The 57,671-nt window shown below is 70.4% G+C and carries 48 protein-coding genes and 2 pseudogenes (1 of these 50 running past the window's edge); 32 read left to right on the top strand and 18 right to left on the bottom strand.

The window, feature by feature from the left end; translation table 11 throughout:
• The 5 genes from FE633_RS23590 to FE633_RS23570 form a co-directional block, all read right to left on the bottom strand.
• A protein-coding gene (locus tag FE633_RS23590) for an anthranilate synthase family protein (RefSeq protein WP_425473212.1) crosses the window boundary here: on the bottom strand, positions 1 to 183 show its start. It extends 1,794 nt beyond the left edge of the window; 183 of the gene's 1,977 nt are visible here — the first part of the coding sequence; its start codon is at positions 181 to 183; its stop codon lies beyond the left edge, outside the window.
• Positions 180 to 803, bottom strand: a complete 624-nt coding sequence (locus FE633_RS23585) for an isochorismatase family protein (RefSeq protein WP_138047164.1) — start codon at positions 801 to 803, stop codon at positions 180 to 182. Before FE633_RS23585 ends, FE633_RS23590 begins: the two co-directional genes overlap by 4 nt.
• Complete coding sequence (locus tag FE633_RS23580; RefSeq protein WP_138047163.1) at positions 781 to 2,004, bottom strand: 3-deoxy-7-phosphoheptulonate synthase; 1,224 nt, start codon at positions 2,002 to 2,004, stop codon at positions 781 to 783. Before FE633_RS23580 ends, FE633_RS23585 begins: the two co-directional genes overlap by 23 nt.
• A 44-nt stretch (positions 2,005 to 2,048) precedes the next feature.
• On the bottom strand, positions 2,049 to 2,537 hold the full coding sequence (locus FE633_RS23575) for a PhzA/PhzB family protein (protein WP_138047162.1): 489 nt from the start codon (positions 2,535 to 2,537) through the stop codon (positions 2,049 to 2,051).
• Between the two features lie 112 nt (positions 2,538 to 2,649).
• Positions 2,650 to 3,792: a ParB/RepB/Spo0J family partition protein gene (locus tag FE633_RS23570; RefSeq protein ID WP_212747267.1), complete on the bottom strand. Its 1,143-nt coding sequence runs from the start codon at positions 3,790 to 3,792 to the stop codon at positions 2,650 to 2,652.
• A gap of 362 nt (positions 3,793 to 4,154) precedes the next feature.
• Here FE633_RS23570 and FE633_RS23565 point away from each other — a divergent pair, with 362 nt between their 5' ends.
• From FE633_RS23565 to FE633_RS48600, 7 genes and pseudogenes are all read left to right on the top strand, one after another.
• Entirely contained in the window at positions 4,155 to 4,550 is a 396-nt protein-coding gene (locus FE633_RS23565) for a VOC family protein (protein ID WP_138047161.1), read from the top strand.
• A 225-nt stretch (positions 4,551 to 4,775) separates the two neighbouring features.
• Positions 4,776 to 5,102: an antibiotic biosynthesis monooxygenase family protein gene (locus tag FE633_RS23560; RefSeq protein WP_138047160.1), complete on the top strand. Its 327-nt coding sequence runs from the start codon at positions 4,776 to 4,778 to the stop codon at positions 5,100 to 5,102.
• Positions 5,103 to 5,266: 164 nt separating this feature from the next.
• Positions 5,267 to 6,478, top strand: a complete 1,212-nt coding sequence (locus FE633_RS23555) for a flavin-dependent oxidoreductase (protein WP_138047159.1) — start codon at positions 5,267 to 5,269, stop codon at positions 6,476 to 6,478.
• A gap of 265 nt (positions 6,479 to 6,743) precedes the next feature.
• The gene (gene qcrB, locus FE633_RS23550) at positions 6,744 to 8,378 is read left to right on the top strand and encodes a cytochrome bc1 complex cytochrome b subunit (RefSeq protein WP_138047158.1); all 1,635 of its coding nucleotides are present in this window, start codon (positions 6,744 to 6,746) and stop codon (positions 8,376 to 8,378) included.
• Between the two features lie 345 nt (positions 8,379 to 8,723).
• Positions 8,724 to 10,301, top strand: coding sequence for an FAD-dependent monooxygenase family protein (locus FE633_RS23545; protein ID WP_138047157.1), 1,578 nt, complete (start codon positions 8,724 to 8,726; stop codon positions 10,299 to 10,301).
• A gap of 77 nt (positions 10,302 to 10,378) precedes the next feature.
• Positions 10,379 to 11,203: pseudogene (locus tag FE633_RS47395) on the top strand (shikimate dehydrogenase); the annotation flags it as partial.
• A 39-nt stretch (positions 11,204 to 11,242) separates the two neighbouring features.
• Entirely contained in the window at positions 11,243 to 11,725 is a 483-nt protein-coding gene (locus FE633_RS48600; RefSeq protein WP_246113800.1) for a shikimate kinase, read from the top strand.
• Between the two features lie 185 nt (positions 11,726 to 11,910).
• Here the strand turns inward: FE633_RS48600 and FE633_RS23535 are convergent, their stop codons facing one another.
• Positions 11,911 to 12,552: a TetR/AcrR family transcriptional regulator gene (locus FE633_RS23535; RefSeq protein WP_138047155.1), complete on the bottom strand. Its 642-nt coding sequence runs from the start codon at positions 12,550 to 12,552 to the stop codon at positions 11,911 to 11,913.
• Between the two features lie 271 nt (positions 12,553 to 12,823).
• On the opposite strand from FE633_RS23535, the gene FE633_RS23530 reads away from it, so the two are divergent.
• Entirely contained in the window at positions 12,824 to 14,020 is a 1,197-nt protein-coding gene (locus FE633_RS23530) for an IS701 family transposase (protein WP_138047231.1), read from the top strand.
• A gap of 108 nt (positions 14,021 to 14,128) precedes the next feature.
• Here the strand turns inward: FE633_RS23530 and FE633_RS23525 are convergent, their stop codons facing one another.
• Together FE633_RS23525 and FE633_RS23520 are read right to left on the bottom strand one after the other, a co-directional pair.
• Positions 14,129 to 14,863 carry an SDR family oxidoreductase gene (locus FE633_RS23525; protein ID WP_138047154.1) on the bottom strand — a complete coding sequence of 245 codons (735 nt, stop codon included), beginning with the start codon at positions 14,861 to 14,863 and terminating at the stop codon, positions 14,129 to 14,131.
• A gap of 224 nt (positions 14,864 to 15,087) precedes the next feature.
• Positions 15,088 to 15,747, bottom strand: coding sequence for a ScbR family autoregulator-binding transcription factor (locus FE633_RS23520; RefSeq protein ID WP_171060094.1), 660 nt, complete (start codon positions 15,745 to 15,747; stop codon positions 15,088 to 15,090).
• Positions 15,748 to 15,851: 104 nt separating this feature from the next.
• Between FE633_RS23520 and FE633_RS23515 the strand changes: the two genes are divergently transcribed.
• Complete coding sequence (locus FE633_RS23515; protein WP_138047153.1) at positions 15,852 to 16,811, top strand: ScbA/BarX family gamma-butyrolactone biosynthesis protein; 960 nt, start codon at positions 15,852 to 15,854, stop codon at positions 16,809 to 16,811.
• Between the two features lie 102 nt (positions 16,812 to 16,913).
• On the opposite strand, the gene FE633_RS23510 is transcribed toward FE633_RS23515, so the two are convergent.
• Positions 16,914 to 17,810, bottom strand: coding sequence for a sigma-70 family RNA polymerase sigma factor (locus tag FE633_RS23510; protein WP_138047152.1), 897 nt, complete (start codon positions 17,808 to 17,810; stop codon positions 16,914 to 16,916).
• Positions 17,811 to 17,950: 140 nt separating this feature from the next.
• On the opposite strand from FE633_RS23510, the gene FE633_RS23505 reads away from it, so the two are divergent.
• Positions 17,951 to 19,075, top strand: coding sequence for an alkene reductase (locus FE633_RS23505; RefSeq protein WP_246113789.1), 1,125 nt, complete (start codon positions 17,951 to 17,953; stop codon positions 19,073 to 19,075).
• A gap of 60 nt (positions 19,076 to 19,135) precedes the next feature.
• On the opposite strand, the gene FE633_RS23500 is transcribed toward FE633_RS23505, so the two are convergent.
• Complete coding sequence (locus FE633_RS23500) at positions 19,136 to 20,149, bottom strand: Gfo/Idh/MocA family protein (RefSeq protein ID WP_138047150.1); 1,014 nt, start codon at positions 20,147 to 20,149, stop codon at positions 19,136 to 19,138.
• 128 nt (positions 20,150 to 20,277) lie between these two features.
• Here FE633_RS23500 and FE633_RS23495 point away from each other — a divergent pair, with 128 nt between their 5' ends.
• From FE633_RS23495 to FE633_RS23450, 10 genes are all read left to right on the top strand, one after another.
• On the top strand, positions 20,278 to 21,015 hold the full coding sequence (locus tag FE633_RS23495) for a GntR family transcriptional regulator (RefSeq protein ID WP_138047229.1): 738 nt from the start codon (positions 20,278 to 20,280) through the stop codon (positions 21,013 to 21,015).
• Between the two features lie 189 nt (positions 21,016 to 21,204).
• Positions 21,205 to 22,350 (top strand): ROK family glucokinase, encoded by a 1,146-nt coding sequence (locus FE633_RS23490; RefSeq protein WP_119104327.1) that lies wholly within the window; start codon positions 21,205 to 21,207, stop codon positions 22,348 to 22,350.
• The gene (locus FE633_RS23485; RefSeq protein ID WP_138047149.1) at positions 22,347 to 22,928 is read left to right on the top strand and encodes a sugar kinase; all 582 of its coding nucleotides are present in this window, start codon (positions 22,347 to 22,349) and stop codon (positions 22,926 to 22,928) included. Before FE633_RS23490 ends, FE633_RS23485 begins: the two co-directional genes overlap by 4 nt.
• Positions 22,929 to 23,109: 181 nt before the next feature.
• Positions 23,110 to 25,962: a DEAD/DEAH box helicase gene (locus FE633_RS23480; protein ID WP_246113788.1), complete on the top strand. Its 2,853-nt coding sequence runs from the start codon at positions 23,110 to 23,112 to the stop codon at positions 25,960 to 25,962.
• Between the two features lie 578 nt (positions 25,963 to 26,540).
• A complete protein-coding gene (locus FE633_RS23475) occupies positions 26,541 to 28,643 on the top strand; it encodes an SWIM zinc finger family protein (protein ID WP_425473211.1) in 2,103 nt (700 codons plus the stop codon).
• A gap of 140 nt (positions 28,644 to 28,783) precedes the next feature.
• Positions 28,784 to 29,281: a hypothetical protein gene (locus FE633_RS23470; protein ID WP_138047146.1), complete on the top strand. Its 498-nt coding sequence runs from the start codon at positions 28,784 to 28,786 to the stop codon at positions 29,279 to 29,281.
• Positions 29,278 to 29,583 carry a transcriptional regulator gene (locus FE633_RS23465; RefSeq protein ID WP_342791205.1) on the top strand — a complete coding sequence of 102 codons (306 nt, stop codon included), beginning with the start codon at positions 29,278 to 29,280 and terminating at the stop codon, positions 29,581 to 29,583. The genes FE633_RS23470 and FE633_RS23465 overlap by 4 nt, the downstream gene beginning before the upstream one ends.
• Positions 29,584 to 29,778: 195 nt before the next feature.
• Positions 29,779 to 31,062, top strand: coding sequence for a bifunctional 3-oxoadipate enol-lactonase/4-carboxymuconolactone decarboxylase PcaDC (gene pcaDC, locus FE633_RS23460; RefSeq protein WP_425473216.1), 1,284 nt, complete (start codon positions 29,779 to 29,781; stop codon positions 31,060 to 31,062).
• 32 nt (positions 31,063 to 31,094) lie between these two features.
• Positions 31,095 to 31,730 carry an MBL fold metallo-hydrolase gene (locus tag FE633_RS23455; RefSeq protein ID WP_138047142.1) on the top strand — a complete coding sequence of 212 codons (636 nt, stop codon included), beginning with the start codon at positions 31,095 to 31,097 and terminating at the stop codon, positions 31,728 to 31,730.
• A gap of 72 nt (positions 31,731 to 31,802) precedes the next feature.
• On the top strand, positions 31,803 to 32,582 hold the full coding sequence (locus FE633_RS23450; protein WP_138047140.1) for an exodeoxyribonuclease III: 780 nt from the start codon (positions 31,803 to 31,805) through the stop codon (positions 32,580 to 32,582).
• 133 nt (positions 32,583 to 32,715) lie between these two features.
• Here FE633_RS23450 and FE633_RS23445 read toward each other — a convergent pair whose 3' ends face one another.
• Positions 32,716 to 34,437, bottom strand: a complete 1,722-nt coding sequence (locus FE633_RS23445; RefSeq protein WP_425473210.1) for an SGNH/GDSL hydrolase family protein — start codon at positions 34,435 to 34,437, stop codon at positions 32,716 to 32,718.
• A gap of 212 nt (positions 34,438 to 34,649) precedes the next feature.
• On the opposite strand from FE633_RS23445, the gene FE633_RS23440 reads away from it, so the two are divergent.
• Together FE633_RS23440 and FE633_RS23435 are read left to right on the top strand one after the other, a co-directional pair.
• Positions 34,650 to 35,090, top strand: a complete 441-nt coding sequence (locus FE633_RS23440) for a DUF6278 family protein (protein ID WP_138047136.1) — start codon at positions 34,650 to 34,652, stop codon at positions 35,088 to 35,090.
• A 169-nt stretch (positions 35,091 to 35,259) separates the two neighbouring features.
• A complete protein-coding gene (locus FE633_RS23435) occupies positions 35,260 to 36,003 on the top strand; it encodes an amino acid ABC transporter ATP-binding protein (RefSeq protein WP_138047134.1) in 744 nt (247 codons plus the stop codon).
• 145 nt (positions 36,004 to 36,148) lie between these two features.
• Here the strand turns inward: FE633_RS23435 and FE633_RS23430 are convergent, their stop codons facing one another.
• Together FE633_RS23430 and FE633_RS23425 are read right to left on the bottom strand one after the other, a co-directional pair.
• The gene (locus tag FE633_RS23430; protein ID WP_138047132.1) at positions 36,149 to 37,732 is read right to left on the bottom strand and encodes an alpha/beta fold hydrolase; all 1,584 of its coding nucleotides are present in this window, start codon (positions 37,730 to 37,732) and stop codon (positions 36,149 to 36,151) included.
• Positions 37,733 to 37,848: 116 nt separating this feature from the next.
• Positions 37,849 to 38,607: a hypothetical protein gene (locus FE633_RS23425; protein WP_171060093.1), complete on the bottom strand. Its 759-nt coding sequence runs from the start codon at positions 38,605 to 38,607 to the stop codon at positions 37,849 to 37,851.
• Positions 38,608 to 38,710: 103 nt separating this feature from the next.
• Here FE633_RS23425 and ggt point away from each other — a divergent pair, with 103 nt between their 5' ends.
• On the top strand, positions 38,711 to 40,516 hold the full coding sequence (gene ggt, locus FE633_RS23420; protein WP_138047130.1) for a gamma-glutamyltransferase: 1,806 nt from the start codon (positions 38,711 to 38,713) through the stop codon (positions 40,514 to 40,516).
• Between the two features lie 74 nt (positions 40,517 to 40,590).
• On the opposite strand, the gene FE633_RS23415 is transcribed toward ggt, so the two are convergent.
• From FE633_RS23415 to map, 3 genes are all read right to left on the bottom strand, one after another.
• Complete coding sequence (locus FE633_RS23415; RefSeq protein WP_138047128.1) at positions 40,591 to 43,248, bottom strand: ATP-dependent Clp protease ATP-binding subunit; 2,658 nt, start codon at positions 43,246 to 43,248, stop codon at positions 40,591 to 40,593.
• A 146-nt stretch (positions 43,249 to 43,394) separates the two neighbouring features.
• The gene (locus tag FE633_RS23410) at positions 43,395 to 43,982 is read right to left on the bottom strand and encodes a GNAT family N-acetyltransferase (RefSeq protein ID WP_138047126.1); all 588 of its coding nucleotides are present in this window, start codon (positions 43,980 to 43,982) and stop codon (positions 43,395 to 43,397) included.
• Between the two features lie 26 nt (positions 43,983 to 44,008).
• Entirely contained in the window at positions 44,009 to 44,776 is a 768-nt protein-coding gene (map, locus tag FE633_RS23405) for a type I methionyl aminopeptidase (protein WP_138047124.1), read from the bottom strand.
• A 62-nt stretch (positions 44,777 to 44,838) separates the two neighbouring features.
• Between map and FE633_RS23400 the strand changes: the two genes are divergently transcribed.
• From FE633_RS23400 to FE633_RS23350, 9 genes are all read left to right on the top strand, one after another.
• Positions 44,839 to 45,090, top strand: coding sequence for a helix-turn-helix domain-containing protein (locus FE633_RS23400; RefSeq protein WP_138047122.1), 252 nt, complete (start codon positions 44,839 to 44,841; stop codon positions 45,088 to 45,090).
• Positions 45,091 to 45,273: 183 nt separating this feature from the next.
• Entirely contained in the window at positions 45,274 to 46,677 is a 1,404-nt protein-coding gene (locus tag FE633_RS23395; protein WP_138047120.1) for a hypothetical protein, read from the top strand.
• Between the two features lie 262 nt (positions 46,678 to 46,939).
• Complete coding sequence (locus FE633_RS23390) at positions 46,940 to 47,782, top strand: nitrilase-related carbon-nitrogen hydrolase (RefSeq protein WP_138047118.1); 843 nt, start codon at positions 46,940 to 46,942, stop codon at positions 47,780 to 47,782.
• Positions 47,779 to 49,062 (top strand): aspartate aminotransferase family protein, encoded by a 1,284-nt coding sequence (locus FE633_RS23385; RefSeq protein ID WP_138047117.1) that lies wholly within the window; start codon positions 47,779 to 47,781, stop codon positions 49,060 to 49,062. Before FE633_RS23390 ends, FE633_RS23385 begins: the two co-directional genes overlap by 4 nt.
• A 155-nt stretch (positions 49,063 to 49,217) precedes the next feature.
• Positions 49,218 to 50,780, top strand: a complete 1,563-nt coding sequence (locus FE633_RS23375; protein ID WP_138047115.1) for a PucR family transcriptional regulator — start codon at positions 49,218 to 49,220, stop codon at positions 50,778 to 50,780.
• 362 nt (positions 50,781 to 51,142) lie between these two features.
• Positions 51,143 to 51,985, top strand: a complete 843-nt coding sequence (locus tag FE633_RS23365) for a nitrilase-related carbon-nitrogen hydrolase (protein WP_138047114.1) — start codon at positions 51,143 to 51,145, stop codon at positions 51,983 to 51,985.
• Positions 51,986 to 52,088: 103 nt separating this feature from the next.
• Positions 52,089 to 53,492 (top strand): dihydropyrimidinase, encoded by a 1,404-nt coding sequence (gene hydA / locus FE633_RS23360; protein WP_138047113.1) that lies wholly within the window; start codon positions 52,089 to 52,091, stop codon positions 53,490 to 53,492.
• Between the two features lie 11 nt (positions 53,493 to 53,503).
• Positions 53,504 to 54,523, top strand: a complete 1,020-nt coding sequence (locus tag FE633_RS23355) for a TIGR03842 family LLM class F420-dependent oxidoreductase (RefSeq protein WP_138047111.1) — start codon at positions 53,504 to 53,506, stop codon at positions 54,521 to 54,523.
• Between the two features lie 152 nt (positions 54,524 to 54,675).
• A complete protein-coding gene (locus FE633_RS23350) occupies positions 54,676 to 56,226 on the top strand; it encodes an NCS1 family nucleobase:cation symporter-1 (RefSeq protein ID WP_138047109.1) in 1,551 nt (516 codons plus the stop codon).
• Between the two features lie 44 nt (positions 56,227 to 56,270).
• Here FE633_RS23350 and FE633_RS23345 read toward each other — a convergent pair whose 3' ends face one another.
• Both FE633_RS23345 and FE633_RS23340 read right to left on the bottom strand, forming a co-directional pair.
• Positions 56,271 to 56,924: a hypothetical protein gene (locus FE633_RS23345; RefSeq protein WP_138047108.1), complete on the bottom strand. Its 654-nt coding sequence runs from the start codon at positions 56,922 to 56,924 to the stop codon at positions 56,271 to 56,273.
• A gap of 315 nt (positions 56,925 to 57,239) precedes the next feature.
• A pseudogene (locus tag FE633_RS23340) lies at positions 57,240 to 57,671 on the bottom strand (hypothetical protein); the annotation flags it as partial.

The raw sequence follows: 57,671 nt of genomic DNA, 5'->3' as shown, positions 1-57,671 counted from the left end.
GAGTTCCTCGACGCGCGAGGTCCGGCCGAGCAGTACGTCCAGCATCCCGGGGCCGTTCGCCTCGGGCCGGTGCAGCAGTGCGAAGGCGGGCGCACGCAGCGCCAGTACCTCCTCGAACGGATCGCCGGAGGGTGGGGCGGCATCCGACGACGAGACGGTGTCTTCCGAGTCTTTCGATGTCACGCGAATACCTCCTTCGCGGTGAGGACGACCGCGCAACGCTCGGCCGCGTAGGTGAGGGCCATGCGGTGGTGGTCGGCGTCGAAGTCGGCCACGGCGTCGGCGACCAGGAAGGTCTGCAGGTCGTTGGTGAAGGCGTCGACGGCGGTCATCAGCACCCCGACGTGGGCGTACACCCCGCAGACGATCAGCTGGTCGCGTCCGCTGCGCCGGATGCGCTCCAGCAGCCCGGACCGGTGGAAGGCGCTGTAGCGCCATTTGTCGAACCGCCAGTCGCCCGGCTGGGGGGTCAGTTCGTCGACCACTTCGCGGTCGGCGGGCGTCCGGCGCATGCCGGGCCCCCAGAAGTCCCGCAGCAGGCCGCGCTCCTGCTCGCTCATGTCGCCCGGCTGGGCGGTGTAGCCGACGGGGACGCCGAGTTCGCTGCTGCGCCGGCGCAGCAGAGCGGCGTTCCCGATCAGCTGCTCCCGTACGGAGTCCGGGAAGGGCTTCAGGAAGTAGCGCTGCATGTCGTGCACGAGGAGGACCGCGCGCGCGGGGTCGGGTGTCCATGTGGGTGTGCTGGGGGGCAGGTCTCCCGCTGTGGGCAGCGGATACGGCTCAACTGTGGGAATACCGGGCATCGCCGTCCCCCGAGGTCGAGTTGTTCGCCGCGTCCCCCCACGCGGAGGTCACCGTGGCCGCCTGCCATACGGTGAGCCGCGGGTCGCAGAAGGACGTGTAGCGGTCGCCGACATGGTCGAGTTCGGAGTCGTTGACGACGCACTCGGTGACGTCGTCGGGCGTCGTCTCCAGGTGCAGACCGCCGGCGACACCGCCCGCGTTCTCCACCGCGGCGACGAAGCCGCGGACCTCCCGGACGAGGGTCTCCACGAACCGGGTCTTGTGACCGCTCGGCGCGGCTTTGGTGTTGCCGTGCATCGGGTCGCACAGCCAGATCACCGGGTGCCCGGCGGCCTGCACGGCCCGGACGAGCGGGGGCAGCCGGTCGGCGACCAGGTCGGCGCCCATCCTGGCGATCAAGGTGAGGCGGCCCGGTTCGCGCTCGGGGTCGAGCTGTCCGCACAGGGCGACGACCTCGTCCTCCGTCATCGTCGGGCCCACCTTGCAGGCCACCGGGTTGGTCACCTCGGCGAGCAGCGCGACATGCGAGCCGTCGATCTGCCGGGTCCGTTCGCCGATCCACGGCCAGTGCGTGGAGCCGAGTGTGAGCCGCCCCTCCATGTCCCGGCGCAGCAACGGGATTTCGTAGTCGAGGACGAGCGCCTCGTGGCTCGTCCACACGGGCGCGTCCCCGGTCTCGCGGGGGGACGGGCCGCGCCAGCCCAGGTGTTCCATGATGTCGCTCGCCGCCATGTAGCCGGTGAGCAGGCGCAGCGGATCGGGCTGCCGGATCTCGGGCGTCGGCTCGGGGCCGTTCACGAGGTGGCCCCGGTACACCGGTAGCGTCAGGCCGCCGACCTGCTCGGTCGGGTTGGAGCGCGGTTTGGCGAACTGGCCGCCGATGCGCCCGACGCGGAGCACGGGCTTGTGGGCGGCCAGGCCCAGTGCTCCGGCCAGCACGTTCAGTGCGGCGGACTTGCGGCTGATGTGGTCGGCCGTGCACTCCTCCGGGTCCTCGGCGCAGTCACCGGCCTGAACGACCAGGAGCCGGCCCGCGGCGACCTCGGCCAGGAGGGTCCGCAGGGTGTGTACGTCGGAAGCCCTGACGAGCGGGGGACGGGAGGCCAGCGCCTCGCTCACGCGCTGGACCTGTGAGGGGTCGCTCCACTCGGGTTGCTGCAGCGCGGTCCGCTGCCGTATGTCGAGCATGAGGTTGTCCACGACTCTCCTTGTCTGAACGTGCTCGTGTGGGGGGATCCCCGTGGCTAGGTGGGGATTCCGTCGCGCTTGACCTCGGGCACCGGGATTCCCAGTGCGCGCAGTTGGTCGAACGGGTTCATGAATTCGCGCTGCCGCTTGATCTTCCCGTTCTCGAATTCGAAGGAATGCAGGAAGTGGTTCTCGTAGCGGCCCTCGGGATATCCGGGAAAGCGGATGGCGCCGGCGCCGTCGCACTCGACCCAGAAGAAGTCCGGGTCCTGTGTCTCGAAGATCCTCACGTTGGTCCAGGCCCAGTCCGGGAAGCACTCGAGTGACCAGACGGCGTGCTCCGCGAGCCGGTCCCGCCCGTGGATGGCTATGGGCTTGCCCGTGTCGTTGGTCCACAGGCCGCCGATGCCGTCCTCGGTGAACAGCAGGTGCCGCCGCAGGCGGTCTGCACCGCGCGTGTTCATGTACGTCTCGACCGTGGCCCGGTTCTTGGCACGGATCTCGGTGTCGGTGTCGCTTCCTGGAAAGGTCTTCGTCTCGGGCATGATCTGGGCCTCCGTAATCTGTTTCCGACGTTCGGTCGGCGGAATTCCGTGGGTCTGTGGCAACGGGGGTGCGGTCGCGTGACCGGTGGGTGGCCGACGAATTGGCGGTCCGTCAGCTGGTTTCCTTGAATTTCTGTGCGACCTGGTCCGCCAACCGTCTCCACTCCTCGGCGCGTTGGAGGGCGACTGTGCGGATCAGCGGAATGGAGTGGGTCGGGACCGTTTCGGCGATCTCGGACAGCCGGGTCGGTTCCAGCTCGGTGGCCAGCAGCAGCCTCAGCAGCTGACGTCCCGGCTCCGTCGCCCGTAGCGACGGGTCCTTGACGAGCTTGCGGACCACGGTCGCGGTCGCATCGGAACTGTCGGTCCTGGAGCGCTCGGGGCCGGGCGTCACCCGCAGTGACTGCACCCGTGCGTTCGCCACGGTGTCGGCCGGGGGTGTCTCAGGCCGGGTGCGGGCGGGCTCCGGCGCGGCGGGCACGGCCGACCTGCGGGCCGCGTTGCGCAAGCGGTCCGGGATCGGGTCCTGCCCGCGTGCCAGCCGCTCCCGTACGTCCTTGACGGTGCCCAGCGCGAGTCCGGTCCTGCGGGACAGCTCACGAAGCGAGATGTCCGGATGGGCCGTCAGCAGCAAGGCGGCGCTGCGGCGCCCCTCGACGGTACTGACGGGCCGCACCTTTCCGTCGAGCCCCATCCGGCTGTCCGAGTGGGTGCCCGGGTCCTCGGAGAGCCGGCGGATCCGGCCCACCGTCTTGGCGTTCAGCCCGGTGCGTTCCGCGATGGCACGGTCCGACCAGTGGGAGTGGGATCCGAGGATGCGCTGGGCGGCCGCCTTGCGCTCGGCGAGCGTCAGCGGCAGCCCGTGCCGCGTGTTGAGCTGGACGGCGAGGACGAAAGCGTCCGCCTCCGAGCCGTCGAAGAACCTGACCGCGACGTCCGTCCGGCCTTGTGAGACCAGGGCACGCAGGCGGTGCGTGCCGTCGATGACCCGCATGGTGGGCCGGTGCACGAGGAGCGGGTCGACCTCGCCGTCCGTCTGCGCGAGCAGCTGGACGTGCTCCGGGTTCTCGCCTCCGGCCCGGAGGGGGAAGGACGGCATGAGAGTACTGACGGGGACGACCTCGACGGGGAGCCGGCGCAGCAGATCCCGCCCGAGGTCCGGTGAGGTGAGCAGGGGATCGTCGCCGCTCGCTTCGGCACCGGCTGCGGTCCCGTCCGGGACGCGAGCGACTCCTGGATGCAGGGTTGAGGACAACGGTGAATCCTTGATGGCAGGTATGAGGGGAGGGGCGACCCGGGCATTGAAATTCCTCATTCCGGATTTCTGTGGTCCGGGAGAATTCGGTGCGCCTTCGGTGGTCCTTCGGCGGAGTCGTACGGCTCCTTCATCCACCTATTGGTCGTTGCCCTGAGACGTTACGCGGACCATCACACCGGTGCGCAAGCAATGCGGGTCCGCCGGACACGAGCTAGGGAAGTTGGTTTCTCCGCAACGGCATTCTGTGTTCACGAACGGAGCGGCTCGCACCGCTTTCCTCGTCGCTCCTTGTCCCGGCGGTGCTTTCCTTCCAGTATTTCCTGACCGCTGCCAAGGTCACCGAAAAGAAAGGACGCTCGATGATCACAAATTCCCGGCTCGCCCTGCTCTGCGTCCCTGATCAGGAGAGGGCCGCGAAGTTCCTGACCGGTGCACTCGGCTGCGAACTGGTCGTCGACGTTCCGGTCGGCGACGGCCGGCGCTGGGTCGAGGTCCGCCCCCCGGGTGCGCGGACCTGCCTGGTGCTGGCCGCCGTCGACAAGAACGTGCTGGAAGCCCTGCACGCCCAGGCGGGCCGGATGGCGCACGGCTGGTTCGACTGCGACGACCTGGACGCCACCTGCGCGGATCTGCGCGCGAAGGGCGTCAGGATCGTGGTGGAACCGGAGCCCGCGCGCTGGCGGGAGGGCAGCCGATGGGCACAGATCGCCGACCCCGATGGCAATCTCTACGGGCTCACCGAGCGCGGTCGCTGAAGCGTCCGCCGGTGTGCGGCGCGGCGGCCGTCGCGGCGGGGCAGAGGCGTCCAACCAGGCGTTGTCCACACTTGCACGGCCAGGTGGCCGTCACTTGCACGACCCGGTGGCCGTCGCGGGCCCGGGATGGGCGTCGGCGACGACGATTCGGCAACTTGGTTTTATCGCAGTGCGTAACGGCTTTCCGATTGCCTCAGGCCGAACCCAACTGGTTCGCTGAGGGACATGAGCGAAACCGTGATTCGCGAAGGCGACGGAAATGTGACCCTGATCAATGTCTTCGATGTCGAGGCATCGAAGCAGCAGGAACTCGTACGAGTTCTCAACGAAGGAACGGAGAAGGTGATGCAGAATCGACCGGGATTCATCTCGGTCAACATTTTCACGAGTTTCGACGGAACCCGCGTCGTGAATCTCGCCCAGTGGCGTTCGCAGGACGACGTCAAGGCGACGATGGCTGACCCGGAAGCCCAGGCCTTCGCCAAGAAGGCGGCCGAACTGGCGAAGCCGGCGCCGTCCGTCTACGCGGTGGCCTCCGTCCACCACGCCTGAGCCATCGCAAAGTCCCGAAACCCCGTCCCCCCCGGGGCGTCCGGGATCCGCCCCGCCGACCGAGGTCAGCGGGGCGGATCCCGGTCCGCGCCCTCCCGCCATCGGCGGACATGACAGAGCTGTTCCACCCCGACACGAGATGAACAGGGAGCCTCAGATCCGCCATGACCACTCATCAGACCGATGACATCGTGATCGCCGGTGCGGGACTCGGAGGGCTGACCGCGGCTCTGGTCCTGCACGACTACGGGATCAGAGCGACCGTCCTGGAAGCCGCCGAGGAGATCCGCCCGCTCGGAGTCGGGATCAACATCCAGCCCGCCGCAGTCACCGAACTGCTGACGCTCGGGCTCGGCGACGCGCTGGCGCGCACCGGTATCCGCACCGCGGAGCACCGTTACCTCGACCACCTCGGCACCGTTCTGTGGACCGAAGCGCGAGGCATGGCCGGGGGGCACGTCAGCCCCCAGTACTCGATCCACCGCGGGGAACTGCAGATGCTGCTGGTGGAGGCGGTCCGTGACCGACTCGGCCCGGACGCGATCCGCACCGGGGTCAGGGTGCGCGGCTTCGAGGAGACCGACGGCGGAGTCCGCGTCCACGCCACGGCCTCCGGTTCCCCCGCGACATACGAAGGTGCCGCCCTCATCGGCGCCGACGGCATTCACTCCGTGGTGCGGGCCCAACTCCATCCCGACGGGCCCGCGCTCTCCGGGGGCCGGGCACACATGTGGCGAGGGCTGACGGAACTGGACGGGTTCCTCGACGGACACACCATGATCGTGGCCTCCGACGACACGGGTGCCCGGATGATCGCCTACCCCGTCTCGGCGCAGCACGCGGCGCGGGGCCAGGCCCTGGTGAACTGGGTCTGCCTGGTTCCGACCGAGCCGGAGCCGGGCGAAGTCAGCGCCTGGAACCGGCCGGGCCGGCTGGAGGACATCCTGCCGCACTTCGCGCACTGGAAATTCGGCTGGATCGACATCCCGGCCCTGCTCGCGGGCGGCGGCCCGATCCTGCACTACCCGATGGTCGACCGCGACCCGCTGAAGCAGTGGGGCACCGGTCGGGTCACCCTGCTCGGTGACGCCGCCCACCCCATGTACCCGATCGGTGCCAACGGCGGCTCCCAGGCCATCCTTGACGCCGTCACCCTGGCCACCGAGTTGTTCGAGCGCGACGAGGTGACCGCCGCGCTGCGCCGCTACGAGGAGATCCGGCGTCCTCGGACCGCGGAGATCGTGCGGGCCAACCGAACGATGGACCGTGCCGAACGCGACCTCGCCGCGCGACCCGAACAGGACAAGAGCGGTGCCCTGGAGACCATCACCAGTTCCTACCGGGCGAGTGTCGAGCATCGGCATCCGGTCGCCTGACCCAAGGCGTACGAGGTGAGCCGAGCCGGTAGCCGGCTGCGGAAGGCGTGGTGGCGGCTCCGCCGGAGGCTCGCCATGACCCTGGCCGAATAGCGATGGGTGTTCAACTTGGTGCCCAAGTTGATCCATTGCGATGAGCCGTACCGATTTTTAGCATCAACTGCCGTGGAAAAACAGCCAGTTCCTGGAAGCCTGCCCGCCTTCCAGGCTGATGCGAAGTTGGGGATTGCGGCTGCCCCGCCAGTTCTACCTTCTGGGAGCGCGGATGAGTACAACCGAATCACAGCCCCGTCGGGGCGCGCCGCCGAAGGGCGAACGCATCGCCGACTGGGCGGACGGCCGTATGGGCCTCTACGGGCTCGCCAAGGCCAATATGCGCAAGATCTTCCCGGACCACTGGTCATTCATGCTCGGCGAGATCTGCATGTACAGCTTCGTGATCCTCATCATCACGGGGATATTCCTGACACTCTTCTTCCACCCGAGCATGAATGAAGTCGTCTACGACGGCTCTTACGCGCCGTTACGCGGACAGCGCGTGTCCGAGGCGTTCGCCTCGACTCTGCACATCTCCTTCGATGTACGCGGCGGTCTGCTGATCCGGCAGATACACCACTGGTCGGCGCTGGTCTTCCTCGCCGGCATGTTCGTGCACATGATGCGTGTCTTCTTCACCGGGGCCTTCCGCAAGCCGCGCGACCTGAACTGGATGTTCGGCTTCCTGCTGTTCGTCCTGGGGATGCTCACCGGATTCACCGGCTATTCGCTCCCGGACGACTTGCTGTCCGGTACAGGCGTCCGCTTCATGGAGGGCGCGATCCTGGCGGTTCCTGTCGTCGGGTCCTATCTCCAGATGTTCGTCTTCGGCGGAGAGTTCCCGGGCGCCGACTTCGTGCCCCGCTTCTACACGGTCCACGTGCTGCTGCTGCCGGGCATCATGGTGGCGCTGATGGCGGTGCACCTGATTCTGGTCTTCTACCACAAGCACACCCAGTACGCGGGGCCCGGCCGGACCAACAAGAACGTCGTCGGCATGCCGTTCATGCCGGTGTACATGGCCAAGGCCGGCGGCTTCTTCTTCCTGGTCTTCGGCGTCACCGCCGTCCTCGCCGCGATCGCCAGCATCAATCCCGTGTGGGCGATCGGCCCGTACCGCGCGGACCAGGTGTCCAACGGTTCCCAACCAGACTGGTACATGGGCTTCACCGAGGGCGCCGTCCGGGCGATGCCGGCCATGGAGTACGTCCTGCCGGGCGGCTACACACTCAACTTCGGTGTCCTCATCCCGCTCGTCCTGCTGGTCGTGGTGCCCGGGGCGCTGGCGATGTATCCGTACTTCGAGAGCTGGGTCGTGCGCGACCTGCGTGAGCACCACATCGCCGAACGCCCGCGCAACGCACCGTTCAGAACCGCTTTCGGAGCGGCCTGGATCAGCTGGTACGGGGTTTTGATGCTCGGCGGAGCCAACGACATCATCGCCGGGTTCTTCCATCTGTCCATCAACAGCATCACCTGGTGCGTACGCATCGGTTTCTTCGTGGTTCCTCCGGCGGTGTTCTTCATCACGAAGCGGATCTGCCTCGGTCTGCAGCGCCGGGATCGCGAACTGGTCCTGCACGGCCGTGAGACCGGAATCATCAAGCGGCTCCCGCACGGAGAGTACGTCGAAGTGCACAAAGCCCTGGAACAGGCCGATCTGTACCGGCTCACCGCGCACGACCAGTACAGCCCGCTGCCACTCGCGCCGGCCGTCAACGAATACGGCGTCGAGCGCAAACTCACCAGGAGGGAGAGACTGCGGGTCAGGTTGTCCAGAGGGTATTTCGGCGAGACGGGTCAGATCCAGAAGCCGACCGCCCATGAATACCGGGAAATCGCCGGGAGCGGTATACGTCACTAGGCACCGCGACGGAACCGGAACGGCGACGTCACCGGCCGGGACAGCCCTGAACCCGCCAGGGCCCCGGTCTTCCCCGCACGGGGAGGATCGGGGCCTTTTTCGTGTGCGGATTCATGAAGTAGACGTAGCCGGAGCCATTCTCTCCGGGATAAACAGGAGTTGAAGCTTTCGGTTGGAGACCCGGCCATTTCCCTTTCGCCGTACGGCCCGTTGTGTACCGCCCGTTGTGTACGGCCAGTCGTCTACGGCCCGTTGTGTGCGGGCCGATTACTCGGCCCGCACGATCGCCGGTGATTCTCCGGTGGGCCGCCCGCATTTCTCACGCACACGCAGGAGGACGAGAAGATGAGCCTGGATCCGCGCCCCGACGGCCACGCCGTCGTGATCGGGGCGAGCGTCGCCGGGCTGACCGCGGCCCAAGCCCTCCTGCCCCACATGCGTCATGTCACCGTCGTCGAACGTGACCGGCTGCCGCGCGGTCCCCGCCGGCGCCGCGGAACATTCGCCGCGCGCCACACACACGGACTGACGGCCGCCGGAGCCAAGGCACTTGAGCAACTCTTTCCGGGCATCACCCGAGAGCTGCTCGGCGCCGGCCTGGTGCGCGTCCGCGTACCCGAGGACGTCCTGCTGCTCGGCCCCGGAGGCTGGCTGCCCCGCGTCGACAGCGACCTGGTGACGATGACCGGATCCGGGATCCTCGTCGAGGCGGTGATCCGTGACCGTGTGCGCGCCGACCCGAGAGTGACGGTCCTTCAGGAACACGAGGCCGTCGGACTGCGCGGAGGTCGCAACGACACCGCCATCGGCGTCATGGTGAGTCCGCGGCGACGTCACGCGCTCGGCGGACCGGGTGAAACCCGCGTGCTGCCGGCCGAGTTCATCGTCGATGCCTCGGGGCGGGAGTCGGCCGCATCGCGGTGGCTCGCCGAGTTGGGCTACGACCTGCCGGAGGAATCCGTGGCGGACGTCCGTGCCGTCCTCTCCAGTGCGGTGTTCGCCCCGCCCGTCGGCCACATCGCCGACTGGAAGGCCATCGCGCTGACAGCCTCGGCCGACAACCCGCGCCACGGCCTGATCAGCCCCATGGAAGGCGGCAAGTGGAAGGTGTCCATCGGCGAGAGAGGCGCCGCGGAACCCTGCGTCGACCACGAAGGCCTCCTCCGCGCGGCCGGCCGTCTGCGCCACCCCGTGCTGCGGGACGTCATTGAGCACGCCACCCCGCTCGGACCCGTCTACGGCCTCCGGCACACCGAGAACCGCTGGCGCCACTACGAGAGACTGCGGCGCTGGCCCGACCAGTTCGTTGTCGTGGGAGACGCCCTCGCCACCTTCGGACCGTCCAGCGGGCAGGGGCTCGCGGTTGCCGTGGAGTCCGCGCTCACCCTCGGTGCCATGGTGGGCAGTCACGGCACGACGGTGGGCCTTTCCTACCGGCTGCGCCGCGCGCTGGCCCTCCAGGTCGCCGAGACATGGCGCATCGCACACGCCGCCGGCCTCACATGGCCACAGGCGCAGGCCACGCCTCCGTCGAACCCGGCCACACGGCTCGGCAGGCGCTACCTCGAACGGATAGCCGCGGCCGCACCGGCCCATCGGGCCGCCGCCCGATTCGTGGTCGAACTCGGCCAGCAGCTCGTCACCCCCGCGGCCGCCCTGCGCCCGACCGCGCTCGCGGCGGCACTGATCGGCCCACGCGGCCCCGTACCGTACGAGCCCCCGAGCAGCACGCACGGCGGCAGCGCCCGGCGCCCCCGGGTGCGCGTACCGGCGGGCACCTCCGGGTTCCGTCCTGCCGCGGGACGCGGGGCGTCCCCGGCTGAGCCGGTCCCGCACCCTTCGGCCACGACCGTGAAGGCCGACCAGGGCGCACCCATCGAACGGCACCGCCCCACCGCGCGGAATCCGGAGGAGCGGATCTGAAGCCCCCTGTTCCCGCACCGCGCGGATCCCGTGCCGATCGGCCGGGTTCCCATGCCTATCGACCCGAGGAGGAATCCATGGACAACAGGGGGATCCGTCGTGCGGCCGTGCTCGGCAAGCCCATCGCCCACTCCCTCTCCCCGGCGCTGCACCGCGCCGCCTACACGGAGTGGGGGCTCACGGGCTGGTCGTACGACCGGTTCGAGATCGACGAGGCCGCTCTGCCCGGGTTCTTCGCGGAACTCGGTTCGGAGTGGGCGGGGTTGTCGCTGACCATGCCGCTCAAGCGGGCCGTGATCCCGTTGCTCGACGAGATCAGTGAGACGGCGGCCTCGGTGGAGGCGGTCAACACGGTCGTGTTCACCGAGGACGGCCGCCGGGTCGGCGACAACACTGACATCCCCGGGATGGTGTCCGCGCTCCGGGAGCGAGGGATCGAGCAGGTCGACTCGGCGGCGATCCTCGGTGCCGGTGCCACCGCGTCCTCGGCGCTGGCCGCGCTGGCCCGGATCTGCACCGGCGAGGTCGTCGCGTACGTCCGCAGCGAGGCCCGTGTCGCAGAGATGCGGCGGTGGGGCGAGCGGCTCGGCGTCGAGGTGCGCGTCGCGGACTGGACGGACGCGGCACAGGCGCTGCGCGCCCCACTGGTCATCGCCACCACCCCGGCCGGTGCGACGGACGCGCTGTCCTCGTCCGTGCCGGAGCGGCCCGCCACCCTCTTCGACGTGCTCTACGAGCCGTGGCCGACGGAGCTCGCGGCCCGCTGGTCCGCGTACGGCGGAGCCGTCGTCAGCGGCCTCGACCTGCTGGTGCACCAGGCGATACCGCAGGTCGAGCAGATGACCGGGCGCACCCCGGCGCCGCTCGAGACGATGCGGCAGGCGGGGCGGTCCGCGCTGAGCCGGGGGAGTACCGCTCCGAAAGCAGTCCTGGTCGGCCCGATGGGGGTCGGCAAGTCCACCGTCGGGCAACTGCTCGCCGAGCGGCTCGGATCGGGCTTCCGGGACACGGACGACGACATCGTCGCCTCGCAGGGCCGGTCCATCGCGGAGATCTTCTTCGGCGAGGGCGAGGCGGTCTTCCGTGCGATCGAGAAGCGGGCGGTGCATGCCGCGCTGGCCGAGCACGAGGGCGTACTCGCCCTGGGCGGCGGCGCGATCCTCGACGAAGGCACCCGCGCGCTGCTGGCCGGACAGCGGGTCGTCTACCTGTCGATGGACGTGGAGGAGGCCGTCGAACGCGCGGGTCTGAAGGCGGACCGGCCGCTGTTGGCCGTCAACCCGCGCAAGCAGTGGCGTGAGTTGATGGAGACCCGCCGGAACCTGTACGAGGCGGTCGCCACGGCGGTCGTGCCCACGGATGGCCGAACTCCGGGAGAAGTCACCCAAGCCGCCCTGGACGCACTGGAGTTGAAGGAAGTATGAGCGAGGGGCCGTCGACTACCCAGCCATCTCGGTGATTTGATCGGAGACACGACGAGGGTGGGTCGCCGTCGTCCACTGTGGAGTCCGCGCTCACCCTCGCTGCCATGGTGGGCGGTCACGGCACGACGGTCCGCGGAGCGGACCATCCCCCGTGGCGTGCCTGGCCCCGCTCCGTCACTCGGTTGTCACCGAGGTGCGGCGTTGTTCTCTTCGCCGTCCGCGCGGATGCCCCGCAGCGCGATGTCCCAGAGCCGGTTGAGGCGCTCGGTGGAGGTGTCGCTGTCGTGCTCTCCGGCCCGCAGCGGCCTGGCGCACTCGGTGGCCTTGGGGTGCCGGATGTGTGCCTGCGCGCCGGCGACGAGATAGGTCGCCAGTACGGCGACGACACTCGGGTCGGTGCCCGGGCGCAGTCCGTTGTGCTTCGCCTCCCGCAGCAGGTATTCGACCGTGGGGACCCAGGCGGAGGCCCAGGTCTTCGCCACGTCGGTGCGTTCCACGGCGAGCCGGGCGGTGGCGCGTACGAGGGTGCTCTCCTCCAGCAGCCCGGCCAGCTCGGTCGTGACGGCGACGGCGGCCTGCAGCGGCGGTCGGTCGATGGCGGCCACCTGGCGGACCACGTCCCGGGTGAGCGACATGCCTTCCTCCTGCACGGCGTCCGCCAGGGCGTCCTTGGTGCGGAAGTGGAAGCTGAGGGCGCCGACGGAGATGCCGGCGGCCTGGCAGATCCGGTTGAGAGTCGCTCCCTCGTAGCCTCCTCGGTCGAATTCCTCTGCGGCGGCCAGCACCAGCGACCTCCGGGTCCGCGCGGCTCTCTCCTGTTTGACCATGCGATGTCTCCGACTGTGACGTCTCTCACGAGGGTGATCACACTGTGCTCTGCACTCCGACTCAGCCTTCCCGGCACCTGTCGTGGACGCAACGCCGACATGACGAACGTGCGCCGACTTTGTGCACGTTGCGCTTTCGACTTCATGAAGTCGCGTGAGGTTCGATCGGGGAGTTCCAAAAAACAAAACGATTGCTATTATTTTTATGTCACCAGGGAGGGATCGCATCGTGACCGAGCTTCTGTGCCGACAACTGAAGACCACCACCGACGTGTGCGCGCCCACGGGTGCCGAGGCGCTCCTCGACGAGTTACCCGCCTCGGCCCTCGACGCGCGGTTCACCGCCTTCGCCGAGATGCTCTTCGGCCATCTGCGCCGCGCGGACCAGCGCCGCTGGGCCCACATCTATCTGCGGGGACTGCTCATGACGCCGGGCAAGAAGTCGATCCCGCGCCTCGCGGCCTCCATCTCCTCGTCCGCCACGGCCCACCAGTCGTTGCACCAGTTCGTCAACGCCAGTCCCTGGGACTGGAGTCCGGCCCGGCGAGAGCTGACGCGACTGGCGGAGCGGTTCGTACGGCCGAAGGCCTGGACCCTGGCCACCGCTGTGCAGCCCAAGCGCGGAGACCGTACGTGCGGAGTGCACCGCCGCTTCGTGCCCGCCATGGGGCGCACCGTCAACTGCCAGGTCGGTGTGGGGATGTTCCTGGCGTCGGAAAGTGAGCACATCCCCGTCGACTGGCATCTGCTGCTGCCCGACCAGTGGGACGGCGACCCGGAACTGCGTGAGCGGGCACGGATACCCGAAGCGGCCCGCAACCAGCCGCTGTGGAGCCACGCGCTGAGTCTCAGCCGTACTCTGGCGGCCCACACAGGCCTGCCGCCGGTACCGTTCCTGGCCGACATGGACGGATACCCGGGCGCGGCCCCGCTGATCGACGGCCTCTCCCGCAGCCGGCAGGACTTCGTGATCGCCGTGTCCGGCGACCTCCCGATGCTGCCCGCCGTTCCGAGTCCCGTGAACACCGCGCGGGAGGTCGGCCGGCCCATCGGGGCGCGTCGCTTCCTGGACCTCCACTCCGCGCGACGCGGGCACGCCGTGGTCGCCGGCGCCGGCGGGGGGCGCCGGCCGGTACGGGTGCTGTCCAGCCTGGTCAACCTGGAGCCCGGGCGCGGCGCCAGGGCCGGTACGCACCGCCCGTACCGACTGTTCACCGTGCTTCGTCCCGACGGTGCGCCCGGTCCGGTCTGGATCACCAGTCTCGTCGACCGGAGCATGGACGAACTCTTCTCGCTCACCCGGCTGTTGTCCGGGACCACGACGGCGATGACGGACATGGAGAACTACGGGGTTCTCGACTTCGAGGGCCGGTCCTTCCCGGGCTGGCATCACCACATGACGCTGGTTTCGGCCGCGTACGCCTACAGCCGGCTGATCGACCCGGTCGCCGTGCCGCAGGTCGCCTGACGGCACGACAGGGCACACGGAGCAGGCCCTGCGTCCCGCCGATGAGGCGGAGACGCAGGGCCTGCCGTGTTGTCGTGCTGCCCCGGAGTGACCGGGGCGGCCGGCAGGTCAGACCGCGGTGCAGCCGCCGTCCACCGCCATGGCGCTGCCGGTGACGAAGGACGCGCGGTCGCTGCACAGCCAGGCGGCGGCCTGCGCGACCTCCACGGGATCCGCCAGGCGCCGCTGGATCGCGCGGCCCACGGCCGCTTCCTCGACCGCCGGCGTCTCCTTGATGACCTGCTCCAGCAGCTCGGTGCGGGTGCTGCCGACGACCAGCGCGTTCACCCTTATGCCGAGGCCGCCATAGCTGGCGGCGGCGGCCCTGGTGAGGCCGAGGACAGCGTGTTTGGCAGCCACGTACGGCGCCGCCACTCCGGTGGCGAACACACCCGCGGTGCTGGAGGTGTTCACGATGGCGCCGCCGGCTCCCCGCTCCAGCATCGCCCTCAGCTGCACACGCAGGCAGTTCCACACCCCACGTACGTTCACGTCCATGATCTGGTCGAAGAGCGCGTCGTCCATCTGATGCAGCTGGGGCCCGAGCCCGCCCCAGCCGGCGTTGTTGAACGCCGCGTCCAGACCCCCGAAGGACTCGACCGCCACCGAGACGGCCCGCTCGACGTCCTCGGCGGACGTCACGTCCCCGGTGACCGCCTCGCCCCTTCCGCCCTGGTCGACGATCTCCTGGGCGATTCGGCGCAGCTCTGTCCCCCTCCGTGCCATGAGCACCACGGCCGCGCCCTCTGCGGCGAACAGCTCTGCCGCGGCCGCGCCGATACCGCTCGACGCGCCGGTGATCATGACTGTCTTCCCGTGCAGAAGCCCCTGTTGGTGGCTGCTTGACAGCACAGTTCCCCCTCTTTCTTCTGTTGTGTAGTGGTGGGCCCTCTCGGGCCCACCTGCCATTCCGTTCAACCTGCGTGGGAACGCCAGTCCACCGGTCCGGCCTTGTCACCCCCGTGCCGGAGAACTGGCGAACGCCGCAGTGATGCCTGGATGGCGAGTGGGCCGTGCGGCCGCGTCGCTCAGGTGAGAGTGGATCGCTTGATCCTTCCCCTGGCCTCCCCGTACTGCAGTCGACTGATCGCGCTCGGCGCCGCCGTGGCCGGGAGGAAGCACTGCCAGATCTGCTCCACCCTGAACGGCAGGTCGCGATACCCGCTCTCGATCTGTGAGTGCATCTGCGCCCCCGTGCAGGCGTTGACCAACACCTGGGCCAGAACCTCCACGTCGGCCGAGGCGCGCAGTTCGCGCCGACGCTGCGCGATCCGGAACTGTTCCGTCAGCAGCCTGGTCCACTGATCGTGGGAGTTCTCCGTCTGGTCGAGGAAGAGCTGCTGGTCCATCACCAGGCGCGCACCGGCCATCAGGATGGGATCGTCCATCAGCCGGCACGCCCACGTGAGTGTAATGTCCACGGCCCGCTGCAGTCCCTCGGAATCGAGCGGTGGCGCGACGTGCTCGGGCTGGGAGCGGACGATCTCGCGAGCCAGGGACTCCTTGTTCTTGAAGTGGAAGTAGATCGCGCCCAGGGTCAGCCCCGCCCGGTCGGCGATCTTGGCAACACTGGCGCCGGCGAAGCCGGATTCGGCGAACACCTGCGCCGCCGCCTGTACCAGAGCCGCGCGCGTGTGCAGTGCCCTCTCCTGCTTCAGCTCCCGCCTGGCGCCATCGGGCTTGGTCATGGTCGGACCCCTCTCGACAAAAAAAAGAACGCTCTCTATTTTAATGACCGAAGCGGCCCTGCTCCAACCCCGGGGCAGCGGCGTATTCAGGGGAGGGAACTCGTATGACTGCAACCGTCTGTGGTTCCGTCAGTGCCGCGTCAGGCGACGTCACGGCCGTACGGCAGCGGCTGGTGCGCAAGAGCAACGCGAACGAAGTTCTGGTCACTGCCTGGAAGAACGTTTCCGCAACCCAGCACGTCACCACGGTCCGCTGGCCCGTCGAGCACCCCTTCTACATGGCCGACGCGGACTTCTACAGCCCGCTGCTGTTCACGGAGAGTGTGCGCCAGTCCCTGTCGATGGTGACGCACACGGCCTTCGACATACCCCTCGAACACCGGCTGGCCCTGGACCATTTCAGGACCTCGGTGGACTGCGCGGCGCTGCGCAGGGGCACCGAGCCCGTTGAGCTGTACCTGCGCACCACGCACACCCGCATGGAACGCCGCAGGCTGGGCGCGGCCCGGGGCAGCGCAACCGTCGAAGTCTGGCGCGACGCAATGCCGGTGGGCACCGCCCAGATCGGTTACACCGCCTCCCCGCCCGCCATCTACGACCGGTTACGCGGTTCCGAGTACGCGAATGCCACCGAGGTCTGTGCCCGGACGCCCGCCGCGCCCGCGGCCGAAGAACCGCTCCTGGTCGGCCGCGAGTCCGCCCGCGACGTGGTGCTCTCGCCCACCGGCGAGCAGCACCGGTGGCTCCTGCGCAACGACCTTACGCACCCGGTCCTGTTCGACCATCCGCACGACCACGTGCCCGGCATGGTGCTGATGGAGGCCGCCAGCCAGGCCGCGCAGGCAGTCCTGGCCCCCGGCCGGATGCTGCCCGTCTCCCTGGACACCACGTTCAGCCGGTACGTGGAACTCGACAAGCCGTGCTGGATCACGGCCGAACGGCTGAGCACGGCCGTCGGCTGGCCACAGGTGAACGTCACCGCGGTGCAGGACGACCGGACCGCGTTCACCAGCACCGTCACCGTCGCCCCCATCATGCGGAACTGGGCGGCGCTGGCGGCCTAGCCCTGTCGTCGAACATCCTGAGCTCCATGACGATTCTGGCCCGGGACCATGTGGTCCGGGGCCAGAGTCGTCGGCGCAGGCACCTTTCGTACGGTCCTCGGCCTACCCGGCAGATGCGCAACCGTCGATCAGCGCCAGCTCGAGCCGCGCCAGGCGTTCCGGGACGCAGATCACCTCATACGCCGTGATCCGGTCATCCTCGACGGTGAAGGTGAGCGCCAGTTGCAGCCGCCCCCACCGGGCCACGACCGCTCCCACCGCGCCGTCCACGAGCGCGGGCTCGGCGAACCGTGCTCGTTGTCCGAAGTCCTTGACCCCCTGCGCCACCGAGTGGGCCCCGCGCACCTCGGCAGGTGCGTCGGCCGGCAGAGCTGCCCGGTCGGCCCGCCGCACCACATCAGGGGCCAGCACGGTGAGGATCGCGTCGAGGTCCCCGTCGCGCGCGGCGGTGAGGAAGGTCTCGACGACCTGCCGCCGTCGGGCGAGCTCGGCCCGCGGGATCAGCGGAGTGCCCCGCACCTTGCGGCGGGCCCGGCTGGCGAGTTTCTTGGTCGCCACAGGCGTGCGGTCCACGATGCCGGCGATCTCGGCGAACGGGACGGCGAAGATGTCGTGCAGCACGAACGCGACACGCTCTGCGGGCTCGAGCGTGTCCAGTACCACCAGCAAGGCCGGCCCGACCGAGTCGGCCAGCACCGCCTCCCGCTCCGGCCCGCTGTCGTCGTCGCTGCACGGTGCCTCCGGCATCTGCTGCCCGACCAGGTCCTCCCGGCGGGACGAGCGGGAGCGCAGCATGTCGAGGCAGATGCGGGCGGTCACGGTCCGTAGCCAGGCAGCCAGGTTCTCGATGGCGTCGACGTCGACGCGGCTCAGCCGCAGCCAGGCCTCCTGAACGGCGTCGTCCGCGTCGCTGAGCGAGCCGAGCATCCGCTGGGCCACGGCCCTCAGATGCACACGGTGCGTCTCGAACTGTTCCGCCAGCTGCTCGTCCTCGCGCATGGGTGGGTCACCTTTTCCCGTCGGGCTTCGTCGACTTCATGACGTACCCAAGCAAACGAGGCAGGGACGGAATCGGGCCGCCCAGGAGGAGATCCTGGCCGACGGAAACCCGCCCGACCTGCCGACGAAGGGAACCCACGGTGAGCACGACCCCCAAGACCACCACCCTCCGTCAGCCGCTGCTGCGTGGCATCGACCTCGCCGGCCTGACCCTGCCCAACCGCGTGGTCATGGCCCCGACCACCCGGGCACGCGCGGCGGGCCCGGACCTGGTGCCGACCGAGATGCACGCGGTCTACTACGGGCAGCGCGCCAGCGCCGGACTCATCGTCACCGAGGGCGTCTGGATCAGCGAGCAGGCTGTCGGCTTCACCAACGTCCCCGGCATCTACAGCCCGGAACAGGTCGTCGGTTGGCGCAGGGTCACCGAGGTCGTCCACGCCCTCGGCGGCCGTATCGTGCTGCAGTTGTGGCACACCGGTGCCGCCTCGCATCCCGATCATCTCCGGGGCGAGCCGCCGGTCGGACCGTCGGCGGTCAATCCGCACGAGATGTCCTTCACACCCGGCGGTTTCAAGGAGACCGTCACCCCTCGGGAGATGACCGTCGCCGAGATCGAGAAGACGGTCGAGGACTACCGCGTCGCCTCGGAGAACGCCAGGCGCGCCGGCTTCGACGGGGTGGAGATCCACGCGATCGGTTCGTTCCTGATCCCTCAGTTCCTCAGCCCTCGGCTCAATCTGCGCACCGACGCCTACGGAGGCGACGCTGTGCGCCGGCGACGTCTGCTGCTCGACATCGTCGCCGCGGCCGCCGCGGCCTGGGGCGGGCGGGGCGTCGGCGTCCGCCTGTCGCCCTACTGGACCTCCGGTGACGCCTTCACCGCCGATGAGGCGACGCTCGCCCACTACGACGAGCTGGTGTCCGAACTGGACGACCACCCTGTGGCCTATGTGCACCTGCGCGGCCGGGACGTCGCGGAGCCGGGCGCCACGCCGGACTTCGACTGCATCGCCCGCTACCGGCAGCGCTTCTCCGGCCCTCTGATCGCGAACAACGGCTTCGACCGCACGTCAGGGAACGCCGTGGTCGAAGCGGGTGTCGCCGACGCCGTGTCGTTCGCCACCCACTTCATCGCCAATCCGGATCTCGTCGCCCGCTTCGCCCTGGACCGCCAACTGGCGACCGGCGACCAGGACACCTACTACACGGGAGGCGCGGCCGGCTACGTCGACTACCCCGTGACCGAGTGGCCGCCTTCTTGAAGCCAGTGTCTGACACATCCGGCCAGGGGCCGAGGTGCCCGCCGACCAGGTGTCCTGGCGTCAGCCCTGGGTGTCCGGGATCTCCGAAACGGACACCAGTCGGCGCTCGAGCCGGGACAGTTCGCACGCCTCGGCGATCCGCAGCGCGTGCAGCGCCTCGCGCCCGTCGCACGGGTTCGTCCGCTCCCCGCGCACGACCTCGACGAAGGCGTGCAGCTCCGCCTCGTACGCGGGCGCGAAGCGCTCCAGGAACCCGGTCCACGGCTTGTCCGCGGGCGGCGGCCCGGCCGGCTCCGTGGAGGCGATCGGCGTACGGTCGTCCAGGCCGACGCCGATCTGGTCCAGCTCACCGGCCAGCTCCATGCGTACGTCGTATCCGGCGCCGTTCATCCGGGTCGACGTCGCCGTGGCGAGCGTGCCGTCGTCCAGGGTGAGGACGGCCGCGGCCGTGTCGATGTCGTTCGCCTCGCGGAACATCCCGGGACCGGCGTCCGAACCCATCGCGTACACCTCGGTGACCTCTCGGCCGGTCACCCACCGCAGGATGTCGAAATCATGCACCAGGCAGTCCCGGTACAGGCCACCGGAGAGCGGGAGATACGCGGCCGGAGGCGGTGACTGGTCGGACGTCATCGCCCGCACGGTGTGCAGCCGCCCGAGCCGGCCCGAGCGCACCGCCTCGCGCGCGGCCGCGTAGCCGGCGTCGAAGCGGCGCTGGAAGCCCAGTTGCAGTACCGTACCGGCGGCCTCGACCTCGGCGAGCGCGGTGAGCGTGCCAGGCAGGTCGAGGGCGATGGGCTTCTCGCAGAACACCGGGAGTCCGGCGCGGGCTGCCCGACCGATCAGTTCGGCGTGGGCCGACGTGGCCGCCGTGATGACCACGGCGTCCACACCCCAGGTGAAGATCTCCTCCACGCTGGGTGCCGCCGTGGCGCCCAGGCGGTCCGCGAGCTCACGAGCCCGGGCCGGGTCCGCGTCCGTGACGATGAGAGAGCCGCCGACCTCGCGGTGGCGGCTGAGAGCGGTCGCGTGGAATGTGCCGATACGGCCCGTTCCGATGAGTCCGATGCGCATGGGAACAAATTGAGGGCGGACCCCGCACTCTGTCAATGCTTTGTCCGGACAATCGAACTTCACAACTTCCCGTCATCATTCACCAGAGCTACGCTCGCCCCGTGCCCAAACCAGAAGTGGATCCGACCGTGACGCTCCAGCTCAGCGTCGACCGGAGCAGTCCGGTGCCGTTGTACTTCCAGCTGTCCCAGCAGCTCGAGGCGGCGATCGAGCACGGCGAGCTGACGCCCGGCAGCCTGCTGGGCAACGAGATCGAGCTCGCCGGGCGGCTCGGCCTGTCCCGCCCGACGGTCCGCCAGGCCATCCAGTCCCTCGTCGACAAGGGCCTCCTCGTACGCCGCCGAGGCGTCGGAACCCAGGTCGTGCACAGCCAGGTCAAGCGCCCGCTTGAGCTCAGCAGCCTCTACGACGACCTCGAGGCGGCCGGCCAGCGACCGGCGACCCGGGTCCTCGTCAACACCGTCGTCCCGGCCTCGGCCGAGGTCGCCGCGGCCCTCGCGGTGGCCGAGGGCAGCGACGTACACCGCGTGGAGCGACTGCGCCTGGCGCACAGCGAGCCGGTGGCGTACCTGTGCAACTACCTGCCGCCCGGACTGCTCGACCTGGAGAGCTCGCAGCTGGAGGCCACCGGCCTGTACCGCCTGATGCGGGCCGCCGGCATCACGCTCCACAGCGCCCGCCAGTCCGTCGGGGCGCGCGCGGCCACAGTGGTGGAAGCCGAGCGCCTCGGCGAGCCCGAGGGAGCCCCGCTGCTCACCATGCAGCGCACCACCTTCGACGACACGGGCCGCGCGGTCGAGTACGGCACACACACGTACCGGGCTTCCCGCTACTCGTTCGAGTTCCAGCTCCTCGTACGCCCCTGAGGGCCGAGGTCCCTGACCATGCCCCGTGTGGGTGCAGGGCCGTGCCCCGTAAGGGGCGCGGGGAACTGCGCGACCAGCCACAATGAACCGGTAGCGAACAAACGACCGGCACCTCCCCGCGGCTCGCCAAGCGGACGGCAAGGGACTCCGTCGTGCGGCCCAGCGGCCGCGTGAGGCAGAATCGGCGCGATGAGCACCTACCGCGACCTCGCACACCGCGGCTCCGCGCGGGCCACCGTCCTGCGTACCGTCGGGACGCGCGAGCGCCGATCACATCTGACGGCGCCCCGCGTCCCCACCGTCGGCATCGACATCGGCGGTACGAAGGTGATGGCGGGCGTCGTCGACGCGGACGGCAACATCCTGGAGAAGGTCCGCACCGAGACCCCCGACAAGTCCAAGAGCCCCAAGGTCGTCGAGGACACCATCGTCGAACTGGTCCTGGATCTCTCCGACCGGCACGACGTGCACGCCGTCGGCATAGGGGCGGCCGGCTGGGTCGACGCCGACCGCAACCGCGTCCTGTTCGCGCCCCACCTGTCCTGGCGCAACGAACCGCTGCGGGACCGCATCTCCGGGCGCCTGGCCGTCCCCGTCCTGGTCGACAACGACGCGAACAGCGCCGCCTGGGCGGAGTGGCGCTTCGGCGCGGGCCGCGGCGAGGACCACCTCGTCATGATCACGCTGGGCACCGGCATCGGCGGCGCGATCCTGGAGGACGGCCAGGTCAAGCGCGGAAAGTTCGGTGTGGCGGGCGAGTTCGGCCATATGCAGGTCGTGCCCGGCGGCCATCGCTGCCCCTGCGGCAACCGCGGCTGCTGGGAGCAGTACAGCTCCGGCAACGCGCTGGTCCGCGAGGCCCGCGAACTCGCCGCCGCCGACTCCCCGGTGGCCTACGGGATCGTCGAGCACGTCAAGGGCAACATCTCCGAGATCACGGGCCCGATGATCACCGAGCTGGCCCGCGAGGGCGACGCCATGTGCATCGAGCTCCTCCAGGACATCGGCCAGTGGCTCGGCGTCGGCATCGCGAACCTCGCGGCTGCCCTGGACCCCTCCTGCTTCGTCATCGGCGGCGGTGTCTCGGCGGCCGACGACCTGCTGATCGGCCCCGCGCGGGACGCCTTCCGGCGCCATCTGACCGGTCGCGGCTACCGCCCCGAGGCCCGTATCGCCCGCGCCCAGCTCGGCCCCGAGGCCGGTATGGTCGGCGCCGCCGACCTCGCCCGGCTCGTCGCCCGCCGCTTCCGGCGCGCCAAGCGGCGCCGGGTGGAGCGCTACGAGCGGTACGAGCGGTACGTGGAATCGCGCCGTACGACCCAGGGGTCGCTGTGATGCCCTCACTGCCGCGTCAGGCGGCGCCCCCGGACGAGCCGTCGCGACCGTCCGAGGACCGGCGCCACATGATCCGCCGACGTTCGCTCACCCTGCTGATCATCGTGCTGCTCATCGGAGTCCCGGCCGGCTACCTGGTGATCTCCGCCAACCAGAGCCGCGACAGCGGCAAGGACAAGGAGAAGAAGTACTCGGCGACCGGTCTCACCGAGGGCTGGCCCTCGCGCGTCCAGCGCCGTCTCTACCAGCTGCCCGTCCCGGCGCACTCGGGCCACGTCGCGTACTACGAGACGAACAACTGGAAGACCAGCCGTCTGTACATCCAGTTCCTCACCAGCGAAAAGGGCCTCGACAAGTTCCTCAAGAGGATCGGCACCAGCCGCGCCGCCCTGGAGCGCGACGAGATCGCCGTCACCGCCCGCGACCAGCGGATCGTCGGCTGGGAGTTCACAGGGCCCGGCCCCTGGTCGGGCCTCACCCGCGAGCGGAAGAACCCGACACCCACGCTGGACATAGTCGTGAACTGGTCGAAGCGCGGCCACCCCATGGTCTACGCGGTCTCGCGGACAACTCCCTGATCCTTTCCCGTTCCGCCGCCGGACCCCGTTGTCAGACCCGGCCCGTACAGTCGAAGACGAGTGATCCGACTCGGCTCATCAGGCCCGTTTGCGCCGGCTGGGCCGGTAGGGCTGATGCGGCCGGCAAGGCTGATGGGGCCGGCGGGCGAGGGAGGTGGCGGGGAGCATGAGCGTGGGGGACATGGCGCATACTGCGGTGCCCGGCCGGCTTGCCGCCGTCTTTCTGCCCGCCGCGCTGCCGCGCGAGGGGCGGATCGCCTTCTGGGATCCGGACGGTGGAGCGCTGCCGGCCGGAGAGCACACCGAGCTCACGGTGGTACGACGGCACGGCGCCGGCGTGCGGCGGGGACCGGCGCCCGCGCTGACGCTGACGGTAGGGGAGGCCCTGCCGTTGCTCGTACGGGCGAGGCGGGACCCCTCGGCGCACGCCTCCACGGCATGCTGGGGCGCCGCCGCTCTGCACGCGCTGCGGCTCGTCGCGCGCGGGCGCCTGTTGCCCGGCCTGACGCGTGACGGCCATGACGCCTGGCGAGCCGGGCCCCTGGATCCGGACGACATCGCACACCTGAGGGCGATGGCAGCGGCCCTCCCGCACGAAGGGCATGCCGTACCGCTTCCGGGCCGCGGCCCCCTTCAGGTGCCCGACCCGGAGGCGCTGATGCGCGCCTTCCTGGACTCCGTCGCCGACACACTGCCGCGCACCGCGGCCGCGCCGTACGCCGCCGGGAAACCCTTCTCCGCGCGCGAGCCCCAGCGACTGCCGGGCGCCCAGGACTGGGCGGCGGAGGTCGCCGCGGGCATGGACGCGGGCGTACGGATCTCGCTGCGTCTGGACCTGTCCGCGTACGACCTCTTCGACGACAGCGACGACAGTGAGCACCGCGGGGACAGATCGCGGGCGAGGCGGGCGGGCGCGGCCATCGTCCAGGTGCACAGCCTCGCCGATTCCACCCTCGTCGTCGACGCCGCGGCCCTGTGGGCGGGCGACGCCGACGCGATGTTCGGGCCGCGCGCCCGTGTCGACGCGGCGCTGGCCGTGCGCCGTGCGGCCCGCGTCTGGCCTCCCCTGGACCGGCTCTCCGCGCAGGACGTGCCGGACGTACTCGCGCTGTCCGAGGACGAGTTGTCCGACCTGCTCGGCGTCGCGGCCACCCGCCTGGGCGCGGCCGGAGTCGCCGTGCACTGGCCGCGCGACCTCGCCCAGGACCTGAGCGCCACGGCGGTGGTGCGCCCCGCACCGGGTTCCGCGACGGACGGCACGGGCTTCTTCGAGAGCGAGGAACTGCTCCAGTTCCGCTGGCAGTTGGCGCTCGGCGGGGATCCACTGACCGAGGCCGAGATGGACACGCTGGCCGAAGCTCATCGGCCGGTCGTGCGGCTGCGCGACCAGTGGGTGCTCGTCGACCCAGCACTCGTCCGCAAGGCCCGCAAACGCGAACTGGGCCTGCTCGACCCGGTCGACGCCCTCTCCGCCGCACTCACCGGCACCGCGGAGGCCGACGGCGAGACGGTCGAGGCGGTGCCCGTCGGTGCGCTGGCCGCGCTGCGGGACCGGCTGACGGTGGGCGTGCGGCCCGCCGAGCCGCCCGCCGGGCTCACGGCGCGGCTGCGGGACTACCAACTGCGCGGGCTGGCCTGGCTCGACCTCATGACCTCACTCGGCCTCGGCGGCTGCCTCGCCGACGACATGGGCCTCGGCAAGACCGTCACCGTCATCGCCCTCCACCTGAAGCGGGCGCGCCGTGAGCCGACCCTGGTCGTCTGCCCCGCCTCGCTGCTCGGCAACTGGCAGCGGGAGATCGCCCGGTTCGCCCCGGACGTCCCCGTCCGCCGCTATCACGGACCGGGCCGCACGCTGGACGACCTGGACGGCGGCTTCGTGCTCACCACGTACGGGACGATGCGCTCGGGCGCGCCCCGGCTCGGACAGCAGCCGTGGGGCATGGTCGTCGCGGACGAGGCGCAGCACGTCAAGAACCCGTACTCGGCGACGGCGAAAGCCCTGCGTACGATCCCCGCGCCGGCCCGGGTCGCCCTGAGCGGGACGCCCGTCGAGAACAACCTCTCCGAACTCTGGGCCCTGCTCGACTGGACGACTCCCGGACTGCTCGGTCCCCTGAAGTCCTTCCGCGCACGGCACGCGCGCGCGGTGGAGAACGGCGAGGACGAGGAGGCCGTGGCCCGCCTCGCCCGGCTGATCCGCCCCTTCCTGCTGCGCCGCAAGAAGTCCGACCCCGGCATCGTCCCCGAGCTCCCTCCCAAGACCGAGACCGACCATCCTGTACCGCTCACCCGTGAACAGGCCTCGCTCTACGAGGCGGTGGTCCGCGAGTCGATGCTGGCGATCGAGACGACCGAGGGCATCGCCCGGCGTGGCCTGGTCCTCAAACTCCTCACCTCGCTCAAGCAGATCTGCAATCACCCGGCGTTGTATCTGAAGGAGGACGCGGGAGCGGGGCCCGCAGGCAGGCCCGGCGGCCAGAGCGACGCGTCCCGTCTCGCGGCCCGGTCCGGCAAACTGGCCCTGCTCGACGAGCTGTTGGACACGCTGCTCTCCGAGGACGGCTCGGCGCTCGTCTTCACCCAGTACGTGGGGATGGCCCGGCTGATCACGTCCCACCTCGCGGTCAGGGCGGTACCGGTCGAGTTGTTGCACGGTGGTACGCCTGTGGCCGAGCGCGAACACATGGTGGACCGCTTCCAGAGCGGGGCGACGCCTGTCCTGGTCCTGTCCCTGAAGGCGGCCGGTACGGGTCTCAACCTCACGCGCGCGGGCCATGTCATCCACTTCGACCGCTGGTGGAACCCCGCCGTCGAGGAACAGGCCACGGACCGCGCTTACCGCATCGGCCAGACCCAGCCCGTCCAGGTCCACCGCCTCATCACCGAGGGCACGGTCGAGGACCGCATCGCCGAAATGCTCGAATCGAAGCGGGCTCTGGCCGACGCGATCCTGGGCTCCGGCGAGGCGTCCCTCACCGAACTCACCGACCGCGAACTGTCGGACCTGGTCTCGCTCCGGAGGACCGCGTGATGTCTCCGACGGGTCGACGGGATACGGCGGACGGGCGTTCGCCGGGGGAGCGCGGTGAGTTGGGCCGGGGTGCGTCGAGGGAGAGCGCTGGGTTGGGCGGGCGTACGTCGGGGGAGCCTGCGGAGTTGGACGAGCGTGCGTGCACGGAGACCTACGCGTCGGGCGAGCGTGAGTTGGGGGAGGCCGACGTCTCGGACGAGCGGCTGTCGGGAGAGCCTTGCGCGTCGGATGAGCGCGCGTCGGCTGGGTCCGAGGTGTCGGCTGAGTCCGGTTCTTCGGTTGGGTTCAGCGCGTTGGGGGAGTCCGGCGTGTCGTCTGAGACGAGCACCTCGGCTGAGACGGTTGCGTCGGCTGAGTCTGGCACGTGGTCTGAGCTTGGTGTGTGGGCCGGGGGCGGCGCTTTGGCTGGGTCCGAGGTGTCGGCTGAGCCCAGCCCGTCGTCTGAGCCCAGCCCGTCGGCTGAGTCTGGCACGTCGTTTGAGCCTGGTGTGTGGGCCGGGGGCGGCGCTTTGGCTGGGTCCGAGGTGTCGGCTGAGTCCGGTTCTTCGGTTGGGTCCAGCGCGTTGGCTGAGTCCGGCGTGTCGTCTGAGACGAGCATCTCGGCTGAGACGGGTGCGTCGGTCGAGCCCCACACCTCGGTCGAGCCCCGCGCCTCGGACGAGTCGCCCACGACGACGGCGCCGCAGCCGGAGGCCGGTGTTCGGGAGGGGGCCCGGACCCGGCCCGCGGATGTGGCTCGCCGGGCCTTGTGGGCCGCGCGGCGCGGCGCGGCCGGGGCCTCGGCGGGCGACTCGGAGGAGCGCCGCTCCGTCGCGTCGGAGGGGCGACCGGCAGGAGGGGACGCGGAGCAGAGGCCCTCCGAGACGAAGACGGCCCGGCGGCGGACCGTGCCGCAGGGGCCTCGGCCGGGTGACGTGGTGCGTGAGGCCCTGCGCGGCGCTGCCACTCGCGCGGAGGACGGACAGCCCGGAACGGCGGCAGGAGCCGAGGGCAGCGAGCGCTCCGGGAAGACGTCCGAGCCGTCGGCAGCCGACCGTCCGGGCGGTGGTGGTGGGGCCGCCGGTACGCCGCGCCCTGGTGACGTGGCCCGTGAGGCGTTGCGTGCCGCGCGAACCGACGCGAGCCTGGCCGTTCGTACGACCGCCGGGGCCAAGGGAGTTGGTGGACCTAGCCGTCCCGTTGACAGGAAGACCCCCGCGTCCGAACCACCTCCGAGATCCGCAAACCGCCGCGCGCGGGCAGCGGCCCGGCCGGACCGGTTGAGCGACGAGGAGTCCGAAGTACCGCCGTGGCTGGGCGGGACAGACGGCCGCCCGACCAAACCCGATGAACCAGGCGGCACCGCGCCCGCGCCCGCGCTCGAAGCGGACGGCTCCACGCCCCCCTTCGCGCCCGCCCCCGCCCAGGCTCCCGCCGCCACCCCGGTCCGCGACAGCGAGCTTCGGCGTACCTTCCCCGCCCTTCCGCCGCGGCCCCCCGGGGCGGGCGGGTTCGCCGAGACGTGGTGGGGCAACGCGTGGGTGGCCGCGCTGGAGGAGTCCGCGTTGGATCCGGCGCGGCTCGCGCGGGGGCGGGTGTACGCGGGAAAGGGGCGCGTGGACGCCGTCACCGTTACGCCAGGGCTCGTGCTCGCGTATGTGCACGGGAGCCGGCCGCGGCCGTACCGGGTGCAGATCCGGATGCGTACGCTCGCAGACCGCGACTGGGAGCGGTTCCTGGACGCGGCGGCCGAACGGCCGGGGCACATCGCGGCGTTGCTCGACAAGGACATGCCTCAGTCGCTCGCCGATTGCGGGGTCGAGCTGCTTCCCGGCCCCGGTGATCTCGAACCGCACTGCAGTTGCCCCGACTTCGGTCATCCCTGCAAGCACGCGGCCGCCCTGTGCTACCAGACGGCAAGGCTGCTGGACGAGGACCCCTTCGTCCTGCTCCTGCTGCGCGGCCGGGGCGAACGCGACCTGCTGGACGCGCTGTCGCGGCGCAACGCCGCCCTGGCCGCGCGGTCGGCCCGGGCCGCCCAGGAACAGGAACCGTCGCTCCCGGGCGTCCGTGCCCGTGACGCCCTCGCCCCCCGCACACTCCCGCCCCTTCCGGAACCGCTGCCGCCGCCCGCGCACCCCGAACAGCCCCCGGCCTATCCGGCCGCACCGGGCGGCCCGGACCCGCTGGCCCTCGACCAGTTGGCCACCGACGCGGCCACCCGTGCGCACGCGCTGCTCACGACGGGACGCGACCCGGTCGCGGAGCTGACGCTCTGGCAGGACGCCGTCCGCCTCGCGGCCACCCGCCCCGGCTCCGGCCTCACCGCCACGACCCGGGCCCTCTACCAGTCGCTCGCTTCCGCCGCCGGCCGCACCCCGGCCGACCTGGCGCGCGCGGTCGCTGCCTGGCGCCAGGGCGGAGTCGAAGGGCTGGCCGTCCTCGAAGAACCCTGGGACCCGCCGGCGGGCCGTTTCGACCGCGCCCGCCCGCTCCTCCTGGCCGCCGACTTCCCCGCCTTCCGTCCGTGGCGCAATCACCTCACCCACCCTCGCGGTCACATACAACTCCGCCTCGGCCGCGACGGTCTCTGGTACGCGTACGAATCGGAGCCGGGCCACGACGACTGGTGGCCCCGGGGCACCCCCGACCTCGACCCGGTCGGCGCCCTCACCGGCCTGGGCACCCCGAACGACCTCTGACGGCTGCCCGAGCTGAGCCCGGCCCCGGCCGCCTGAGCCCGGCCCCGGCCGCCTGTCTGCGTGCGTGCGTGCGACCGAGACTTTCCAAGGCGGAAACTTGTGTCTTGCCGTACCGGAAACGCGCCACTAGTCTTTCCGTTGTGGAAACTGACGGACACTCCCTTCGCCCGACCCCGCAGCAGGCCCGCGCCGCCCTGGCCGACACCGAGCAGGTCCGGGCGGCCGCCGCCGCCCTGTCCGCCACTCCGTGGCCGCGCTGGTTCGCCACCACGCTCGCGCTGTTCATCGCCGCCATTCCGCCGGTCTACGGGGGAATACTGGCGAACCCCCAGTGGCTGCTGCCCAGTTCGGTCTGGGGCGTCATCATGCTGGTGATGACCGCGGGGTACCTGGCGCTGTACGGCGTCGCGGCGGCGAACTGGCGCAAGCGGACCGGCGTGGCCCTGCGCCTGGACGTGCTGCCCAAGCGCGCCATCGTGCCGCTGGCGATCGGGCTGCCCGCACTGCTGCTGGGCGCGCCCCACGCCTTCCGCGCCACCGGAGAGCCGCTGTGGTTGTTCGCCGCCTCCGCCGCCGGGGCCGCCGTGTCGATCGCCTTCCACGTCACCTTCGTACGCCTGCACCGGAAAGCTTCGTGACCAGCGCCGCCACCGACCCCATGGACGGCTTCGACACCACCATCCATGCCCCCAACCGGCTGCGCATCTGCGCCCTGCTCGACACCGCGGGCGAGGCCGAGTTCTCCGTGGTCCAGCGACAGCTCGACGTCTCCGCCTCCGTCCTGAGCAAGCATGTCACCGTGCTGATGGAGGCCGGCTACGTCGAGCAGCGCAAGGCCGTGCGCGACACCCGCCAACGCGTCTGGCTACGCCTGACCCGGCACGGGCGGGAGGCCTACCAGGCGCATCTCGCCGCTCTGCGCGCCATCGTCGGGCCGTAGCGCCCAGGTGCACCCGCCGCGGCTCAGTGGCTGCCGCATCAGTCGGGCACAGCCAGAGGTATGTGAAGCCGGCCGTCGAGGATCTTCGCGATGCCGACACAACGTGGGGAGGTCTGCAGGAGGTCTGCAGAGTGCCCCGCCCCAGGCGCGTGAGAAATCGTGAGATATGAGAGCGTGAGCCGGGTGAGCGACACGATGACGAGCACCCTGCAGTACCGCTTTGACGGACCAGAACAAGCACCTGTCCTGATCCTGGGTCCCTCACTCGGTACAACCTGGCACATGTGGGACCGGCAGATCCCGGAGCTGACGAAGCACTGGCGGGTCTTCCGGTTCGACCTGCCGGGCCACGGTGGCGCGCCCGCGCACCCGGCCGCCTCGGTCGCCGACCTCGCCGAGCGGCTGCTGGGCACGCTCGACGGCCTCGGCGTCCAGCGGTTCGGCTACGCGGGCTGCGCGTTCGGCGGCGCCATCGGTATCGAGTTGGCGCTGCGCCACCCGGAGCGGATGGCCTCGCTCGCCCTGATCGCCGCCTCGCCGCGCTTCGGCACGGCCGACCAGTTCCGGCAGCGCGGTGTGATCGTACGGACGAACGGCCTCGACCCCATCGCGCGGTCATCGCCGGAGCGCTGGTTCACCGGCGGGTTCGCCGCCGCGCAGCCCGCCATCACCGAGTGGGCGGTGCAGATGGTCCGCACCACCGACCCGGGCTGCTACATCGCCGCCTGCGAGGCGCTCGCCTCCTTCGACGTACGCGCCGAACTCGGCAGGGTCGGCGTTCCCACGCTCGTCCTCGTCGGCTCCGACGACCAGGTCACCGGCCCCGCCGAGGCCCGCACACTGGTCGCCGGAATACCGGACGCCCGCCTCGCGGTCGTGCCCGGCGCCTCGCACCTGGTCCCCGTGGAGCAGCCCGGCGCGGTCACCGACCTTCTCGTACGGCACTTCTCCAGCGCCTGGCAGCCCGCCTTCGATACGACATCGGGCCACCAGATGGCGATCTCGGCGCCCCCGGTCAAGCCGGTCCTGGCCGCGGCCCCGCCGATGATGCCGCTCGCGGAGATCGCCCCCGTCGCGCAGCCCGAGGTCCTGGGCAGGCCCGACCCGTACGACGCGGGCCTCAAGGTCCGCCGCGAGGTGCTCGGCGACGCCCATGTGGACCGGGCGCTGGCCCAGGCGGACGAGTTCTCCGGGGACTTCCAGGAGTTCATCACGCGGTACGCATGGGGTGAGGTCTGGGACCGGCCGGGTCTGGACAGACGCTCGCGCAGCTGTGTCACGCTCACCGCCCTGGTCGCGGGCGGCCATCTCGAAGAACTCGCCTTCCACACCCGGGCCGCCCTCCGCAACGGCCTGACCCCGGTCGAGATCAAGGAAGTACTCCTCCAGGCGGCCGTCTACTGCGGCGTACCGGCCGCGAACAGCGCTTTCCGGGTGGCCCAGAAGGTGATCCGCGAGGAGACCACGCCCCAGGAATGATCCTGCTCGGTGTCGGGGGCAGGATGGAACACATGAAGTTCACGAAGAAGTCGCATGCCTGCGTCCGGCTCGAGAAGGACGGGCGCACGCTCGTCATCGACCCCGGCGGTTTCAGCGAGGAGGACGCCGCGGTCGGCGCGGACGCGATCCTGGTCACGCACGAGCACCCCGACCACTTCGACGAGGGGCGGCTGCGGGCCGGCCTGGAGGCCAATCCCGGCGCCGAGCTGTGGACCCTGAAGTCCGTCTCCGACCAGATCGCGGCGGCGTTCCCGGGCCGCGTGCACACCGTCGGCCACGGCGACACGTTCACCGCCGCGGGCTTCGACGTACAGGTCCACGGCGAACTGCACGCCGTCATCCACCCCGACATTCCGCGCATCACCAACGTCGGCTATCTCGTCGACGGCGGCCGCGTCTTCCACCCGGGCGACGCCCTCACCGTCCCCGACCATCCGGTCGAGACGCTGATGCTTCCGGTGATGGCCCCCTGGAACAAGATCGCCGAGGTGATCGACTACGTACGCGAGGTCAAGCCGCACCGCGCGTACGACATCCATGACGCGCTCCTCACCGACCTCGCCCGCCCGATCTACGACCGTCAGATCGGCGGCCTGGGCGGTTCGGAGCACCTGCGGCTGGCACCGGGCGCGTCGGCGGAGATCTGAGCGCGCCGGGGATCTGAGCGCGCGGGAAATCCCGGCGGACCCGTTGTCCGACCCTGCCGGTAAGTTGTCGGCATGCGCATCGCCACCTGGAACGTGAACTCGATCACCGCCCGTCTCCCGAGGCTGTTGGCCTGGCTGGAGAGCACAAACACGGACGTGCTGTGCCTCCAGGAGGCCAAGACCACCGCCGAGCAGTTCCCGTCCGCCCAGCTCCGCGAGCTCGGCTACGAGTCGGCGGTGCACGCGACGGGACGGTGGAACGGCGTGGCGGTGATCTCCCGCATAGGCCTCGAAGACGTGGTCAGGGGCCTGCCCGGCGACCCCGGATACGACGGGGTCCAGGAGCCCCGGGCCGTCTCCGCGACCTGCGGCCCGGTCCGCGTCTGGTCGGTGTACGTGCCGAACGGACGCGAGGTGGACCACGCCCACTTCGCGTACAAACTCCAGTGGTTCGAGGCGCTCAAGGCGGCGGTCGCGGGTGACGCGGGCGGTAGCCGGCCCTTCGCGGTGATGGGCGACTACAACGTGGCGCCGACGGACGACGACGTCTTCGACATCGCCGCCTTCGAGGGCGCCACGCACGTCACACCGGCCGAGCGGGCCGCCCTCGCCTCCCTCCGTGAGGCCGGGCTCTCGGACGTGGTCCCGCGCCCCCTCAAGTACGACCACCCGTTCACCTACTGGGACTACCGCCAGCTCTGCTTCCCCAAGAACCGCGGCATGCGCATCGACCTGGTCTACGGCAACGAGCCCTTCGCGAAGGCCGTCACGGACGCCTACGTGGACCGTGAGGAGCGCAAGGGCAAGGGCGCCTCGGACCATGCCCCGGTGGTGGTGGACCTGGACGTGTAGCCGAGCGCCCGTATGGGCGCAGGCGCGCCCCGTAAGGGGCGCGGGGCTGTGACATATGCGGCTCCGCCGCGTGGGCGCGACCAGCCACAAACGGCCCGCAGTCCAGGTGCGACCTCACCGCGAGGCTCCGCAGCTACAGCAACTTCAGATCGACCGACTCCGCCAACGCCGCCAACCCCGCGTCTCCCGGGTGCAGATGATCCCCGCTGTCGTACGCGGGCAGCATCCGCGAGGGGCGCTCGGGGTCCCGCACCACCGCGTCGAAGTCGAGCACGCCGTCGAAGTCGGAGTTGGACCGGATGTACGCGTTCACGGCCACGCGCTGTGCGTCGGCCGCCGCCGTGCAGCGTGTCTCGCCCTCGCAGGGGACGATCGTCGCGGCCAGGACCCGCAGACCGCGGGCATGCGCCCGCTCGGCGATCTGCCGCAGTCCGGCGATGACCTGGTCCGCGCTCGCGCCCCAGCGGACGTCGTTGACGCCCTGGAAGACGAGGGCCGTCCGGGCCGACGTCTGGGCGAGGACATCGCGGTCGAGGCGGTTGAGTGCGCTCACGCCACCTGTGCTGGTGGAGACGCCGTCGCCGGTGTAGACGTCGGTGACCACGCGGTTCGCCGAGATGCCGTGGTTGAGGACGCCATAGCGCGGCACCGCGTCCTGGTTCAGCAGTCGCCTGGAGAGCACATTGGGCCAGCGGCGGTTCGCGTCCGGCGACGACTTGTCGCCGTCCGTGATCGAGTCCCCGAGCAGCACGACGGAACCGGGCCCGCCGCCCACGTCCACACCGGTCAGCAGCGGCCAGTTGGTGATCGTCGAGGTGTACGCCTCCGGGGTGGCGGCAGCGGCGTGGTCGCCCGGCACGCTGACGTACGACCGCTGGATGGCCTGGGTGTGGACGGGCGCGGCGGTCACCGTTCCCGGCAGATGGAAGCTCACCAGCAGATTGGTGTCCGCGGGCACGTCGAAGCCGAGCGGATCGCTGAACGCCTGTGCACCTGCCGGGATCTCGGCCCCCGTCGCGCCGCGGAACGACAGCGGCACGGGCGTGCTCCGCGGGCTCGCGCCGGACGCCTGAACCGCCACCGTCGCACTGCCGATCCGTACGGGTGCGGCCGCGAAGGTGTTGTCGAGCCGGATCCGTACGCGCGGTCCGCCCGCCGAGGTGTGCACCACCAGGCGCAGGGTCCGGTCCGTCCAGGGCCCGACCGCCGTGTAACCGGAGGTCGACGCGGCCCAACTGCCGGTCCAGTCACGCCTGTCGGCGCGCACCGACAGCGCGAACACATGCAGGTCGTCCGCGCGCGGCAGCTCGACCGAGGCGACGTCCCGGCCTCGGGTGATCGGCACGGTCACGACGTACAGCCGTGCCTTCTCGGCGAGTTGACCACCGGGCGTGTTGATGTGCGGCAGGGCCACGGCCTTGGTGGCGAGCGGGCCGCGGCGCCAGTCCGGTGCGGTCAGCCGGTACGAGGAGCGTGAGCCGTTCGCGTACCGCACCACACCCGTGCCCGTCACCGCGTCGCCTCCCGTGCCTGCCACCAGGAAGGCGAGGGCGTCGCCACGGCCCCGTACCCGGACGGACTGGCCGTCGGCGCGCACGTTGTCCGGCCCGCCCGCCTTGCGGCGCGGCCAGGTCAGCCCGGCACCCTGGACGGTCAGCGAGCGGCCGGGCGTCCAGCCCGCGGCGGTCAGGTCCTGCGCCGACAGGGAGCCGCCCGCACCGTCGAAGTCCGCCGTCCCGGGCCGGGCGTCGTCGCTGACGGCCGTGTTGTCGAAGAGGCGCTCCAACGGGAGCGGCTGAGTCCGGGCGGGCGGCGCCTCCCGTGCGGCCTGCGCGGAGGCTGTCGGCCCCCCCACCGAAAGAAGTGCGAGAGCAACGGCCGGACCCCAGACATGTCGGCGCACTACCGACCTCCCGCTTCTGACGAGACGACAGATGTTCCGCGAAGCTAAGGAGACAGCGGGGACTCGTCAATGATCCGGGCGCTAACTCCGTGCGAACTTGCCTGGAACAGCCGCCTCCGCGCGCCCTGTGGTGCGTCGGGCGATACGGATGACACTCTGGGCGTATGAACATCTCTTTCCTGGACAACTGGCGCAAGAAACGAGGGCCCGCCAGGGGAGTGGCGGTCTTCTCCGACAGTGAGAGTGATCGTGAGGGAGTGGCCGAACTTCTCTCCGAGTGCGAGCTGCTGCGCATGCAGGCGCACCGGGCGGGGATCCAACTCGACGATTCGGCGACCTCGTTGGAGGCACTCGACCAGTTGCTGCCGCGCTGGCGCGACGACGAGGAGAGCCTGCTCTGGCTCGGCAACGACGCGGGTCTCTACCTCGGCACGGTCATCGTGCGCACGGTCCCCGGCGCCTTCTGGGAGGTGTGGCCCAACGGCCAGCCGGTGGTGCGGCTGGTCTCGGGCCGGGAGATCGACGTGGTTGCCTCCGGCCACGAGTGGGCGTCCAGCGGCGTGCCCGAGCTCTCGCATGTGTATGCCGAGGTGGCGGAGGCGTAGACCGGCCTGCCCTGCCCCACCCGGCCTGCACTTGTCCGGCTCGCCCCACCCCTCGGAAAGCGGCATAAATACGGCTAATGTCGGAAAAGTGCGTGTCGTACAGGAACGTGACGCGGGCCTGGATAGTTTGCGGCCATCGCGACACAGCTGAGAGTGGGTAGGGCAGATCATGGCTGTCGATCCGTTGATCGAGCTGCGTGACGTCAACAAGTGGTTCGGCGAGCTGCATGTCCTTCAGGACATCAATCTCACCGTCGGCAGGGGGGAGGTGGTCGTGGTCATCGGTCCCTCGGGTTCGGGCAAGTCGACGCTGTGCAGGGCGATCAACCGGCTCGAGCCGATCGAGTCGGGGGAGATCAGACTGGACGGGCAGCTGCTGCCCGAGGAGGGGAAGGCCCTCGCCAGGCTCCGCGCCGAGGTCGGGATGGTCTTCCAGTCGTTCAATCTCTTCGCGCACAAGACGGTCCTGCAGAACGTCTCGCTGGGGCAGGTCAAGGCCCGCGGCCGCAAGAAGGAGGAGGCCGACCGGCGCTCGCGGGAACTTCTCGACCGGGTGGGACTCGCCGATCAGGCTCCGAAGTACCCGGCGCAGCTCTCCGGCGGCCAGCAGCAGCGCGTGGCCATCGCCCGCGCCCTCGCCATGGACCCCAAGGTGATGCTGTTCGACGAGCCGACCTCGGCACTCGACCCAGAGATGATCAACGAGGTTCTGGAGGTGATGCAGCAGCTCGCGCGCGAGGGCATGACCATGGTGGTCGTCAGCCACGAGATGGGCTTCGCGCGCTCCGCCGCCAATCGCGTCGCCTTCATGGCCGACGGCCGCATCCTCGAGGACCGCACCCCCGAGGAGTTCTTCACCAACCCGCAGAGCGACCGGGCCAGGGACTTCCTCTCCAAGATCCTCAGCCACTGACGGGGTGGGTATGTCCGTGAACTACGATGTGCCGTTCATCCCCGTGGGGGCCGAGGCCGTGAACGGCGCTCCGGCTGAACCAGGGACGCTACTGCCGGGCGCGCAGTAGCTCAGGGGCAATGGCCCGCCCGGCAGCAGCCGGAGATCACTGCTCACGCAGCGGTACCGACACGTACGACGGGTCGGCCGTGGGTGAGGAGAAGGTCAGCTGCGCGCCGGTCGGGTTGTGCTCGATGTAGAGCGGGTCGACCGTGTCGACGACCAGAGCGAGACGATGCCCTGCCGGGACGTCGTAGGCCGTGGAGAACAGCTCCAGGTCGACGCCGAACGGCTTGCCGGGCGTCTGCCCGTGGAAGGTGTACGGCGCGTTGCTGACCAGCTTGCCGAGGCCGAGCGGGCCCACGTCGTACAGGTACGCGACGAGGGTGCCGCTCGTCTCGGTGCTGGTGACCGTGGTGTGCAACTTCGTCGTTCCACGCACCTGTTGGGCGCTCGCGTACTTCTCGGACTGCCAGACGGCGGCCCAGCGGCGGGGCAGGAGCGGGATCGACGCCATCGGGGGCAGCTGGGCCACCTGGTCGAGGATGCTGGACAGGAAGATGATCCCGCCGTTCGCGCCGGAATCGACGTTCGTGTGGAGCGTGGTGGTGCCGGCGAGGGCGATCTTCTTCCGGGTCGCGGCGACCGACTTCCAGTCCGGGTAGCCCTCGAAGTCGCCCGTGGAGCGGGGTTTGAGCTGGACCGGCTGTTCGCGGTCGATGCCGTTGTCCTCGCCCTTGAGGTAGTGGTCGAACCAGCGGGTGGTGTCGGTCCATACGTCGTTGGGCAGCCCGAACAGTCCGGTGGCCTCGGTGGTGGCGTGGTCGCCGGGGCGCAGCTCCAGCCTCTTGGGGCCGGTCAGCCGCTCGTAGAAATCGGCGTACTGGTTGGGCGGGAAGATGGTGTCGCCCCAGGCGTTGGCCAGCATGATCGCCGGGCCGTTCGCGTTGATCTGGTCCACGTAGGTCTCCGCGGACCGTTTCTTCCCCCAGTCGATGATCTCCTGCTCCTTGGACAGGTCGGAGGCGAAGAAGTCCTTGAAGATCTGCTTGAGTTCGGGGCTCTGGCGGCCGGTGAGGGTGCCGGCGCCGTCCAGCAGGGCGGCCGCCTGTGAGTGCTGGGTGCGGCCCGAGTAGATCGAGTCGATCAGGTCGGCCCAGCCGCTCAGCGCCGCGACCGCCTTGATGCGCTTGTCGTGCGCGGCCGCGAGCAGGCCGATGCCGGCGCCGTAGGAGAGGCCCGCCATGCCGACCTTCCGCGCGTCGGCCGGGGTGTTGGCGAGGGCCCAGTCGATCACCTTGGAGGCGTCCGCCACGTCGGGCGGGCCCGCCACCTCGATGTACCCGCCGGACTGCCAGAAGCCGCGGACGTTGTAACTGACCACGACATAGCCGGAGTCGGCGAGCTTCTGGGCCTGGGCGAGGTACTCGACCTGTGGCAGACCCCAGCTCGTCGGCAGCACGATCAGCGGGTAGCGGCGCGTGCCGTCGGCGTTCGCGGGGGTGACGACGTTGGCCTTGAGGTTGGTGCCGCCGTCGCCGGTGATGTCGACGAAACGGACACCCGCCGTGCCGGCCGCGACGGGCGCCGCGGCCGCGGCGGGGGCGAGGCCGAGGGTCGTGCCGGCGATCAGGCTCGCCGAGACGGCACCCACGGCGGTGGTGCGCAGGGCTTTGCGAGGGTTTCCCACGGGTCACTCCTCACTCGTGTAAGTACAAAGTGACCCGACGGTAACCGCATGCCCTTACCGGAGGTAACCCGTCGGTAAGTTACGTGGGAGTAACGATCGTTGAAATGTGGAGAAGCTTAGGAGGTGCTGTGGGACTTGCCAGGAGCCGCGGAAGGCAGAGGGGTCTGCGCCGCGCGGGTCACGTCCGCGACCAGCTCGACCACGTCCGGGCCGTACGCCTGGGAGTTGACGACCTTCAAGAGCAGTACGAAGGTTTTGTCGCCGTGCTTGCGGGCGAGTCGTTCGTAGTTGCGGGCGAGGTAGCGAGACGCGGCCTGGGTGGTGATCGCCCGCTGGCCGCAGAAGAGGAAGACCGGACGGGTCTTGTGCCCCTGGTCCGCGGTGAGACGGGCGAGGAGCACGTACTCGCTGCGGCCCGGCTCCAGCCGGTACTGCTCCTTGCCGATCAGGAAGGCGCCCCGGTCCGGGCCGGGTTCGGGGTCGGCGTTCACTTGTATACCGGGCAGCAGGGATGCCAGATGGGCCGCCATGCGGCGGTTCGGGGCCGGGTGGCCGACACAGAACTCCGTGCGCTCCCCGAACCCCTGCTGGGTCGCGTCGTGCGCGACGATCTGCGCATGCGCGCCGCAGTCCTTGATGAGTGCGGAGAGTTCGAGCAGCGCGGACACGTCGTGACGCGTCACCGTCAGATCCGGGCCACCACCCGCCTCGCGGTTGACCACGAGGAGCGACTCGGAATTGTCGGGCAGCCCGAAGAAGGCCTGCTTGCGGTCGAGCTTCCGCCTCCACAGATAGCTCCGGGCCATCCAGCCCAGCGAGATGCCGATGCCCGCCACGATCACAGCCAGGACGATGTTGCGCACGACGTCATTCATGGGCGCGCATGCTAGCGGGCGGGCGCGCCGGTGTTCGAGTGGACCTGACGAGGCCATGGCGAGACGGTTACGCTGCGCGGACGGTCCTTCACTGGAGGTGCGGATGCGTCGCTCGGTTGCGCGGAATCTGGCTGTCTGGGCGGTTTCGGCCGCGGTGATGTCGGTCGGTGCCGCGGCACCGCCGTCGTCCGGACCGGCGCCGGAACGGGTGGAGAAGGCGCCGGTCGCCGTCGGGTACGGCGGGGCCGTGGCGAGCGTCGACGCGGACGCCTCCGCCGCCGGTGTCGAGGTCCTCCGCAACGGCGGCAACGCGGTGGACGCGGCCGTCGCCACCGCGGCTGCGCTCGGCGTCACCGAGCCGTACTCGTCGGGCATCGGCGGAGGCGGATACTTCGTCTACTACGACGCCAAGTCCCGTACGGTGCGCACCATCGACGGCCGTGAGACGGCGCCGCTGACCGCCGACTCGGGGCTCTTCCTGGAGAACGGGAAGCCGATCCCGTTCGCCGACGCGGTGACCAGCGGACTGGGCGTGGGCACGCCCGGCACGCCCGCCACCTGGCAGACGGCGCTCGACGCCTGGGGCAGCAGGCGACTCGGGTCCCTGCTGAAGCCCGCGGAGCGGCTCGCGCGCGACGGCTTCACCGTCGACGCCACCTTCCGCTCGCAAACGGAGTCCAACCAGGCGCGCTTCAAGGACTTCCCCGACACGGCCGAGCTGTTCCTGCCCGGGGGCGACCTGCCGGTGGTCGGCTCCACCTTCAAGAACCCGGATCTGGCGCGTACGTACGCGGAGCTCGGCCGCAAGGGCGTCGGGGCGCTGTACCACGGCAAGCTGGCGCGGGACATCGTCGACACGGTCAACGCCCCGCCCGTGGACCCGGCCGCGGGCCGCGACGCGCGCCCCGGGGAGCTGTCCCTGAAGGACCTGGCGGCGTACGAGACGAAGCGGCAGGCGCCGACGAAGACGTCGTACCGCGGTCTCGACGTCTACTCGATCGCGCCCTCGTCCTCCGGTGGCACGACGGTCGGGGAGGCGCTCAACATCCTCGAGAAGACCGACCTCTCGAAGGCCTCGGACGTCCAGTACCTGCACCGCTACATCGAGGCGAGCCGGATCGCGTTCGCGGACCGGGGACGCTGGGTGGGCGACCCCGCCTTCGAGGACGTACCGACGAAGGAACTGCTGTCGCAGAAGTACGCCGACTCGCGGGAGTGCCTGATCCGCGACGACGCGGTGCTGACGAGCCCGCTGGCGCCGGGGGACCCGCGCAGCCCGGCGGCCTGCTCCACCGGCGGCACGGCGGCGCCGACGACGTACGAGGGCGAGAACACCACGCATCTCACGGCCGCCGACAAGTGGGGCAACGTGGTCGCGTACACCCTCACCATCGAGCAGACCGGTGGCAGCGGCATCACCGTCCCGGACCGTGGATTCCTCCTCAACAACGAGCTGACGGACTTCTCCTTCACGCCCGCGAGCCCCGACGCGCACGACCCGAACCTGCCGGGGCCGGGCAAGCGGCCGCGCTCGTCGATCTCACCGACGATCGTCCTGGACCAGCACCAAAAGCCGGTGGTGGCGCTCGGCTCGCCGGGCGGCGCGACCATCGTCACGACCGTGCTGCAGACCCTGACCGGTTTCCTCGACCGAGGCCTCCCGCTCGTCGACGCGATCGCCGCGCCCCGCGCCAGCCAGCGCAACCAGACGACCACGGAACTCGAACCGGGCCTGTGGAACAGCCCGCTCCGGACTCAGCTCGAGTCGATCGGCCATGGCTTCCGCCAGAACCCGGAGATCGGCGCGGCGACGGGCGTCCAGCGGCTGCCGAACGGGAAGTGGCTGGCGGCGGCGGAGACGGTGCGACGAGGGGGCGGCTCGGCGATGGTGGTGAAGCCGGCGCCGTAGGAGGCGTAGGGGGCGTGCGTACGCGTCGTAGGGGTCGTACGACAGCTCGTACGACCCCTACGACGGCGGCAGGCTCAGCCGGCCTCCGCCGAGTCGGATGCTGTGCCGCCGGGCGGTGTGCCGGGCGTCGAGTCGGTCCGGAAGGCCGGCTGTCCGTCCTCGATGTCCACCACCACCTGGCTGCCCGCCCTGAGACGGCCGTCGAGCAGCAGGCGGGAGAGCCGGTTGTCGATCTCCCGCTGAATCGTGCGGCGCAGCGGCCGGGCACCGTACTCGGGCTCATGACCGCGCCGGGCGAGCCAGTCCACGGCACTATCGGTGAACGTGACCGTGATGCCCTGGGCGTGCAGACGATGTCGCGTCTTCTCCAGCAGCATGTCGGTGATGCGACGCAGTTGCTCGGAGGTGAGCTGCCGGAAGACGACGATCTCCTCGATGCGGTTGAGGAACTCCGGCCGGAAGTGCTGGCGCAGCGGTCGCAGGACCCGTTCGCGGCGGGCCTGCTCGTCGGCCTCGGCGTCGCCCGCGGCGAACCCCAGGCCGGCGCCGCCGCGGCTGATCGCCTCGGAGCCGAGATTGCTGGTCATCACGATCACGGTGTTGGTGAAGTCCACGGTGCGCCCTTGCGAATCGGTGAGCCGGCCGTCGTCGAGGACCTGCAGCAGGATGTTGAAGACGTCGGGGTGCGCCTTCTCGACCTCGTCCAGCAGGAGCAGCGAGTAAGGGTGGCGGCGCACGGTCTCGGTCAGCTGACCGGCCTCCTCGTGGCCGACGTAGCCGGGCGGGGCACCGACGAGCCGGCTCACGGTGTGACGCTCCTGGTACTCGCTCATGTCCAGACGCACCATCCGCTCCTCGGTGCCGAACAGCGCCTCCGCGAGCGCGCGGGCCAGCTCCGTCTTGCCGACGCCCGTCGGGCCCAGGAACAGGAAGCTGCCGATGGGCCGGTCGGGGCTGGCGAGTCCGGCGCGGGAACGCAGCACCGCGTCGGCGACCACGCCGACCGCCTCGTCCTGTCCGACCACGCGCTGGTGCAGATGCCCCTCGAGGCCGAGCAGGCGGTCCTTCTCCTCCTCGGTGAGGCTGCTGACCGGGATGCCGGTCTGCCGGGAGACCACTTCGGCGACGGCCTCGGCGGTGACCTCCAGGTGCTGTCCCTCGTCGGCCTCCTCGTCGCTGCCCGCGCCGATCTTCGTCTTGAGTTCGTTGATACGGTCGCGCAACTGCGTGGCCTGCTCGTACTGTTCGCTCGCCACCGCCTGGTCCTTGTCCCGCGTAAGTTGCTCGACCTCGCGTTCCAGGGCCCGTACGTCGGTGCCCTTCGTGCCCGCGCGCAGCCGCACGCGGGCACCGGCCTGGTCCATCAGGTCGATGGCCTTGTCCGGCAGATGGCGGTCCGTGAGATAGCGGTCGGACAGCTGCACGGCGGCCAGGAGCGCCTCGTCGGTGTAGCGGACCTGGTGGTGGGCCTCGTAGCGGTCGCGCAGGCCGCGCAGGATCTCCAGCGCGTCCGAGGTGGAGGGCTCCGGGACCAGGATCGGCTGGAAGCGGCGGGCGAGCGCCGCGTCCTTCTCGATGCGGCGGAACTCCTCCAGCGTCGTGGCGCCCACGGCGTGCAGCTCACCGCGGGCCAGGGCCGGTTTGAGGATGTTGCCCGCGTCCATGGATCCGCCTTCGCCGCCGCCTCCGGCGCCGACCACGGTGTGCAGCTCGTCGATGAAGATGATCAACTCGTCCGAGTGGGTGCGGATCTCGTCGACGATGTTGGTCAGCCGTTCCTCGAAGTCACCGCGGTAGCGCGTCCCGGCGACCACGCCGGACAGGTCCAGCGCGACGACCCGGCGACGGGCGAGGACATCGGGCACGTCGCCGTCGGCGATGCGCTGGGCGAGGCCCTCCACGATGGCCGTCTTGCCCACCCCCGCGTCGCCGATCAGGACCGGGTTGTTCTTGCCTCGCCGGGACAGCACCTCGACGGTCTGCTCGATCTCCTCGTCCCGGCCGATGACCGGGTCGATACGGTCCTGGCGGGCGAGGTCGGTCAGATCCCGGCCGTACTTGTCCAGGGTCGGGGTGGCCGTGCCGTGTGACCGCTCGGGGCGCGCCGGGGCGGCCGTCGACGACGGGTCCGGGGCCTCGGGCGGGAGGGAGGAGGGGGTGAAGCGGGCGGCGTTGAGGATGTGCCCGGCGGCGGAATCGGGGTTCGCGACGAGGGCGCTGAGGACGTGCTCGGGGCCGATGTAGCCGAGGCCTTCGGCTCGGGCCAGGGCGTGGGCGTCCAGCAGGGCGCGCTTCACCGCGGGGGTCACGGCGAGAGGCGTTGGCGGCCGTTCGTCGGACCTCTCGGCGGACTTGCTGCCGGATGTGTCGTCGGCCCTCGTGTCGGCCCTTGCGTCGGCCCTGGTGTCGGACCTTTTGCCGGCGGGGCCCACTCGCTCGTCGATCTCGGTGGCCAGCGCGTCGGGATCCGCGCCGGCGCGGGCCAGCAGGCTCCGGGTGGGTTCGACGGCGAGCGCGGCGCGCAGCAGGTGCTGGGTGTCGAGGTCGCTGCTGCCGTGCTCGGTGGCATACGAGGCGGCGGTGGCGACCAGCTGACGGGCGGGCTGGCTCATCAGCCGCCCGATGTCGATGTGCCGGGGCCCGGGTCGAGGCCCGCCCCCGAAGAAACGTGCGAAGAACTCTTCGTAGGGGTCCGAGCCGTAGCCCTGCGGACCCGTGAACCCGCTGGTCATGGCCATCCGTTCCGGCGTCCCGGGACCGGGCCGAGCGGGCCGATCGGGTCGGTCGGCCCAGCCCCGTCCGGGACGCGCTCACTCATCGTCGTGCCGGTCCGCACGCGAGTGCCCGAAGAGGGCCCGGTTACACCTGCGGCCCGTGGTCACATGGGCGCAGCAGGTCGCCCTGGGGCAGCCCCCTCCGGGTCCCCGGGAGCGGGGTGACGTGAGTCTGCCGCCAGGCGGTGGACCGACGCCGCGGGCCAGGTGTACTCGATCTCGTCGAGTGTGAAGCCCGCCGCCAGTCGCAGCGGCCGCTCATCGGTGCGCAGGCCGCCCTGTCGTTCGTAGAAGGCGATCGCGCGGTCGTTGCCGCGCAGTACCTCCAGGGAGACGTCCCGGCCCGGGTGCTCGGCCGCCGCCCAGGCGAAGCCGCGGCACAGCAGGCGGTAGCCGACACCGGCACCGACGTGGTCCGGACGGGCGTGCAGATTGTCCACGTGCACGCGCCCGTCCCCCGCGAGGTCGAGATGGATGAACCCGCGTAGCTCGTCGCCCTCCTCGGCGAGGAGCAGGCAGCCGTCGGTGGACAGTGCGGCCGTGCGGGCGCGCCACTTGGTGACGTGCTCCGCTGCCAGTGGCCCCTGCAGATAGTCGGCGGGCATGAGCGTGGCGTAGGCGCTGCGCCAGCTGGCCGTGTGCAGGGCCGCGATCCTCGCCGCGTCAGCGGGCGTGCCGTTCCTGATGAGCATGGCGCAGGCTATCCGCTCGCTCGGCCTCAGCGCGCCGTCAGGATGCGCGGCCCCGCTTCCGTGATCGCCACCGTGTGTTCCGCGTGGGCGGCGCGGCTGCCGTCGTTCGTACGGAGGGTCCACCCGTCGGGGGCGGCGTGGTAGCCGTCGGTGCCGCCGCCGATGAGCATGGGCTCGATGGCCAGGACCATGCCGTGGCGCAGCGGCAGCCCGCGGCCGGGGCGGCCCTCGTTCGGTACGGGCGGGTCCTCGTGCATACGGCGCCCCACACCGTGGCCGCCGAAGCCGTCCGGGATGCCGTAGCCCGCCGACCGGCACACCGAGCCGATCGCGTGCGCGATGTCTCCGATGCGGTTGCCCACGACGGCCGCCTCGATGCCCGCCGCCAGCGCGCGCTCGGCGGTCTCCACGAGGCGTACGTCGGCGGCGCGCGGCTTGCCCACGACGAAGCTGATCGCCGAGTCGCCGACCCAGCCGCCCAGCTCGGCGCCGAAGTCCATGGAGACGAGGTCTCCGTCGCGCAGGCGGTATCCGTTCGGGATGCCGTGCACGATCGCGTCGTTCACGGAGGCACAGATGACCGCGGGGAAGGGGGTGGGGGCGAAGGAAGGACGGTAGCCGAGGAACGGGGAGCCGGCTCCCGCGCGCCGCAGAACGTCATGGGCGATCTCGTCCAGTTCCAGGAGCGAGACACCGACGTCCGCGGCTTCCCGTACCGCCGTGAGGGCGCGGCCCACGATCTGGCCCGCTTCGTACATCGCGTCGATAGACGTGTCCGTCTTCAGTTCCACCATGCCAATTACTATACCGGTCGACGCCTATTAATATAACGCTTGCCGGTATTAGAGTAGGGGTCATGGTGCGCACCCCCCTGACCCCCGAAGAGCGTGAACGCGGCGAGCGGCTCGGACAGTTGCTGCGCGAGGCGCGCGGCCGCCGCAGCATGGCGGAGATCGCAGCGAGCGCCGGCATCTCCGCCGAGACCCTCCGCAAGATCGAGACCGGGCGCGCTCCCACCCCCGCCTTCTTCACGGTGGCGGCGCTGGCGCGCGTGCTGGAGCTCTCGATGGACGAGATCGCCGGGCGGTGCGCTCTGGTCGCGGTGTAGCCGCGGCCGGCGACCTGGGTGGGGCCCGGGTGTGGCTTGGGTGCGGCTGGGTTGCGCACTTCCCGTTCCGGTGGGAGTGGAGCGCTCTGCGGCCGGTCCGAAAACTTGCCGTAGCGCCTCTGTAACACGAATGGTGTTTTCTACCCCGAACGGAGTGCTCCGGTCCGGCGTGGGGTGAACTTGATGGCGGTGGAACAACTCCCGGGCCAGGTGAGGGAGTTCGCTCAGTATCTCAACGGCCTGCTGACGCGGCTCGATCAGGGCGGCGGGTGGTGCGGGGTGTTCTGGCAGCGCGATCCCGACGGGATGCGGGCCTGTCTGGACGGGGTGGAGATACCGCCTTGGGACGTCGTGGAGGCGCTCCTTCAGGACGTCGCCGCGCGGTACGGCGACAGGGCCGCCGCGCAGGAGGCCGAGCGGGCGCGGGCGCTGCACGCTGCCTCGCTCGCCGCCTACGATGCCCGGCCCGGCGGCCGGGACGCCCTCGACGACCGCCTCGACGTCATGCTCCGCGAGCAGCGGTACGCGGCCGAACGGCTGGAGGAACTGGGCCGGTTGCTCCGTAACGCCCGCTCGGCAGAGGAGGCCGAACCGCTGCGCCTCGACCTTGCCTGGGCCCGCGACGACCATGAGCGCGCCACCGCCCGCTGCGCCGAACTCCGTGCCCGGATGGCTCAGGTGGACCGGCGGGCAGCGAGTGAGTACGGGTGGAAGCAGACCACTCCGGACTTTCCCCAGCGAACCGCCCCGGACGGCCTGGCCCCCGCCGCGGGCGCTCGCCCCGAGGCGCACCCCGCCTCTCCGGCCCCTGACCCCGCCCCCAAGCCGGCCAAAGCCACCAAAGATGCCAAAGTCGGCAAGCAGCGTTCCAAGCGCCGCCCCCGAGGGGGCGCGCGCTTCGCCGGGATCGTGGAGGAGGATGTCGACCTCGGCGCCGTACCGGCCATGCCCGCACCCGCGCTCCCGGTCACGGACGCGGGCCCGCGAGGTGCCCGTTTCGCCGGGGTTGCCGAGGAGGTGCAGCAGCGGCCGACGGTACGCCGCGCCTCGTCGGCCGACGAGGCGCGGCGAGCCACCGTCGAGACGGTCGAGAGACTGGTTCGGTTGCGTCAGGAGGGGCGCAGCGGGGAGGCGCACGCGATCCTGGCCGAGGCCGCGTACTGGCCCGCCGACCGCTTTCCGGTCCTCGCCTCCGAGTTGCAGCGCGCGGGTCTCGGTGCGGACTGGGCCACCCTCCTGTGGGAGGCCTTGTCGCTGCCGGTGGGCCGGTTGGTCGCGGCCGCCGACGCGCTGGTTGCGGCGGGGCGTACGGCGGATGGGCAGCAGATGCTGAGGCAGGGCGTCGTACGCCCCGCCTCGGAGATCGGTGAGGCCCTGCTGGAGCTGGTCGAGGAGGGACGTGGCCGGGAGGTCCGTGCCGTGCTCGACGCGTACGTGCGTGTCCGTACGCCGGAGGAGGCCGCCCGCAGCGCGGACGCCGCCCCACAGCGCCTCACTCCGCTCCTCCTGGAGGCGGCCCACGGCATCTCGGACGACTGCCACCGCAACCTGGTACACGCCCTCCGCGTCGCGGGCTACACGACGTGACGGGGGTCGGGGCGCCCCTTCAGGGGCGCGGGGAACTGCGCGACCAGCCACAACCAACCCGCGGCCGAAGTACGAAACCCGCCCCCACCCACCCGCACCGCGTACCCCAACACCCATAGCCCACAGGAGTGCGAAACATGATCGACTCCGCTCGTTGACGGCGATGGTCTTGCCCAGGTCGGCGGGGAGGCTTACTTTCGGGGCTCTACGTCCTGTGTCTACGGGCGTAGAGGCTCTCTGACGCCCGTCAAAGGAGCAGCTCATGGCCAACGTCGTACGTGCCGCCCTGGTCCAGGCCACCTGGACCGGCGACACCGCATCCATGGTCGCCAAGCACGAGGAGCACGCCCGCGAGGCGGCCCGCCAGGGCGCGAAGGTCATCGGTTTCCAGGAAGTCTTCAACGCCCCCTACTTCTGCCAGGTCCAGGAGCCGGAGCACTACCGCTGGGCCGAGCCCGTGCCCGACGGCCCGACCGTCACTCGTATGCAAGAGCTCGCGCGCGAGACCGGCATGGTCATCGTCGTCCCGGTCTTCGAGGTCGAGCAGTCCGGTTTCTACTTCAACACCGCCGCGGTGATCGACGCCGATGGCACGTACCTGGGCAAGTACCGCAAGCACCACATCCCCCAGGTCAAGGGCTTCTGGGAGAAGTACTACTTCAAACCGGGAAACCTGGGCTGGCCCGTGTTCGACACGGCCGTCGGCAAGGTCGGCGTCTACATCTGTTACGACCGCCACTTCCCGGAGGGCTGGCGGCAGTTGGGGCTCAACGGCGCTCAGCTCGTCTACAACCCGTCCGCCACCTCGCGCGGCCTGTCCGCCTACCTCTGGCAGCTGGAGCAGCCGGCCGCGGCCGTCGCCAACGAGTACTTCATCGCCGCGATCAACCGCGTCGGCCAGGAGGAGTACGGCGACAACGACTTCTACGGGACGAGTTACTTCGTCGATCCCCGCGGGCAGTTCGTCGGCGAGACCGCGAGCGACAAGTCCGAGGAGCTCATCGTCCGCGATCTCGACTTCGACCTCATCGAAGAGGTACGGCAGCAATGGGCGTTCTACCGGGACCGTAGGCCCGACGCGTACGAAGGGCTGGTGCAGCCGTGAGTGACCTGTACGGACGCCACCGGGCCGTCCTGCCCGACTGGCTCGCCCTCTACTACGCCGACCCTCTCGAGATCACCCACGGCGAGGGCCGCCATGTCTGGGATGCCGCGGGGAAGAAGTACCTCGACTTCTTCGGCGGAATCCTGACGACCATGACCGCGCACGCCCTGCCCGAGGTGACGAAGGCCGTCAGCGAGCAGGCCGGGCGGATCATCCACTCGTCCACGCTCTACCTCAACCGGCCGATGGTCGAGCTCGCCGAGCGGATCGCCCAGCTGTCCGGCATCCCGGACGCCCGCGTGTTCTTCACGACCTCCGGAACCGAGGCCAATGACACCGCCCTCCTGCTGGCGACCGCGTACCGGCGGAGCAATCAGATCCTGGCGATGCGCAACAGCTACCACGGACGCTCGTTCAGCGCGGTCGGCATCACCGGCAACAAGGGCTGGTCGCCGACCAGTCTCTCGCCGCTCCAGACCGTGTACGTCCACGGCGGCGTCCGCACCCGCGGTCCGTACACGCAGTTGAGCGACGACGAGTTCATCGCGGCCTGTGTCGCCGATCTGGAGGACCTGCTCGGCCATGTCCGCGTGCCGGCGGCCCTGATCGCCGAACCCATCCAGGGCGTCGGCGGCTTCACCGCACCGCCGGACGGCCTGTACGCGGCCTTCCGCGACGTACTGCGACCGCGCGGCATCCTGTGGATCGCCGACGAGGTGCAGACCGGCTGGGGCAGGACCGGCGACCACTTCTGGGGCTGGCAGGCACACGGCCAGAGCGGCCCGCCCGACATGCTGACCTTCGCCAAGGGCATCGGCAACGGCATGTCGATCGGTGGTGTCGTCGCCCGCGCCGAGATCATGAACTGCCTTGACGCCAACTCCATTTCGACGTTCGGCGGCTCACCGGTCACGATGGCGGCCGGCAACGCCAACCTCACCTACCTCCTCGAACACGACCTCCAGGGCAACGCCCGCCGCGTCGGCGGGCTGCTCATCGAGCGGCTGCGGGCGATCGCCGCGCAGCTTCCGGGCGTACGAGAGGTCCGTGGCCGGGGGCTCATGATCGGCATCGAACTGGTGAAGCCCGGCACCGACGAGGCCGACCCGGACGCGGCCGCCGCCGTGCTCGAAGCGGCCCGTGAGGAAGGCCTGCTGATCGGCAAGGGCGGCGGTCACAACACCAGCGTGCTGCGCATCGCCCCACCGCTGTCGCTCACCGTCGCGGAGGCCGAAGAGGGCGCCACGATCCTCGACCGCGCGCTGAGGCTCATCCCGTAGCAGCAACAGAGCAAGGGCGAGTGAGCCGAAGGGGCGCGCCGGTGTCGAGAGGGGGAACGCGCGGAGGCCCGACGAAGGAGGGTCGAGCACGATCCCCCTCTCGACACCGGCTATGGCGCCCCGGAGGCGAACCGAGCCTTCAAGAAGGAGGTGCCATGCCCACCGCTCCGGAACCCGCCCTGTCGGTCCGCCAGGTCCTCGGCCTGGAGCGGGTGCTCGCCGGGGAGCCCGAGGTGGTGGCCGGCGCGAGCCATCTCGACCGGCCCGTGCGCTGGGTGCACGTCGCCGAGGCCCCCGACGTCGGCGTGATGCTCAGCGGCGGCGAGATGGTCCTCACCACCGGTGTGCTGCTCGCGGGCGACGTGGAGGCGCAGGCCGAGTACATTCGCTCGCTGCATCGCGCCGAGGCCGCGGCTGTCGTGCTGGGGCTCGGGCGCGCCTTTCCCGCCCCGCCCGACGTGATGCGCCGGGCCGCCGAGCGGTGTGGGCTGCCCATGGTGGTGCTCCACCGCCCCTTCCCCTTCGCCGAACTGACCGAAGAGGTGCAGTCCCGGCTCGTACGGCGGAAGTACGCCGCCGTCAGTCTGTCGGAGGCCGTGCGGACCGCGCTGACCGGGCTCATCACCGCGGGCGCTCCGCTGCAGCGCCTGCTCGACGAGGTCGCCTCGCACAGTGCCTGTCCGGTCGTGGTCACCAACCTCGCGCACCGTGTCCTCGCCACGGCCGGGGAACGGTCCGCCGTGGACGATGTGCTGCGCGACTGGGAGCGCATCGCGCGGCAGGCGGGCGGCAGCGAGGGCGACGGCTGGGTCCGCGCCGAGCTGGGCGGGCGCGGGGAGCGCTGGGGCCGCATCGTGCTGTGCGGCTATCGGGGCGACTCCGCCACCGGGCGGCTGCTCGCCGACCGGGCCGCCGAGGCTCTGGTGCTGCATCGCATGCTCGGCGGCTCCGCGCACTCCTGGGAGGAACAGTCCGCGCAGAGTCTGCTGACCGACCTCGTTTCCGGTGTCGTACCGGCCCGGCAACTGCTGCCACGGGCGCGGGCGGCCGGCCTCCCCGTCAACCGTCGGACGTTCGTACCGCTGGCGGTGCGGGACGGCGACCCCGCCCACCTCGACCGTGTGCTGCGGATGCTGGGGTTGCCGGGACTCGTCGCCGAGCTGGCCGACGGGGCCACCGCCGTGCTGCTGAGCCTGGCCCGGGACCAGGACGCGGAGGCGCTCACGACGCACTTCGCCACCCGGCTGCGTACGGAATCCGGGGGCGGCAAAGGAGTCGTCGCCGCAGCCGATCCGCGCATCCTGTGGGACGACGTGCCTGCCGGGCTGCGCGAGGCCCAGCATGTGGCCGATGCCGTCGCCGAGACGCCCGCCGGTCTGGACGTTCCGGTGGTGGTGCGTCTGCGTGACGTCCATCTGCGGGGGCTGATCCGGCTGTTGCGGGACGATCCGCACGTCCAGTCGTTCGCGGAGCGGGAGCTGGACGGGCTGCTGTGCGGTGGCGGGGCGGCCGACCAGGACCTGCTGCCGGTGTTGCGGACCTATCTCGCGACCGGCCGCAACAAGTCGCGTACCGCCCAGCTCCATCACGTCTCCCGGCCCGCGTTGTACCGCCGGCTGGAGGCGATAGAAGCGCGGCTCGGGGTCGATCTCGACGACTTCGAGCAGGCCGCGTCCGTGCACATCGCGCTCCTCGCGCACGACGCGCAACAGGGGTGAAACATGGGACGACGTGCGAAAACGGTGGTGAAACATGGGCCGGAGCGAGGGTGACACCGTGGCACGCCACGTGCCCGCAGACGTGACACGGTGCAACTCAAAGCCGCCTTCCGGACTTCCTAAGCTCCTGGGGCGAGCGCCGGAAGTGCCGTCTGTCCCACGACGCCCGGCACGCTCCCCCAAGCTCTTCGAGCAGGGGGGACCCCCACTCGCCGCACCGGGCACAAGCCCAAGTACGTCCAGTACGAGGACTTGCGCCCGGCACGCCGAGAGCACGCACCGGACGCCGCAAGGCCCGCCCTCCGGGCGGACGACGGCACTTCCGGCGCTCGCCCCAGCACACCGAGCGACCGGAGGTCCCGATGAGCAGAGTGGTCCGTGCCGCCGTCTTTCAGACCGCCTGGACGGGCGACAAGGAGTCGATGATCCAGGTCCACGAGCAGGCGGCCCGCGACGCCGCCGCGCAGGGCGCCCAGGTCCTGTGTTTCCAGGAGCTGTTCTACGGGCCGTACTTCTGCCAGGTCCAGGACAAGGCGTTCTACGAGTACGCCGAGCAGATCCCCGAGGGGCCGATCGTGCGCCGCTTCCAGGCGCTCGCCAAGGAGCTGGGCATCGTCCTCGTCCTGCCGATGTACGAGGAGGAGCAGCCCGGCGTCCTCTACAACACGGCGGCGGTGATCGACGCCGACGGCTCGTATCTCGGCAAGTACCGCAAGACGCACATTCCGCAGGTCGAGGGGTTCTGGGAGAAGTTCTACTTCCGTCCCGGCAACTCCGGCTGGCCTGTCTTCGACACCGCCGTCGGCAAGATCGGCGTCTACATCTGCTACGACCGGCACTTCCCGGAGGGCTGGCGTGCGCTCGGTCTCGCCGGAGCCGAGATCGTGTTCAATCCGTCGGCGACCTCGCGCGGTCTGTCCGGCTATCTGTGGCAGTTGGAGCAGCCGGCCGCGGCCGTCGCCAACGAGTACTTCGTGGGCGCCATCAATCGCGTGGGCGTGGAGGAACTGGGTTCCAACGACTTCTACGGGACCTCGTACTTCGTGGACCCCGAAGCTCAGTTCGTCGGGGAGGTGGCGAGCGACAAGGAGACCGAACTCGTCGTCCGCGACCTCGACCTGGCCAAGCTGCGCGAGGTCCGCGACCGCTGGCAGTTCTACCGCGACAGGGCTCCGGGCGCGTACTCCCCGCTGACCGCACCGTAACAGAGGGCATTGGTTGTCGCGCCCCGAAAGGGGCGCGGGGAACTGCGCGACCAGCCACAAACGACCCGCACTTTCCGACCACAACCGAGCGGAGCGTCAACGCATGAGCAGCCGTACCGTCATCCGTGGTGGTCTCGTCATCACCGCTTCCGACGAGATCCACGCCGATGTCCTGATAGAGGACGGCCGGATCGCCGCCCTCGCCGCGAGCGGCACCGCCGCCGCCGAGGCCTGGACGGCCGAGCGAAGCATCGACGCCACCGGAAAGTACGTGATTCCGGGCGGAGTCGACGCCCATACGCACATGGAGCTGCCGTTCGGCGGCACGTTCGCCTCCGACTCCTTCGAGACGGGCACCCGGGCCGCCGCCTGGGGCGGCACCACGACGATCGTCGACTTCGCGGTGCAGAGCGTGGGCCATACGCTGCGCGAGGGCCTCGACGCCTGGAACGCCAAGGCCGACGGCAACTGCGCCATCGACTACGGCTTCCACATGATCGTCTCCGATGTGAACGAGGAGACGCTCAAGGAGATGGACCTGCTGGTCGAGGAGGGTGTGACCTCCTTCAAGCAGTTCATGGCCTACCCCGGTGTCTTCTACAGCGACGACGGCCAGATCCTGCGCGCCATGCAGCGCTCCGCCGAGAACGGCGGACTGATCATGATGCACGCCGAGAACGGCATCGCGATCGACGTGCTCGTCGAGCAGGCGCTGGCTCGCGGGGAGACGGATCCGCGGTACCACGGCGAGGTGCGCAAGGCGCTCCTCGAAGCCGAGGCGACCCACCGTGCCATCAAGCTCGCGCAGGTCGCGGGCGCCCCGCTGTATGTCGTGCACGTCTCGGCGCAGGAGGCCGTCGCCGAGCTGGCACGGGCGCGTGACGAGGGCCTGAACGTGTTCGGCGAGACGTGCCCGCAGTATCTGTTCCTGTCCACGGACAACCTCGCCGAGCCGGACTTCGAGGGCGCCAAGTACGTGTGCTCCACGCCGCTGCGGCCCAAGGAGCACCAGGCCGCGCTGTGGAGGGGCCTGCGCACCAACGACCTCCAGGTCGTGTCCACCGACCACTGCCCCTTCTGCTTCGTCGGCCAGAAGGAGCTCGGCCGGGGCGACTTCTCCAAGATTCCCAACGGTCTGCCGGGCGTCGAGAACCGTATGGACCTGCTCCACCAGGCCGTCGTCGACGGGCACATCTCACGGCGCCGCTGGATCGAGATCGCCTGTGCCACTCCGGCCCGGATGTTCGGCCTGTACCCGAAGAAGGGGACGATCGCGCCGGGCGCCGACGCCGACGTCGTCATCTACGACCCGCACGCCCAGCAGATCATGTCCGCTTCAGAGCACCACATGAACGTCGACTACTCGGCGTACGAGGGCAAGAGCGTCACCGGTCGCGTCGAGACGGTCCTGTCGCGCGGCGATTTCGTCATCACCGAGCGGGAGTTCACGGGACGCGCCGGGCACGGCGTCTACACCCCCCGCTCCACCTGTCAGTACCTGAACTAGGAGTGGCGCACATGGACTTCGGACTCGTCCTGCAGACCGACCCGCCTGCCTCGCGCGTCGTCAGCCTGATGAAGCGGGCCGAGCGCAACGGCTTCCGCTACGGCTGGACCTTCGACTCCGCGGTGCTGTGGCAGGAACCCTTCGTCATCTACAGCCAGATCCTGGCCAATACGCAGAAGCTGACCGTCGGCCCGATGGTCACCAACCCGGGCACCCGCACCTGGGAGGTCACCGCCTCCACGTTCGCCACGCTCAACGACATGTTCGGCAACCGCACGATCTGCGGTATCGGCCGCGGCGACTCCGCGATGCGGGTGGCCGGTCGCAAGCCCAACACGCTCGCCCGCATCAGCGAGGCCATGAAGGTCATCCGAGCCCTCGCCCGGGGCGACGAGGCCGACCTCGGCGGCGCCGTCATCAGGATCCCCTGGGTGAAGCCGGGTGCGGAGCTCCCCGTCTGGATGGCCGCGTACGGCCCCAAGGCGCTGAAGATGACCGGGGAGGAGGCCGACGGCTTCATCCTCCAGCTCGCCGATCTGTATCTGACCGAGTACATGGTCAAGGCGGTGCGCGACGCGGCGGTGGCGGCCGGGCGTGACCCGTCCGACGTCAAGGTCTGTGTGGCAGCGCCCGCATACATCACCGAGGACGACTCGCCCGAGGCGCTCGCCCACGCGCGCGAGCAGTGCCGCTGGTTCGGCGGGATGGTCGGCAACCATGTCGCCGATCTCGTCTCCAAGTACGGCGAACACTCTGCCGCCGTTCCCGACGAACTCACCGACTACATCAAGGCACGTGAAGGCTACGACTACGCGCACCACGGGCGCAGCGACAACCCCGACACCGCGTTCGTACCCGACGAGATCGTCGACCGGTTCTGCCTGATCGGCCCGGCCGAGAAGCACATCGAGAAGCTGAACGCCCTGCGTGAGCTGGGCGTCGACCAGTTCGCCGTGTACGACATGCACGACGCGCAGGAGACCGTGATCGACGTGTACGGCCAGCGGGTCATCCCCGCGGTCAACTCCTGACCCGCACTAACGCTCCTCCGCGACTTTCCTCCCCAACCTCCCGCCCCAAACCCCCACCCCAACCCCCCGCCCCTTGGTCACCCCTCCCCGCCGTCCCGGGGAGGGGCCACGCCCGCACGGCCTTCCCATCCCGCCTGATCGATTGGCCTGCCATGACCGAAACCGTCCCCACGGGGCCGCCGATAACCCAGACCGCCGACGCCGCCGGCCGGATCGAACTCGCCCCCGATGCCTTCCCCGCCGACAGTCCCTTCGCCAACGAGGACCTGCGTCCCGTTCCGGCCTCCGAGCGCAAGTGGACGACGTACAACTTCGCGGCCCTGTGGATCTCCATGGCCCACTGCATCCCCAGCTGGACCCTGGCCTCCGGCCTGGTCGCCCTCGGCATGGACTGGAAGCAGGCCGTCTTCACGATCGCCCTGGCCAACATCATCGTGCTGCTGCCGATGCTGGCCACCGGGCACGCCGGACCCAAGTACGGCATCCCGTTCCCGGTGCTCGCCCGTGCCTCGTTCGGTCTGCGCGGCGCCAACATCCCGGCGCTGATCCGCGCCGCCGTGGCCTGCGGCTGGTTCGGCATCCAGACCTGGATCGGCGGCAGCGGCATCTTCGCCCTGGGCTCCAAGCTCACCGGCGGTGAGTGGGAGAACGCGGGGAAGATCGCGGGCAACCCGTGGCCGCTGTGGCTCTGCTTCGTCCTCTTCTGGGCGGTGCAGATCGCCATCATCTACCGCGGCATGGACTTCCTGCGGCACTTCGAGAACTGGGCCGCGCCCTTCGTGATCGCCGGCGCGTTCGTGCTGCTGATCTGGATCGCCGTCAAGGCGAACGGCTTCGGCGAGCTGCTGTCGCAGCCCTCGAAGCTGGGCTGGGGCCCCGACTTCTGGCCGGTCTTCTTCCCGTCCCTGATGGGCATGATCGGCTTCTGGGCCACCCTGTCCCTCAACATCCCCGACTTCACCCGTTTCGGCGCCAGCCAGAAGGCCCAGACCTGGGGCCAGTCCCTGGGGCTGCCCACCACGATGACCCTCTTCGCGGTCCTCGCGGTGATGGTCACCTCCGGCTCCGAGGTGGTCTACGGCGAGGCGATCTGGGACCCGGTCACGCTGGCGGCCAAGACGGACAGCACCTTCGGTCTGCTCTTCGCGCTCATCACCGTGCTGGTCGCCACCATCTCCGTGAACATCGCGGCGAACGTGGTGTCCCCGGCGTACGACCTGGCCAACCTCGCTCCGAAGCTCATCAACTTCCGTACGGGCGCGCTGATCACGGGTGTCATCGGCATCCTGATCTTCCCGTGGAAGCTGATCTCCACGCCCGAGTTCTACATCTTCACCTGGCTCGGTGTGGTCGGCGGCCTGCTGGGCACGGTCGCGGGCATCCTGATCGCCGACTACTGGATCGTCCGGCGCACCGTCCTCCACGTGGCCGACCTGTACACGCCCGGAGGGCGCTACTGGTACTCGGGCGGCTGGAACTGGCGCGCGGTGGCGGCCTTCGTCGTCGGCGGTGTGCTCGCCGTCGGCGGCTCGTACTCGACGGTGAACGACAAGGGCGCCAAGCAGGGGCCGTTCCCGGTCGACGGACTGATCCCGTTCCTGAAGCCGCTCGCCGACTACGGCTGGGCGGTGGGCCTGGGTGCGTCGCTGCTGCTGTACGTGGTCCTGATGGGCGGAAGGGAACGCGAGCCCCAGCACGTCTGACGGTGGCGCGGGCCGCGCTGGAGAGACGTTTCAGCCTCCCAGGCTCACTGGGCGTCCTCCAGCGTGGCCAAGCCCTCGCGGGCGGCCTTGATGGCGCCCTTGTTGATCTCGTCCGTGCTGGGCGCCTTCTTCGTCTCGAAGTCGCTGCCGTTGTACGTGACGACCACCAGCGCGTTGGACGCGCGGATGATCACCATGCCTTCGCGCGCCTGCTGCTTGTCCTCGGTGGTGAGGTTCACGACGGAGTAGGCCGCGTCGCCGAGGTCGGGGACCACCCCGCCGCCGCTCGCCTTGGTGGTACGCGCCTTGTAGGCGGTCTCGGCATCCTGGTCGGATTTCTTGATCTCGTACGAGATGTCGAGCCAGCGGTAGTCGTACCCCTTGAGCGCGTTCCAGGAGCAGGTGCGGCGCACGGACTCGTCGGTCGACGGAATCTCCTTGCCTGCCGTCTTGGCGCCCGGCACCAGGGAAGACACCGTCTTCTTCGTGAGGGCCGAGCAGGGTGCCGGAGAACCGCGGTACGTCTTGGACGCCGCCGCCGTCGATGGTGCGGACGGGGAATCGGAGGGGGCCGGTTTGTGCTCCGCGGCCGGAGTCGCGGCGAACGGCCCGGCCGCCAGCGCCCAGCCCGCCGAGGCGAGTACGGCGACCGGCAGCAGTCGGGCGGTGAGAGCGAGCGGCAGAGGAAGAGAACGCACAGCGCACATTTCGTGGGGGATGGTGCGGAAGGGTCCGCACCGCGGACGGGACGCCAGTGTCACATGAGTAACTTGTGGGGCGGTAGTGCCAACTCGCTCCGTGGCCGCGTGGTGACGCTGTTCAGCCATAGGGACGGATACCCGGGATTCAGAGCGGCCGGGCCGACGGCGTCGGCGGCGTCCCGGCCCCAGTACGAGGCGTTGGTGATGCCCTCGGCGGCGGTGCTCGCGTCGTAGCGCTGCTGGTGCGTGGCCCAATGGCTGCCGATCGGGCCGTTTTTCAGACCTGTGCCTGGCGGGAGTTGGCGGTCGTGGTCACGAGGTCTCCTTGGCGGTGCGGGCGGGGGAGTGGGTGTGGTTGTGGGTGTGGCTGCGGGCGTGGTGAAGGAGGGGAAGCGCCGTCTCGATGCGGTCGACGGCGGCGAACGCGCCGTACGCGACGAGATGCACCAAGCAGTGGTCGGTATGCGCGGGTGTGCGCCAGGCGGCGACGTCCTCGTCCGTGATGCGGTACGGGGCGAGCGCGGCCAGCAGCGCCAGCCGTGCGCCGGGCCGCCGCTCGCGGTCGGGGAGCGCGAGCCACGCGAGGGACGGGTGCGAGCCGTCCCATGCCCGGAGTGTCTCCCTTACGAGGGCTTGGTCGTCCTCGTCGAGCAGGCCGGCGCCCGCGGTGGCGGCGGCCCGCAGCGCCGCATAGGCCGGGCCCACCGGCGTGCCGGCGGCCCACTGCGGGCCGGGGCCGCAGCC

This window comes from Streptomyces montanus (genome assembly GCF_005786655.1).
Taxonomy (GTDB): domain Bacteria; phylum Actinomycetota; class Actinomycetes; order Streptomycetales; family Streptomycetaceae; genus Streptomyces; species Streptomyces sporangiiformans.
The sequence above is the reverse complement of the archived record's forward strand: the minus strand, read 5'-3'. Positions and strand labels throughout refer to the sequence as shown.

Coding starts and splice junctions, on each gene's coding strand:
- FE633_RS23395 (WP_138047120.1), top strand. CDS start 45,274: ATGGCGGTGGAACAACTCCCGGGCCAGGTGAGGGAGTTCGCTCAGTAT.
- FE633_RS23480 (WP_246113788.1), top strand. CDS start 23,110: ATGGCGCATACTGCGGTGCCCGGCCGGCTTGCCGCCGTCTTTCTGCCC.
- FE633_RS23585 (WP_138047164.1), bottom strand. CDS start 803: ATGCCCGGTATTCCCACAGTTGAGCCGTATCCGCTGCCCACAGCGGGA.
- FE633_RS48600 (WP_246113800.1), top strand. CDS start 11,243: ATGGGGGTCGGCAAGTCCACCGTCGGGCAACTGCTCGCCGAGCGGCTC.
- FE633_RS23500 (WP_138047150.1), bottom strand. CDS start 20,149: ATGCGCATCGGACTCATCGGAACGGGCCGTATCGGCACATTCCACGCG.
- FE633_RS23490 (WP_119104327.1), top strand. CDS start 21,205: ATGAGCACCTACCGCGACCTCGCACACCGCGGCTCCGCGCGGGCCACC.
- FE633_RS23515 (WP_138047153.1), top strand. CDS start 15,852: ATGACTGCAACCGTCTGTGGTTCCGTCAGTGCCGCGTCAGGCGACGTC.
- FE633_RS23555 (WP_138047159.1), top strand. CDS start 5,267: ATGACCACTCATCAGACCGATGACATCGTGATCGCCGGTGCGGGACTC.
- FE633_RS23400 (WP_138047122.1), top strand. CDS start 44,839: ATGGTGCGCACCCCCCTGACCCCCGAAGAGCGTGAACGCGGCGAGCGG.
- FE633_RS23350 (WP_138047109.1), top strand. CDS start 54,676: ATGACCGAAACCGTCCCCACGGGGCCGCCGATAACCCAGACCGCCGAC.
- FE633_RS23365 (WP_138047114.1), top strand. CDS start 51,143: ATGAGCAGAGTGGTCCGTGCCGCCGTCTTTCAGACCGCCTGGACGGGC.
- FE633_RS23425 (WP_171060093.1), bottom strand. CDS start 38,607: ATGAATGACGTCGTGCGCAACATCGTCCTGGCTGTGATCGTGGCGGGC.
- FE633_RS23450 (WP_138047140.1), top strand. CDS start 31,803: ATGCGCATCGCCACCTGGAACGTGAACTCGATCACCGCCCGTCTCCCG.
- FE633_RS23525 (WP_138047154.1), bottom strand. CDS start 14,863: ATGATCACCGGCGCGTCGAGCGGTATCGGCGCGGCCGCGGCAGAGCTG.
- FE633_RS23440 (WP_138047136.1), top strand. CDS start 34,650: ATGAACATCTCTTTCCTGGACAACTGGCGCAAGAAACGAGGGCCCGCC.
- qcrB (WP_138047158.1), top strand. CDS start 6,744: ATGAGTACAACCGAATCACAGCCCCGTCGGGGCGCGCCGCCGAAGGGC.
- FE633_RS23535 (WP_138047155.1), bottom strand. CDS start 12,552: ATGGTCAAACAGGAGAGAGCCGCGCGGACCCGGAGGTCGCTGGTGCTG.
- FE633_RS23455 (WP_138047142.1), top strand. CDS start 31,095: ATGAAGTTCACGAAGAAGTCGCATGCCTGCGTCCGGCTCGAGAAGGAC.
- FE633_RS23355 (WP_138047111.1), top strand. CDS start 53,504: ATGGACTTCGGACTCGTCCTGCAGACCGACCCGCCTGCCTCGCGCGTC.
- map (WP_138047124.1), bottom strand. CDS start 44,776: ATGGTGGAACTGAAGACGGACACGTCTATCGACGCGATGTACGAAGCG.
- FE633_RS23565 (WP_138047161.1), top strand. CDS start 4,155: ATGATCACAAATTCCCGGCTCGCCCTGCTCTGCGTCCCTGATCAGGAG.
- FE633_RS23545 (WP_138047157.1), top strand. CDS start 8,724: ATGAGCCTGGATCCGCGCCCCGACGGCCACGCCGTCGTGATCGGGGCG.
- FE633_RS23435 (WP_138047134.1), top strand. CDS start 35,260: ATGGCTGTCGATCCGTTGATCGAGCTGCGTGACGTCAACAAGTGGTTC.
- ggt (WP_138047130.1), top strand. CDS start 38,711: ATGCGTCGCTCGGTTGCGCGGAATCTGGCTGTCTGGGCGGTTTCGGCC.
- pcaDC (WP_425473216.1), top strand. CDS start 29,779: ATGACGAGCACCCTGCAGTACCGCTTTGACGGACCAGAACAAGCACCT.
- FE633_RS23560 (WP_138047160.1), top strand. CDS start 4,776: ATGAGCGAAACCGTGATTCGCGAAGGCGACGGAAATGTGACCCTGATC.
- FE633_RS23375 (WP_138047115.1), top strand. CDS start 49,218: ATGCCCACCGCTCCGGAACCCGCCCTGTCGGTCCGCCAGGTCCTCGGC.
- FE633_RS23415 (WP_138047128.1), bottom strand. CDS start 43,248: ATGACCAGCGGGTTCACGGGTCCGCAGGGCTACGGCTCGGACCCCTAC.
- FE633_RS23510 (WP_138047152.1), bottom strand. CDS start 17,810: ATGCGCGAGGACGAGCAGCTGGCGGAACAGTTCGAGACGCACCGTGTG.
- hydA (WP_138047113.1), top strand. CDS start 52,089: ATGAGCAGCCGTACCGTCATCCGTGGTGGTCTCGTCATCACCGCTTCC.
- FE633_RS23410 (WP_138047126.1), bottom strand. CDS start 43,982: ATGCTCATCAGGAACGGCACGCCCGCTGACGCGGCGAGGATCGCGGCC.
- FE633_RS23575 (WP_138047162.1), bottom strand. CDS start 2,537: ATGCCCGAGACGAAGACCTTTCCAGGAAGCGACACCGACACCGAGATC.
- FE633_RS23390 (WP_138047118.1), top strand. CDS start 46,940: ATGGCCAACGTCGTACGTGCCGCCCTGGTCCAGGCCACCTGGACCGGC.
- FE633_RS23520 (WP_171060094.1), bottom strand. CDS start 15,747: ATGACCAAGCCCGATGGCGCCAGGCGGGAGCTGAAGCAGGAGAGGGCA.